Below are 56,329 nucleotides of genomic sequence, written 5' to 3'. Positions count from 1 at the left end.
CGGGCGTCCACGAGCAGTGCATCGGCCGTGTGCACCGCGACGGCCAGACTGAGCCGGTCATGGCGTACTTCCTGTTCTCCGACAGCGGTAGCGACCCGATTGTGTCGGACGTCCTCGGGGTGAAGCGCGAGCAGATCGAGGGCGTGCGCAGCCCGGGGGAACACCTGGTGGAGCGTCTGGACGTAGGCGAGAACCAGCTGCGCGCGCTGGCCCAGCAGTTCCTTCAACAGCAGGGCGCGGCCCTGGAAACAACCAACGTGACAACCATGGAGACCTCCCGATGATTCCCAAATTCCTCAGCCTGGACGAGGCAACCCACCACCTGTACCTGGAAGGACAGGAAGGGCCCATCAGGTGTCAGGTCGACGGCAGCCTGTGGGAGGTCTGGCAGGACGGCCGCTCCCGCTGGATCCGCAACTGCGAGGTGGTCTGATGTCGGCGGTGGACGCGCCCGCGGTGGCACTGACGCCGTGTGGCAACTGCGGCAGCGACGAAGTGCGCATGCGCGCGCGTGGCAGTGCCGGCAGCCGCCGCACCGCGCAGGTGGTCTGCGCGCGCTGCAGCGCACATGGTGAGCTTTGCGCAGGGGCCGATGCAGAAGATCAGGCGGCCCGGGCATGGAAGCACAAGCCCCACGCGCTGGCAGTGCCGCCGGCGGCCCGAGTGGTGCGCGGCCGAGTGCCGGTGCCGGAGCCCACCCTGCAGAGAGATCCGCTCGAGCTGATCGCCCGCATGTTGGTCGGTGGTAGCTTCCGCGAGCCATCGGATGGCCGGTCAACGATGCCACCGCTGACGCCTGCCGACATCGCCGGTGCCGTCGGCATGATGCGTGACTCAGTGGCCAAGCAGGCCGTGCTGGCGGTGGCGCTGCGCGGGCAGGGCGTGTCTCTGTCGTCGCTGGGGCGCTCTTTGGCGAGGCGGGTGATGCGACAGATCCAGTGGCAGCGCCGCCTCGGCACTAAGCCCGCGCTTCGAATGGATGACCCGGCCGACCGCTGGCGCATGCGTATGGTGCTGCAGGACGCGGTGAACGATCTGGTGTGGCCGGAAGGGAAGGTCGCTGCACAGGATGCGGCCAAGGCCGCAAAGATGCGGAAGGGCGAGTACTTGCGCGTGTATGGGATCGCTGCCGCAACGCTGCGCCAGGCGCTAGAAGATGGGCGGAAAGAGTTCAGCGGCAGAGTGTTCAATTGAGGTGTGTTGCTAGAATTAGTTGTTAAACCTCTGCTGTGTACTCAAAGTCATTTCCCACAACCTCCGTATTGACAATATTGATCTCTTGCTCGACAGCATCGAATAGCCCGATCATCTCTTCGCGGTCTGCGGGATCGCCTAAAACAAATCTAACGAACGAGCGGAGCGCGTCCAATACAATCAGTGGGACGAACACGTACTGATTGACGTGAGTGCTGCAGTTATGGTCTCGTGGTGCCAGAACGCCATCGGCCTCTTCTAAGTAGTGAAGCCTGAGGCTTGGCCAAGTGCCATGCACATGATGCGACCCTATCTTCTGACCAATAAGATAGAGCAGCTTATGTCTTCTGATTGCATCGATCATTGACGCAAGATCAGGCAACTTCGGACTATCGGTAATTTCGGCGGCATCCAAGTCTGACGACTGAATGTGCTGCTCAATCGAGTGAAGCATTCGCGTTTCAATCGTGAGAGGATTGCCGCGCTCTGCTATGTTGCTTTCGATCTGAGCTTTGAACTTTAGCTCCGTCTTAAGCCCGTCAGCAACAAAGCGATCAAATCGGCCAAGGTTTTCTGTCTCGCAGAGCCAGATGAGCTTGATCGACGATTCAAAAATACACCTGTCAATAATCGCTGTTGTCTCTCCGAACAAGCCCTCATGAGACAGGGCTACGTTGGAGAACATTAGCCTAGACATGCGATTCAGCAATCCTATGAGGACGGAGTAATCACGAGGCGGTAGTGCGGTAACTGCGGGTGAATCACTCCGCAGGCATGCGTAGAAGCTGCATAATGAGCTTGTGAATTTGTACCACTCGAAAAGAACCGGGCGGAAGTCTCCATTTTCTCTGCAATGAGCCATTTGCTCATCAGTAATCTTTGGGGCGTTGGGGAGCATGGGTCTACGGGCTCTATGGGTCCAATTAGGGATTAGGCGGATCCGCAGCCCGGATATCTGCTACAAGCAGTGAGTGATGCGATCCATCCAGGCTAACCGTTAAGCAACATTACCGCAGTCACCGCGAAACTTACCGCATTCAACCGACTGCGGTAAGGAACCTTACCGCAGTTGCAGCGGGAACCAGACTTAGGCCACAGTAGCTACCGTGGGCGAGGTTCCAACCAACCCGCACTCAACGGCCGCAGGCCTGGACTCGGGAGGTCCAGTGACCTGCGGTTCGTCGTTTCTGGGTTGCGAAGCCCAACCATCAAACAGAGCGACGCCCCGATGCCTGCCAGCACCGGGGCGCCGCCGCAGTACACGCGTTTCAGCCGCGTGCCATTGGCCTAAGCCCTGCCGCTCTCCGGAGAGCGCGAGCAGTTTGCTTAACGAATGTCGCAATAGCTGAGACATGAACACTAAGACCCTATTCCCTTGGCCGGGCGGTAAAACACGCCTGGTGAAACACCTGCTGCCCCTCATCAACCAGCGCGACCACACCTGCTACGTTGAAGCCTTCGCCGGCAGTGCTGCGATGCTGTTCGAACGCTCGCCGGCGAAGATTGAGGTGCTCAATGACACCCATGGCGAACTGGTACGGCTGTACCGCGTTGTAGCCAACCACCTGGATGAGTTCGTTCGCCACTTCCGCTGGTCCCTGACCAGTCGCGAGATGTATCGGTGGGCGCACTTGCAGAACGTCGATACGCTGACAGACATTCAGCGCGCGGCTCGCTTCTACTACCTGCAGAAGCTGAGCTTCGGCGGTAAGGTGGAAGGTCAGACACTCGGGGTGGGCCCGACTGGCGCGAAGCGCATCAACCTGCTCCGTCTGGAACAGGATCTGAGCGATGCCCATATGCGACTGCATGGCGTTGTGATCGAGCAGTTGCCCTGGCAGCGCTGCATTGAAAAGTACGACCGGCCCGAGACGCTGTTTTTCCTCGATCCTCCCTACTGGCAGACAACCGGCTACGGCCAAGGCTTTCCGTTGGGAGAGTACGAGCAGCTGGCCGAGGCGATGAGTGCGTTGAAGGGTAGGGCGATCCTGACCATCAACGACCACCCGTCCATGTGTGCGCTGTTTGATCGATTCCACCGCCTGAGCGTTCCGATCAGATACACGGTCGGCGGCGGGGCTGGGGTTGCACGCACCGAACTTATCTACACAACCTGACCGGGCTGCTGCCCGGCATACCTTTGCCCGCCTCCAGACCGGATCAACCCTCGCGCCAAGCCGGCAGCGGGGCGGACACCTATTGACCAATCGGGGAGGGCGTCATGCCGAACCGTATCAACCATGGAACCGACATGCGGGGAGAGATCATTGACGCGGTGGGGACCGCAGCCCTGAAGGTGACGCCGCCGGTAACGGTGGCTACGGCCGTCGCATCAGGCCTGACCTTGGACAAGGCAGTGCTGGTGCTGACCGCAATCTACCTGGTGGGTCAGATTGGCTACCTGGCCTGGAAGTGGGTCAGGGAATGGCGCCAGGCGCGAAGTGGCGGGGTGATCGGATGAAAGCCAAAATAATTGGCGGCAGCGCGGCCGCAGTTATTGCCTTGACCGCCACCGCCCTCGTCAAACCGTGGGAGGGCTACTCGCCCGACCCCTACGTGGACATGGTCGGGGTGGTCACCTACTGCTACGGGGACACCGGCCGTCCGGCCAAAGCCCGCTACACCGAGCAGGAGTGCGCCGAGAAGCTCAGCAGTCGTCTCGGACAGTACATGGCCGGCATTACCGCATGTATCGACATGCCGCTGCGCCAGAATGAGTGGGCGGCGGTCCTGAGCTGGACCTACAACGTTGGTGTGGGGGCAGCTTGCCGCTCGACGCTGGTACGCAAGATCAACGCTGGCCACCCTGCCAAATCGTGGTGCGCCGAGCTTGATCGATGGGTCTTCGCTGGCGGCAAGCGGGTGCAAGGCCTGGCCAACCGTCGCGCCGATGAGCGCCGTATGTGTGAGGGCCAGTGATGAACCGGACCGCAGCCGCCATCGTCGCCTTCATCGTCTGGACCTCACTCGTCGCCGGGGGCGGGTTCGCTGCTGGCTGGTCGTGGAAGGGCGATCGCGCCGAGGGCAAAGAAGCCAATCAGCGCGCTGCTGGCGCCGAGGCATTCGCCACCCAGGTGAATGATGCCCGACAGGTTGAGCACACCCAAGGCCACCGCATGGCCACCATCGGAGCGAAGCATGAAGAAGACCGCGCTGCGGCCGAGACCGTCCCTGCTGCTGTTGTGGCTGAGCTGCATGCTGGCACTGTCCGGCTGCGCCACGACCTCGCCACCTGCCACACTGGTCGCTTGTCCGAAGCTGCCGCCGGCGCCGTCCAACGTGATGCGCCCGCCGACCTCGGAGTCACGGTTGCGGGCCCTGCTATTGGAATCGGTCGAGACGCCGACGACCAGCTCAGAGCATGCCAAGCCGTCATCGCCGCAGACCGTGCCGAGATGATCCAGTGAGCGCTCTGGTGAAGTTCGAGGATGGGCACGTGTCCTTCAAGTGCCCGGGGTGCAGGCTGTACCACACCCTCCCGGTGCAGGGCGCCGGCACTACGTGGCAGTTCAACGGCGACGTGGAGAGTCCCACCCTATCGCCGTCCATCTTGGCGCGTGGCGGTTGCTGCTACGAATCCGAATGGCACGTGCAGGAAAAGCGTCGCCATCTTGGGCCGGAGCACTGCGACAAACACCACCCCGACGAAGACGGCGTCAGCATGTGCCACACCTGCCACTCGTTCGTGCGCGAAGGGCAGATCGAGTTCTTAAGCGATTACACCCACGCGTTGGCGGGGACGACGGTGCCGCTGACCCCGGCCATGCATTAATGTTTCACAGTGTGGTTTCACGCAGGTGTGTGAAGGCGAAACTGAACGAAGATGCTGGATATCCACAAGATATCCACAGAAAGCTGAATGGGCGGGGCCCCCGGGGTTATCCACAGCCACCGGGGGGAATTCGGACCCCGGTAAAAGACAGTATTTCGGCCTCTAGGGTGCTCCACCACAGGCCACCTTTTTGGCGGATTTTCCCGGGAGAAACCGCATTTTCACGCCTGAATAGGCTGTGCATCGGGTAGGACATGGCTGACATCCACGAATTCACCAAAGGCTGGTCCGTGGCCCGGCTGGCTGATGAGTTCGGAATGGACCGCCGCACTGCCAGCAAGCGCCTTAAGGAGGCCGGCGTTCCGCCGCTGACCAAGCGGGCGGGGCACGACGTCTACCGCTTGGCCGATGCAGCCTCTGCGCTGGTAAATCCTAGCGCCGCGGCGTTCGGCGCTGAAGGTGTGGTGGATCCACGCGACCTGCCGCCGATGGAGCGACGCGCCTTTTACCAGTCGGAGAACGAGCGCCTGAAGGTCGAATCGACCATCGGGCAGCTGGTGCCGGCCGCGGAGGTCGAGGCCGACTATGCCGAGCTGGTGAAGAAGATCGTGCAGTTCTTCGACACCCTCCCTGATGTGCTCGAGCGAAAGGCAGGGCTCACACCAGAGCAGGTGGTCAAGGTCCAGGACGAGTGCGATCGCGTCCGCCAATCCATGTACGAGGGCATCACCGATGACGACGTACGCGACAGCGCGTAGCGTGCGCCAAGGCGTTGCCGAGATGATCCGGCCGCCTCGCCGCATCAGGGTGAGCGAGGGTGCGCGGGTTCTACAGGTGGCCAACGCCGCCGGCGCAGCCGGTTCCTGGGATCCGGACACCTCGCCCTACATGGTTGAGCCGTTGGACACCACCGGCAGCCGACACTACGAGGCGGTGGTGTTCATCGGGCCGGCGCGTTCGGGCAAGACGATATCGCTCATCGATGCGCGCTTGGCGTACCTGATCACGTGCAACCCGGCCGACGCCATGGTTGTGCAGATGTCCAAGGATGCAGCCGAGGACTACAGCAAGACACGTATCGCTCGCAGCATCGCCGCCAGCCCGGAACTGCGATCCCGACTGAGCCCGCGTGCCCATGACGACAACATCCTGCTGAAGTTCTTCCGGTCGGGAATGTCGTTGCGCATGGGCTGGCCGTCTGTGTCGGTGCTATCGGGCAAGGACATCCACGACGTCCTGATGACGGACGTTGACAACTACACCGGCGACCTGACGATCGACGAATGCTTCGGTCTGGGGCTGAAGCGTACGCAGACCTATATGTCGGCCGGGATGGTGGTGGCAGAGTCGAGCCCGGCAACGGACTACGCCGACGGCGCCTGGAAGCCGCTGCATCCGCACCAAGGTCCACCGGCCGCCGGCATCGCCGCGTTGTATGCGCGTGGCGACCGGCGCCGCTGGTACTGGCCCTGCCCGGAGTGCGGGGAGCGGTTTCAGGCGGCACCAGGCTACGACGGGTTCGCGTTGCCGCCGATGGAGGAACTGCTCGAGCGGGTCGTGCTAGACGACGTGCAGAAGATGGCGCGGCACTACTCGCTGCTGCACTGCCCGCATTGTGGCGTGGGCCTGCAGCACCGGTGGAAGGACGGGATGAATCGCGCCGGTGTCTGGGCTGCTGAAGGTCAGCTCGTGCACGCCGACGGAACTGTCACCGGTGAACGGCCGGAGGCACGCATCGCCAGCTACTGGTTGGGGGGTGTCGCTGCGGCCTACCAGTCGTGGGAATCGCTGATCGAGCGCTACCTCCAAGCGTTGCGCACCTTCGCCACTACCGGTGAAGAGCGGCCCCTGAAGACCACCCACAACGTCGATGGCGCGATCAACTACGTGCCGATGGCGGCACGGTCGGCCAGTGACCCGAACGAGATGCAGGAGCGGGCCGAGGTTTGGCCGGTTGGTGCAGTCCCTGTCGGTGTCAGGTTCCTGCTGGGGGAGGTCGACGTTCAGGCCAACCGCTTCGTCGTGCTGGTACTGGGCTTCGGCATTGGCGAATCCGGGCAGCTGGAGCGATGGGTGGTGGATTCCTTCACTCTGCGCACCTCCAAGCGCGAAGACGGCTCGGGCGGCTTCCTGCCGCTGGACCCGCCGAAGTACCTGGAAGATTGGGAGCGGCTGGTCGAGAAGGTCATCAGCCGGCGTTACCCGCTGGACGACGGCACCGGCCGCAGCATGCCGATCCACGCTGTGGGCATTGACTGGGGTGGCAAGTCGGGCACTTCGGTGCGCGCGCTGGAGTTCTGGCGTTCGCTCAAGGCCCGGAAGCTGCACGCCAGGGTCCGGCTGATCAAGGGCGATGCGCGCCGCGAGGGTGGTCTGTTCCGCGAAACCTTCCCCGACAGCAGCAAGCGCCGGGATCGAAAGTCGGTGTCGAAGGGCGACGTGCCCCAGCTGCTGCTCAACGTGGACCGGCTGAAGGACACCGTAGACGCCAACGTGAAGCGGGCAGAGCCGGGCCCTGGCTACTACCACTTCCCCGACTGGCTGCCAGAGGCGTTCTACGCCGAGCTGACGGCCGAATCGAGGACGGCAAAGGGCTGGGAGAACCTGGCCAAGCGCCGAAACGAGGCATTCGACCTCTGCGGCTATGCCGAGGGCATGGCGCTGTGGCTGAAGGTTCCGGCCATCAACTGGACCGCGCCGCCGCCATGGGCCGCGCCGTGGGACGACAACCCAGACGTGAGGGCAGACGACGTTGCGCCGGCGCCAATGCCGCGCACGCGCACCCGCCGCGTCATCCGAAGCAAGTACCTGGGACGCTGAAATGGCATTCACCAACAAGCAAGTCGAGCAACTGGAAGCCGCTATCGCGGCCGGCGTGCTGAGCGTCCGATATGCCGACCGTACCGTGACCTACCAGAGCCTGGTGGAGATGCGTCGCCTGCTGAAGCAGATGCGCGATGAGCTGGGCCAGGCCGCAGGTGCACCGCGGCGTCGACGCATCGTGCGCCTCTACCAATCGGGGACCGGAAATGTCTGATACCGCCGAGAGCAGCTACCGCGCCGCCGGCAACGGCCGACGCCTCCGCACCTTCCGGCCGTCCTCGCTGGGGCCCAATGCTGCATTGCTTGGCCTGCCCACGCTGCTCGCCAGGGCGCGGCATCTTGCCCGCAATGACCCATGGATGGTCAGTGCGCTCAACAAGAGCGTGTCGAACGGCATCGCCACAGGAATCCAGGCCAAGCCGATCTGGGGCACGAAGGAGCACAAGAAGAAGCTCGCCAAGCTGTGGGACCGGTGGAGCAAGTACGCCGATGCTGACGGCGTGCTCGGCTGGGGCGGCCTGCAGGCTCTGGCCTGGCGTGAGTGGAAGGAGGCCGGCGAGGTGTTCGCCCGCATCCGCTACCGGCGACCCGAAGACGGCCTGCCGGTGCCGCTGCAGGTACAGCTGATCGAGTCGGAGCAATGCCCGCAGTACTACAACGGCGTGGCCAGCAACGGCAACGTGATCCGGCAGGGAATCGAAGTCGATAGCATCGGCCGACGCGTGGCGTACTGGATGTACCGGGAGCACCCCGGAGACTTGCAGCTGACCGTCAACGGTAACGAGTTGGTGCGCGTGCCGGCGGAGCAGGTGCTGCACCTGTACCGGCCGAACCGGGCAGGTGCAATGCGTGGCGTGCCGAGCTCGGCGCCGGCGCTGCTGCGCATGTTCAACCTGGACCGCCTTGATGATGCGGTGCTGGAACGGCAGGCCCTGGCTAACCTGTTTGCAGGCTTTATCACCACAGATGCCGATGCGGATGGCGAAGAAGGGGATGCGGTCGGTGACTTGATCACCGGTGAGGATGCCGACGGCACCGCGATCGGTGGTCTTGAGCCGGGCACGATGCAGGAGCTGCCGCCCGGTCGAAAGATCACCTTCGCCGAGCCGCCGAGCGCTGGTTCGGACTATGCCGAGTTCCTGCGCGGTCACCTCTTGGCGATCTGCGCTAGCCAGGACGTGCCCTACGAGGTACTCACCGGCGACCTGCGCAACGTTTCCGATCGGGCTCTGCGCCTGATCCTCAACGAATTCCGTCGCGTCATCGAGCAGGACCAGTGGCTCTTCATGATCCCCATGTTCTGCCAGCGGGTGCGCGACGCCTTCATCGACCAGGCGGTGCTGTCGGGTCTGCTGAAGGTGCCGCGGTATGCGGCCCTGCGTGATGACGTGACCGAAACCCTGTGGGTGCCCGAGGGATGGCCCTGGAGCCACCCGGTGCAGGACGTGACCTCCGAACTCAAAGCAGTCCGGGCCGGCTTCAAGTCGCGCAGCAAGGTGGTGCTGAGCGCTGGCGAGGATCCCGAACAGGTCGATGCCGAGCAGGCGATGGACAACGAGCGCGCAGACGCGGCCGGACTTCGCTATGACAGCGACCCGAGGCGCACGAATGCCTCCGGTGCCCGGCAGGACGATGAACCCGGCGCCCCTGGTGCCAACAACGATGAAGGGAATGACGATGACGAGTAAGCCTGGCCTGTTGGCCCGAATGTTGGGTCGCGGCAGCCGTGCACCCGTGGTGGCCTCGCTCGCTGCCGCGGTCCTCAATCAGCCCCTGCTGGTGCAGTCGACCATCGGCGAGGCACTGGTCGGCGGCTATCTGGAAGGGAAGGTCACCAGCGACGACAGCGTCCTGAAGGCTGACCGCTTCGAAGTGGCCGGCTCCGATGGGCAGCCGGTAGGGGTCGCACAGAACCTGATCGGCGTGATCAACCTGTCCGGTGCGATGGTGAACCGGCCGATGCCCGGCGCCAGCGGCCCGGGGCCGGTGAGCTATGCGGCGGTACGCGACACCTTCGATGAGCTGCTCAACGATGATGCCGTGACGTCGATCATCCTCCGGCTGGATACGCCCGGTGGCATGGCATCGGGCTGCTTCGACCTGGTGGACCACATCTTTGAGGCGCGTGGACGAAAGCCGGTGTACGCGTTGGTTGATGACCATGCGTACTCCGCCGGCTTCGCCCTCGCATCGGCATGCGACGAGATCTGGATCAGCCGTACCGGCGGCGTCGGATCGGTAGGCGTGGTCTGCTATCACCACGACTGGAGCGGTAACAACGCCCAGATCGGACTGAAGGTGACCCCGCTGTTCGCCGGCGCCCGCAAGGTCGACTTCAACCCGAACTTCCCGCTCAGCGAGGAAGCGCATGCCGAGGCGATGGCCGATCTGGAGGACCTGCTCACGCTGTTCGTCGATACCGTGGCGCGCAACCTCGGCATGGACGCGGGAGCCGTGCGCGCTACCGAAGCGGCCACCTACCGTGGCCAGGCCGCCGTGACGGTTGGTTTTGCGACGCGGCTCGGCACCTGGCACGACCTCATCGCGCACCTCGGCGCCAGCGAAGCGGCTGCGCCGCAGGCGCCTGGTGACCCGGACCCGGATGACGCCGAGGATGCAACGGCCACGCCGCCGACGCCCGAAGCCAGCCTCGCACCGCCTGCTGCCGTGGTGGAGAGCCCGGCCGCGGCGCTGGCCGCAGCGGTCGCCTCCAGTGAACTGCCGCCGGCACTCGCTGTCGCCGTGCTGCGTCGGGCCCCGAAGGCGGGCGAGCCGGCGGCCAGCGCCATTGAGTACGCGACCGCAGTCCAGGACGCGTGCGCTGCTGCACTGCGTGGCGATGACACGCTCGCAGCCAGTTTCATCGAGAAGAACACCGACCTCGACACGGTGCGTGCACAGCTGCTGTCGATGAAAGCGGAGGAAGGCCGCAACACTCAGGTCATCACCGCCCACCCGGCCTCTATGGCCGACCAACGTGCCGCCGACGTCAAGGCGCAGCTGAACCCCAATCACATCTACAAGCAACGAGGTAACTGACGATGGAAATCACCCTGGCCGGCACCCGTACCGGCGAATTCCTGCTGTCCGAAGCGGGCGGCGAGCGCAGCCGCGAACTGATCCATCTGCCTGCCGGGCAGGGCATGCTGCCCGCCGGCACCCTGCTCAAGGCGGACAATACCGTCGCTGCCAACGGCACCGACGCGGTGAAGGTGCTGTACGGCCCGATCGACACCGGCACCGATTCCGCGGCGCTTGCCGTCAAGGGCGCGGCGATCGCGCGCGACGCCGAAGTGTTCGGCGAAAAGCTGGTGTGGGCCAGCGGCGTTACCGCTGACCAGAAGCTGCTGGCCGCACTGGGCCTGGCCGAGTCCGGCATCATCGCTCGCTGGACCCAGCAGCCGATCGCATCGAATGCTGCGGATCACCTGGTGTTCGTGTCCGCGCCGCTGACCGGCACCGCTGGTGTGGCGCTTGGCCCAATCGTCGCGCACGTCAAGGACGTCTTCGGCGCCCTGGTCACCGGCAGCACCGTCAGCGCCACGCTGGCCAAGGCGACGGGCACCGGCAACCTGACCGGCGGCGGCGCGAAGGCAGCCGTGGGCGGCGTCATCACCTGGGACGCCGCGACGCTGAGCGCCGCTGGCGATTACACCCTGAAGGTGACCGCCGCCGACCTGGACGAAGCCACGACCGAAACCATCACCATCGACGCTGCGTAACCGCAGGCCTGCTCACCCGCCCCAACAAGGCCCCGCTTCGGCGGGGCTTTTTTCGTACCCCTTACCCGAGAGAGAGACAACTATGGATCTGCAAACCCTTCTGGCGCTGGGCGTACTGGGCTTCGATGCCCTCAACGCCTACATCAACAACCTGCCGCGCATCGTCACCCGCTTGGGTGATATGCGCCTGTTCCAAGAAGAAGGCCTCGTCGGCACCACGATCGTGAAGATCGGCATCGAGAACAACAAGCTGGTGCTGGTGCCCAACGTGCCGCGCGGCGCGCCGGGCCAGCCCAAGGGGCTGGACCGCGGCAAGGTAAAGCTGCTGGAAACCACCCACCTGCCGCAGCGCTCTACGGTCATGGCCGATCAGCTGCTGGGTGTATGGGATCCGATCAACGATGCGGAAGGCAGCAATGTCGCAGCTGTGGTCAACCGGCTTCAGGCGCTGCACAAGCGTGATCTGGACTACACCATCGAGTATCACCGCCTGGGCGCACTGCAGGGCAAGCTGCTGGACGCCGATGGCTCGATGATCGTGGACTTCTACGACGAGTTCGGTGTGAAGCAGATCACCATTGGCATGGAACTGAATAAGCCGGACACAAAGGTCCGGACCAAGGCGGTATCGATCAAGCGCGCGATCGAGGAAAAGCTCGGTGGGGTGCCGTACACCGGCGTCCACGTGCTGTGCAGCGCTGGCTTCTTCGATTCGCTGGTGGATCACCCGGACGTCGAAGAGGCCTACAAGCGCTGGCAGGACGGCGCTGCGCTTCGCACGGATCTGCGTAAGGGTTTCGTCTTCGGCGACGTCGTGTTCGAAGAGCTGCCGGGCAGCACGGGCGGCAAGTTGGCCATTCCCGATGGCGAAGCGATCGCCTTCCCGCTGGGTGTGCCCGACATGTTCCTGACCCGCTTCGCTCCGGCGGACTACTTGGAGACTGTGCGCGGCGTCGGCCTTCCGTACTACAGCAAGACCGCCAAACTGCGGATGGACAAGGGCATCGAGCTGGAAAGCCAGTCCAACCCGCTGAACATCAACACCCGACCGGACGCGGTGATCCGCCTGAAAGCCGGCTCGAAGTAAGCCAGTAGTGCCTGGCCCGCTTCGGCGGGCCGGGCAGGAGGTTGTATGGCCCAAATCAGGATCGGGGTCGATCCCGACAATGCCTTCGGGCGACAGCTGACCGAGCTGGAACAGTCCCAACTGCCCTACGCCGCATCGCAGGCCGCCAACAAGGTGGCCTACGAGATCCGCGAGCGCTGGAAGCGCCAGGCGCCGCGGGTGTTCGACCGGCCCACGCCGTTGACTGTCAACGCGGCGATGTACCGCAAGGCAACCAAGGCGCAGCCGTACGCTGAGATCTTCATTCGAGACGAGGCATTCAAGGGCACGCCGCCGGCCAAGTACCTGCTGGCCGAGGTGGATGGCGGCCAGCGCCGCCGGAAGGGCTTCGAGCGCCTGCTGCAGAGCCGTGGCCTGCTGTCACCCACGCAGTTTGCGGTGATGGGGCGCGGCGCTCAGGCAAACCAGTTCGGCAACGTGCCCGCCGGCCAGGTCACCAAGATTCTGTCCCAGCTGGGCGCCCAGCGTGACCGATACCAGAACCAGACCACCGTCAGCCGGAAGCGGCGGCGGGGCAAGGGCAACAACCGTGATGGCGAGTACTTCGTGATCACCAAACGCCGCGGTGCATTGCGCCCGGGCATCTATGAGCGGATCGGGCGCGGATCCGGCGTCCGCTCCATCTTCATCTTCACCAACACAGCCGCCTACACCCCGCGATACGACATCTTCGGCATGGCCGAGGACACCTGGAAGCGCCTGATGCCGTTCTTCCTGAAGCGCGAGCTGGAGAAGGCCATGGAAACCGCGAGGCCCTTGCCTTGAACCAGAGAGCTTTCATGCAGGCATTCGACGCAATCGCGTTCGGAGCCTTCCGCGCAACCGGCGTCGCCGATGCTGCCCACTACCACGAGCCGGGCACCTGCGCAGGCGTGCCGTGCACGGTGCTGCTCGACGAGGGCGTTGAGCAGTTCACACCGGACGATGTGGCGCCGATCGCGACCACCATCGACCGGGTCACGCTGCAGCTGGCCGAGGTCACTCCGCGGGCAGGTGGCGTGGTAAGTATCGATGGCACCGGCCGCCGGCTGAAGCTGGTGCAGAAGATCCGTGCCGACGAGTCGACGGCGGTGTGGGAGGTGGCCAATGTCTGAGCCTATACCCAGCCCCCGGCGCCAGCTGCTGGTAGCCATGGGCAAAACGCTGCAGATGATCAGCACCAAGAACGGCTACCTGACCGACGCCGGTGCCGGGTGGACGCTGGAACCGACACCCGGCGACCAGGACACCCAGGCAGTTCTGACGGCCGTGATCGAGAAGCAGCAGCGCCCCGAGACCCCCTCCAAGACCACCACGCACCGGCTGACGACCGTGAGCGTCATCGCCAAGGTGCCGGCCAACACGGACGGCTACCAACAGGCGCTGGACGACTTGGTGACCGACATCGAGGCGGCGATGGACAGCCGCGAAGTGGCCCGGAGCTTCCCCGATGGCATCCAGGTGCCGGTCTACGTCGGCATGGAGCCGCTGATGCCGGAGAAGGCCAGCGCCGGCTGGGTGGGCGCACTGCTTACCTACCAGTCCCACATCCCCAAGAAATAACCCGCCGCACAGCGGCAACCCAACTGGAGAGCCACCATGGCCGAAGATTACAGCTACCTGGGCAGCGGCATCATCGTGATCCGCGAGTGGAACACAGCCGATCCGTTCTTGGAGATCGGCAACGTTTCTGCGTACACCGTTGCGCCCCAGACCAATACCCTTGAGCTGGCCGACTACCAAAATCCGGGCGGCGGCACGGCCAGCCGTGTCGATCGCGTGACTGGCTACAACCTCAACTACACCTTCCACGATTTCAATCCGGAGAACTTCGCCCGGGCAACTCGCGGCAAGGCCAGCAGCATTGCAGCCGGCACCGTCCCCGATGAGCTGGTGTTGGCCGTGCCGGGGAGCTATGCGCCCCTGTCGCGCTTGGCGTCTGAAGTCACCGCCGTGAAGCCGGTGACCGGCGCCACGGCATACGAGGCAGGCAAGGACTACCGCTTCGAGCGCGGCATGCTGTTCATTCCGGCAGGATCGGCCATCGTGGCACCGTCCGTGGCTGGCACGCCAAACATCAAGGTCACCTTCAAGAACGCAGAGCTGGGCCACGTGGAAGCGGCGGTCACCTCGCAGAAGTTCTACGAGATGCAGTTCTATGGCGCCAATGAAGCCCGTGGCGGCAAGATGGTGCGCCTGGTCGCACACAAGGTCACCGGCGGTGTGATCGAGAGCATGGGGCTGATCGGTAACGAGTTCGGTGCCGGCAGCGTGCCCGGTGCACTGCTCAAGGATGCGTCGAAGGCCACCGGGCAGGATATCTCGGCGTACTTCTACTGGCAGCAGGAGAAGTAAGCCGTGTCGGAACTGGACGTGATTATCCCGCCGACCCGCACTGTGCGCTTTCGCGGCGAGCAGGTGCAGGTGACTCCCCTGCGCCTGCAGCAGATCGGGCCCTTCATCACGGCCAGCCGCACCATCATCGCCCGGGTGGCGATGATGGTCGGCGCGGTCGATACAGCACCGGCCGCCGCCACCGGTGCCATTTTGCTGGACCTGCTCGAGCAGGACAGCGCAGACCTTGCTGGTGCACTGGCCGTTGCTGTTGGCCGTGACGGGGAATGGATCGCCGGAGGCACCCTGGACGAAGTCGCCGACTTGCTCGAGGCAGTCGTCGGGCTCAATCGCGATTTTTTCGCCCATCGCCTGCGTCGTCTTCTGATGCAGGCCAAACCGCTGGCGGAAGAGAGTACAGACTCGGCGACGTCGTCCAGTTTCTGATCGCCCGCGGCCACCGTCTGCCGGAAGTAATCACATACACCCTGGCCCAGCTGCGCGGCTTCATGGAGGCCGCCGCTCAGGATGACCTCGATCGCGTCGCACAGTTCGCCGTGGCCACACGCATGGCGATGGGTGCGGAGCCGGCGGACTGGCAGAAATACCTGACCGCATTGAGCGGCCAGGCCCCGGCGCAGCAGAAACAAGGAACCACCACTCATGGCTGACCCTTCAGCGAATCTGCGCGTCCGCATCAGTGCGGACCTGGCTGACATCAGGCAGGGGCTGGGCGTGCTTACCCGGCAGCTGCGCGAGGTGCGTACCGAAGCGGCCCGGCCGCTGCCTGCAAAGAACAACATCACCGACCTGGGCATCTCCGCCGGCCAAACCGCGCAGGCGATGAGGCAGCTGCCGGCGCAGTTCACCGACATCTTCACCAGTTTGCAGGGCGGAATGCCGTTCTTCACGGTGCTGGTGCAGCAGGGTGGTCAGATCAAGGACAGCTTCGGCGGTGTCGGGCCGGCCCTGAAGGGCGTGTCGTCGGCGCTGATGGGGATGGTCACTCCCTATACCGTGGCCGCCGCTGCGGTTGGCCTGGTGGTGGTGGCTTGGTACAGCGCAGAGAAGCAGACTGAGGCTTACACCAAAGCGCTGGTGCTGTCGCGCAACGAGGCCGCTGCAACCACGCTGACGCTGGTGAACATGGCGCAGAAGACCAGCGATGCGCTGAAGGTGTCCGCGGGGGCCGGCGCGGAGGCGGCGCAGGCCGTCGGATCGAACGGGAAGATCGCCGCGCAGAACCTTCAGGCCGTTGCAAACGCCGCGGTGGCCATGAAGGAGATCAGCGGGCAAGCGCTGGAGGACACCATCGCGCTGTATGCGAAGTTGGCTGAAGACCCGGTCAAGAATGCCCAGAAGCTCAACGAGCAGGTCAACTTCATGACCGTGGCGCTCTATGAACAGGTCAAGGCGCTGCAGGAGCAGGGGCGCAACCAGGACGCGGTGACCGTTATCACCCGCGCAGCCGCAGACGAAACCGTCATGGCACTGGCAAAGGTTCGCGCCAGCCAGAACCCTGTGATCCGTGGCTTCAAGGACCTGTGGACGGAAGCCACGAAGGCCTGGCACGCGATGCAGGTGAATGCCGGCTTTGGTCCGCAGGCCGACCAAATGCAGAAGATGCTTGCCGACAATCGTCGTGACGTTGCCCGGCTGAATGCTCTGGATGCATCTGAGAATCCCATGGCCCGCAACCCGATGGTGATCTCGGCGCTCGAGAAGGACGTGAAGGAGCGGTCTGCCAAGATCAAGGCGCTGGCGACCGACATCATTAAAGAGCGCAAGGACGCCGAGGTAAAGGCGGCGGAAGATGCGAGCGTGGATTATCTGCAACGCACCGACGCGATTATCGATTCGCAGGCCAGCAAAGAACAGAAGAAAAAAGACGAAATTGCTCGAATCAACGGCGAAGCGGAAAAGGTTCGGCGCCAAGCTGAAGCCGCTGGACTGATCGAACAGGTGAAGGCGATCGAGGAACGCCGAGCGGCAGCCGTCGTTGCGATCGAGAAGAAGTACAAGGAGAAGCCGAAAGCCGGAAGCGGATCGGCCACGCGCGCTGCCGGCTTGCAAGGTTACAAGGACGACTTGATCGCAGAGCAGGCCCAGATCACTGCGGGCACGCAACTGCTGCGCGCGCAGTTCTCCGCGCGTGAGATCACCGCGGCTCAGTACTACGCCCGCATGCGCGAGTTGGTGCAGAGGAGCACAGACGTTCAGGCTAAGTCGCTGGAACAGCAAGTCGCATACCTCCAGAGGCAGGTGGTGGCCGGAAAGGAAGCCATTGGCGTCAATCGCCAGATCGGTGAGTTGGAAGCGCGTCTGACGAAGGTTCGAACTGATGGCGCAGGGGCGCTGCAGGTGCTTTCGACTGAAGAGGCTGCGGCGATGCGGTCTAGAACTAACGTCATCGCCGCTTATGCAAATGCCCTTGATGCGAGCAACCAGGCTCTGGTGCGCCAGCTCTCTACCCAAGCCCAAAGAGTAGGCATGGGAGATCGAGAGTACGAGATTCAGCAGCGCATCAACGATGCGTATTCAGATCAAGCAGACAAGTTGCGTGAACTCCAGCTTCAGCTTAACGCTGGGCAGGTTGACCAGGAGACGTTCGAGGAAGAGCGGGCGACTCTGACGGCTAAGACCCTCGACCGACTGCAGCTGATCAAGGACGGTTATGAGGAGCTGCGCCAGGCGGAAGGCAACTGGTTGTCGGGGGCAGCCGCTGCGTGGGCCAACTATCAGCAGGAGGCGAGCAACTACGCCCAGCAGATGGGCAGCGCGGTGGGCGGCGTCATCGGTGGATTCGAAGACGCCTGGGTAAAGTTCACGACCACTGGCAAGCTGAGTTTCTCCGACCTCACCAGATCGGTACTGGCTGACCTGGCTCGAATTGCCGCCCGGCAAGCCACCATGGGCATCGCCAATGCCTTCGCCAGCATGTGGGGCGGTGGTGTCACTGCCGCTGGAAATCAGGCCGTCACTTCCGGCACGAGCAGCATCAACAACGAGCTGTTCCAGAAGATGCGTCTGGGTGGCGGGTACTCCTCTGGCGGATACACCGGAAATGGTGGCGTGAACGAGCCTGCGGGCGTCGTGCACAAGGGCGAAGTGGTCTGGTCCCAGGCCGACGTCGCCCGCGCCGGCGGCGTTGGCATCGTTGAGGCCATGCGGCAGGGTCTGCGCGGCTATGCGGACGGCGGCCCTGTCGGCGGAGGTGCACCCGCCGGTTTCTCCGGCGGATCCATCAACGTTCGTGTGTTGAACGCGCCGGAAGGCACCACCGCATCAGCCAGCCGTAACGAGCAGGGCGGCTTCGACATCGACGTTCTGCTGGGCCAGGTCGATAGCTTCATTGGTGGCCGCATCGCTGGTGGATCCGGTGCCACGTATTCGGGAATGAAAGGCCGATTCGGCCTGAAGGACAGTGTCTGATGGCTTCCCTTCCTGCCGTCGCCCGTGTGATGTTCGACGGGCAAAAGCGCTCCTTCGACCCGTCTGTACTGAGGACCGAGATGGAGCGCGGCGTGCCAAAGCACCGCCTGTTGAACACGCAGGTGCTGATAAAGCAAGCGATGGTGCTCTATTTCAGCAGCGTCGAGGATGTGGAAGCCTTCGACACCTGGTACATGGCTGATATCAAGCGCATTGGCTGGTTCACGATGATCCACCCGTTCACGGGCAAGCAGATCACGGCCAGGTTCGAGAACGGTGCGCTGGGCGATCTGGTGCCTGATGAAAAGCTACCCGGTGACTACCGGATGGACGCGGTGGTGGAGTACTTGCGATGACTACCTTTACAGAGCGCCGGCAGCGTGTGACCGACACGGCCGGAATCCTGTTGTTTCTCGAGATCTCCGCGCCTTCTCTCCCCAACCCCCTGCGCATTGTCAACGACACTCAGGATTGGACCAGCCAGGGTGTGGTCTACCTCGGAGCCCCATTCGACTTCAAGCTACCGAACGACACCAAGGGCCAGACCCCTCGCGCGCAGCTGGTGGTGGACAACGTCGGCCGCGGCATCTCCGAAGACCTCGAGTCCATCGGTCCCAACGAGGTGCTGATGGCAAGGCTGATGGTCTCCGATCGGGCAGATCCCAACACGATCGAGCGCGACTACTTCCTGCCGGTGAGCAGCGTGACCATCACCGGAGCGACGGCATCGGCGCAGTGCGGTGTCGACTACATCATGCGCCAGCAGGCGGTGAAGCTCAGGGCGAACCAGTTCACGCTCCCGGGAATCTTCACGTGAAGCTGGTCGAGGTGGAGCACTTCGTCGGCCTGCCGTATAACGCCGACGACTTCGACTGCGCGGACTTGGTGATGCTCGTCCAGCGGGAGCTCTTCGGCCGTGAGGTGGTGGTGCCTGGCCGGCGCCCACGGGGCGCGCAGGGAGCCGCCGAGCTTGGCGAGCTGTCCAAGCCGTTCGCCAAGCCCAGAGAGGGGCCGCCGAGGGACGGCGACCTGGTGCTGATGATCGAAGTACTCCAGAAACGCCCCGGCCATGCCGGGGTTTTCTTTTTCCTTGCCCATGAGGCGTGGGTGCTTCACGCCAATGAGAAGAACGGCTGCGCGGTCCTGCACCGCGTCCGTGATCTGCCCGACTTCGGGCTGAGAATCGAGGGGTTTTACGAATGGCTGAATTGAACGCGCTCGCTGCGTGCCCGCCGTCTCTGGTCGTCACCCCCCACCCGGTGACCTTGGAGGGCCAGCAGCGGATCGCCGCTGAGCTGCTGCCGCGAGAAACGCTGGGGCACTTCCTGGTCAGGACGGTGCCGGATTACGGGAGCGACGCGTGGGAGGTGCGGATCAACGGCGTCCGCGTGCCCCACCAGATCATCGACAAGGTGAGGCCTAAGGGCGGCACAGTCATCGAGGTTCGTGGAACCGTTGGGCGTACGGCGCTGCTGATCGTCGCCATGGTCGCCCTGACTATCTTCACTGCAGGTGTCGGCACGGCCATGGTGGCCGCCGGCTACAGCGCTATGGCGGCCGGGATGGCGCAAGCCGCGATCTATGCGGTCGGGTCGCTGCTGATCAACAAGGTCTTGGGACCGAAGAAGCCCAAGCAGTACGAAAGCGATGCGGCTACCGTTTACACGATTGGCACGGCACGCAACCAAGCGCGGCCGTATGAACCGCTTCCGCTAGTGCTGGGAAGCATCCGTATTGCGCCGGACATCGCCAGCCAGCCGTACTCATTCTACGAGGCCAACGACCAGTTCATGGCGATGGTGCTGACGCCGGGCATCAACGTGGCGCGCGTGGATGCGATGTTCAATGGCGAGGCTCTGCTTTCGACCTTTGAAGGTGTACAGGTCTGGCACAGCGGCTTTCCCGGCATGCCGGAAGAGAAGATCCCGCTTTACAGCAACGTCGACACGCTCCCCGGCGGAGCGCTCGATGCGGAGAAAGGTAAGCCCAGCGCATGGGTTCAGCGCACCAGCTCGGCCAGCACCATCCGGTTGCAGCTCGACTTCGACTACATGCTGTTTGACACCACCAGCAAGGGCAAGCCGAAGGACAACCAGGAGACGATCCAAGTCCAGTATCGAGCAGTTGGGGCGAGCGACTGGCGCGTGTTCGGCAACTTCGCGCTGATCAGCCAGAGCCAGAAGCAGCAGCGGCGCACTTACGCCCTGGACGTTGAGGCTGGGCAGTACGAGGTGCGCGCACGCATTGCGGGTCGTAACACGGACGGCTCGGGGGCCACCAGCGACTTCACGTGGTCGACCCTGAAGAGCATCCAGACCGACACTGCGAGCTACGCGGGTATTCCCCGCATCGGCATCCGCATCAAGGCCACTGGCCAGCTAAACGGGGCTCCTGATGAACTCCGCTGTGTTGCCTATGCCGCGCCGATCCCAGTGTGGAAGGGCAACCAGTGGCTCACCGAAGAATCGAGCAACCCTGGCGCCCAGATCCTTGCGTACGCGCGCGGCATTCGCGATCCAGCCGGGAACCTGATCGCGGGGTTGGGCTTGCTGGACGCCCAAATCGACATCGCGGCTCTGCAGGCGTTCATGCTGCACTGCGCAGCGTCCAAATACACCTACGACAATGTGATTCGTGACACGCGTAGCCACGACGACGTGGTGCAGGCGATCGCGCTCGCAGGCTTCGGCAACGTGACCTGGGCGGCCGGTCGACTGTCGGTCGTATGGGCGGCGGATGAGCAGCCGCTGTCGGGCGTGGTCAATATGGCCACGATCAAAAAGGGGCAGTTCCAGATCGATTACACGCTGGCCAATGCGGCCGATGGCATCGAGTTCACCTACGTGGATCGCTCGGACTGGTCGAGCAAGACGCTCAGGGTGACTGCGCCAGGCGTCCAGACCATGCTGAACCCGGCCCAGGTATCGGGCGAGGGCATCACCACCGAGGAACACGCGGCCAAGATGGCGCGGTATCACTTGGCGCAGTCCCTGTACCAGTACAAGGACATCTCCTTCAGCACCGATATCGAGCACCTGAGTTACCGGCGCATGTCGGTGCTGGCGCTGCAGCACGACCTGACGCAGTGGGGCTTCGGCGGCAGGCTGGTGTCCGCCACCCTGGATGGATCTACCGTGGTGTTGACGCTGGACGATCAGGTGCGCGCGCCAGCCACGGGCAACAGCTTCATCGGGCTGCGCATTCCTGGCGAGCTGGTATATCGCGTTTTCAGGGTGGCCACCTTCGCCGGCGAGACGGACCAGATTCGGCTGGCTGATCCCTGGCCGGCGGACGCCCCGCTGCCGGGTAACGCCGACGAAAACCCGGCTCACGACACCATCTGGATCTTCGATTTCAAGCAGACACCGGGCTACCGCGTGCGCGTGGTGGGCATCGAGCCAGAGTCCGACCTCAAGGGCGCCTCGGTTTCGGTTGTGCCGGAGGGCCCGGAATTCTGGCGCTACGTCGAGTCTGGCCAGTACATCCCGGCGCCCAATGGCTCTCTGCTGCAGACCCGGCCGGTGGCCAGCAATCTGCGCATCACCGAACAGCAGGTTGTGCAGGGCGACACCGTCTTCACTGAGCTCTCCGCGAGCTTCGATGTATCCGGCCCGGTGGGCGAGACTATCGTGCTGTCCGATTTGAATCGGAACAGCGAGCTTGAGCAGGTGGCCACCACCCGCACGCGCACCGCGACCTGGCGTATCCCTCAGGCAGGTGTCTACCCAATCACCGTTCGACCGTACAGCCCCGAAGGCAATGCTGGTGTCGCGGTTACCGCGATGTACGCAACGCGCGGTGCAGATGTGCCGCCGGTGCTCGTTGACATCTTCGACGTTGCCGAGATCAGCGGCGGCGTTCGGCGGTACACCTGGGGATTTCTGAACGACACCGTGCAGTCTGCGGACTTCGCTGGCGTCGAGATCCGCTACAGCGCCGGACAGGTGGCCGCCCCAGCTTGGGATCAGATGACCCCGCTGGGTGACGACGGCTACCACGTCGCAGCCTTCGAGGCGGTCCTGCCGCCGGCGGGCGAATGGACCTTTGCATGCCGGTCGCGGAATACCTCCGGCGCGCTCTCCGAGGCGAGCCGTGTCGTCCAGAAGACACTGCGCGCCAACCTCGGCGAGGTCATCGACGGGTTGGACGGCCGCATTGATGAGACCTACCAGCAAGCGCTGGCGGCAAACAACAGGATCACCGAGGAAATCCTCAAGCGCATCGCCGAGGATCTGCGCGTTGCCAACGAAGCGGTGGCCGCGGCGCGCGCCTACACCGACGCCCAGGTGGCCGCGCTCAACGGGATTCTGGAAGACATCGTCGGTGCGGACGAATGGACTACCGACGCCGAATACCCCGTCGGTGATTTCGTGCGCCGAGCTGGCGTGCTGTACCGGGCGTTGGTTGAGAACACTGGTGTGGAGCCCGCCAGCGATCCAGCGGTGTGGCAGGAGATCGGCGAGTACACCTCGGTAGGCGATGCGCTGGCCGCCGCCATCAGCATGTCCAGCCAGAACGCTACAGACCTGCAGGCCGAGGCCGCGCGCCTGGATGGACTGTTGGTCCGCATGCCGGCCGGGAACGGCACCTTGGCGACGGCGGCGAGCGTAACTGAGCAGATCAATGTGGTCGCCAACCGGGTGGAGGCCATTGCGCAGCGAACCAACATGCTGGAGGCGGCACTGCCTGGCTTGGCAACCAATGCCTACGTGCGGCAGCTGGACGAGGCACAGACGAACGTGGCCATGGCTCTGGGCCGGCGGATCGACCAGACCAACGCTGTGCTGGGCGGCAAGGCTGAGGCCGGGACCGTGGCGATCATCCAGTCGAAGGTCGAGCAGCTTGACGGCCGGGTGGATGCGCAGGGCAGTGCAATCACCCAAGTGACGGCCAAGCTGGGTGGCACGCCGAACATGCTGAAGGACTCATCCTTTGCGCGCGGATTCACTTATTGGGCACAGCCGGGTGGGCTCGGCATCGTCAATGAGCCGCGCTACGGCAACTACATGTACGCTCCCCCGATCTCGGGCGGTACGGCCAGCCCGCAGACGGTGCAGACGGGCCAGGGCGTCTACGTGTTCAGCGGCGAGGTGTACCGCAACAGTAATGCCGGCACGGTTCGGCTCGAAGTCGCGGCGTACAGCGCGAATGGCTACATCGGAGCGGTTTCGGCTCTCAGCGATCCATCGATCGTCGGACAGTGGCAACAGGTATACATCGCCATCGCCGCGCCTGCGGGGACGACGTACTTGGTTTGCCGCCCCATCTGGGAGAACACCAACGCCAACAACTCGATCCGGCGCATGAAGCTGGAGCTTGGACTGACCCCAACGCTCTGGACCGACGACACGTCGGTTCAGCTGGCCGCGACCGCGACGCAGATCCTCGAAACGCGCGCAACGCAGCTGGAGAACGGCCAGTCGGTGCTGTACGCCAAGTACACCTGGGCGCTGGACGTCAACAACCGGGTCATCGGTATGACCTCGGTCAACAACGGTCTGATCGGCAAGATCGACTTCGTTGCAGACATCTTCAACATCACCGATCCGAACGGCACCGGCAGCATGACCTGGGAGGGCGGCCGCACCGTCCAGCGCTGGGCCAACAGCGGCTATATCCTGGCCCAAGGCAAGCCCTTCGGAAACCTGGGCGACTTGGTCATGTACTACGGGCAGGGCAGCGACCCGGCCACGGTGGTCAAGGCGAACGCCAAGTTCGCGCTGGATACGGAGGGCAACGTCTTCATCGCCGGCGCGCTCTACACCGGAGGCATCTCGCGCGGCTTCAAGAGCAGCACCACTGTGGCGCAGGGTGTAGCGGTGGAAACTGGCTACCTCGGCCGGTTGGGCCGGGAGGTGCAGGTGGGTGGCCGCTTCCAGTACCAGTACCAGCAGCAGTACAACGGCGCGTCGTCGGTGATCACCTTGGGGCCTGGCAGCACCTCGGCGGTGGTGGTGCTGGAGCGCAACTTTGCTGGCGACCCCACTTGGACCGAGCTGTCGCGGTTGACGTTGGGCGGGAGCGATGACGTGTTCAACGAGCAGGGGGCAGCGTCATTCATCACTCAGACGATCAGCGGACAGATCTTCGCCACCGACGTGGCGAGCGCCCGCCAGACAAGCTTCCGGACGCGTGTGCTGAGCTACGACCGACGTGCACACAGTGTCAGCAATCCCGGTCAAACGCCGCTGGCTCTCCAATCTCAGTATCAGTCCATCGAATCCATGGAGTAACCAACGTGTCTCTGATCCAATCGGAAAGCGGCAACAACGCGGTGGAGATGTTCGCCACCCGCATCGATGTGCAGTGGGACTTCCGCACCAACACCGGCCCGGTGCTTTTCCACTTCGAGCGAGTGGACTGGGATCGGGAGACCGGAATGGTCAACACGCGCGGGTATGAGCGGACGATCCGGCACGACATAGCGGGCCTGATCGGTGGCGAATACACCATCACCAACCCATTCACCGGCGAAGAGCTGGTGGAGCCCGGCTGGAAGCTGATGGCGATGATCAAGGCGGCGACCGGGCGAGTGTGGGATGCGGAGACGGCGCCTGTTGACGAGCAGACCGGCGGTGAGGGCGAGTCCCTCGCCGTCGTGTTGGAGCGGGCAGAGGGGCGATAGCCGCATCGGCCGGTCGGGCTAGCTCACGGGCTCCAGCGGCTGTTCGGTATTGCTTCGCGGGGTATTTACGGCCCGGCTGACCCGATAGGCCTCCATCGCCGGCGGCTCGCTGGCCAGCAGCATCGCCATCGCATCATCGGGCTCGGCCGCCAGCCAGTCATCGGCTCGGCCGGCCGTCAGCCACACCGGCATAAGGTTGGATATCAGCCCGTATGCTGTCCCCGTTGCGATGAAGACGAAGGTGAAGCTGCCCGGGGTACCGACGGGCAGCCGCGGGCTGAACTGCAAGTCACCGCAGTCACAGATCAGGAGGATGGCGCGTAAGGGCCTATTCACTAAGCAACTCACGAACGTCTCGCGCCGCTTGCAAGGTCATGACAACCTAACTGCGCACACGGTCACATTCGGGAGGTCACGGCAGATTCAGCAAATCAGCCATTTGTTTCACGTGCTAGGATGAAATCGTCGAGCAACTCGGCGATTTTCCCAATAAAGGATCTATTGTGAAGCTGTTTGGTGCGATGCTAGCGTTAGCGGCTGCGGCCGTTGCAACTCCTGCTTTTTCGGCTCAGCCGGTGCACTGTCCCACTTGCGTGACCGATTCAGACTTCCGGCAGCGCGCAGTGCTGGAAGAAGCTGTAACCAATGCTGGCGGTACATTCTGGGTCTATAACCTACCCGCGGGCACGGTCCAAAAGTGGTACATCCCGCGCTCCAATGGCGGCGGCGGAGGCGGCGGTACTCCACGATCTGTTCGGAATAGCGCGGCAGCTGCCGCAACGCCACGAGGCCAGCAGCAGCCCGTAGAGGCTCATGTGCAGGCTGAGGTCCAGAAGGGGCGGTCCGTGTATATCAAGGGGGCTAACAGTCTCCGGCCTCTCTATAACGTGCCGGTTGAAATGCTAAAAGTTCCTGCGGCTGCGGCTAGATCGGTGACTGATGTGTTGTCAGATGCGAATCTGAAAGCCCAGCTTGAGTCGAAGCTTGGCGACACTGATGTCGTTGCTTCGATCATCGGGCCAGACTTGCTGAGTGCGATTGTGGATCTTGCACAGATGGCCACGAACGCCCTCGGTCTAAAGGAAGGTACTTACGTTAACTTCCGTCTGATTATGGAGGATGGAACGTACATCGATTTCCATTTGTCTGTTCAGAAAACGACCGCAGATGCTCAAGAGGACACCGCTCGCACTGCTTCCGGTCAGCTTGTTCCAGAAAATATCCAGCAGTTGAATGGCACTTGGACCACCAACGGTGGGGCGGACAATCTGGACCGACTCGGGAACTACTTTGAATCGATCGGCGCAACGATGATCGATGAAGGAAGTGGCGGCTACACCAGCGCCATCTCGTGCGCCGCCGGTCGTTGTATCCGTCAGAAGATTAAATAGTTCGATTGTGGCCGGTCGGCTGAACCTTGGGTTTAGCCGACCCGTCCATGCTCCCGTTGGGTGGATAGCCATCCTGGCCGGAGGCTCGCTGGCCAGAAGCATTGCCACCGTTTCAGCCCCCTAGTGGCTCGGGTGCTCGGCATCCGCGGGTGCCGGACGAGACCCGCTGCCAACGCGGTCAATGAACTCAGAAAATCTAGCCAGGCTGACGGCCTGACGATTCTCACAATGCGGGCAGGCGAGAACGCCTCCTCCCGCAATGGCAATCAGGCCCCGGCCAGGCAAGGCATCAAACGACCAGCCGCACGGCAGGCATCGGCACTGAACGCTCGTTAATTCAAGCAGCCGCCCAGCCTCATCGGCTTGGCCAGCGACGTCAACGAGATAGAACTGTCCGGTGTTGGGCATGGGCCTTTGTGGTTGGCGACGGGTCCGGGATGCCTCGAACATGAATCATAGCCGTCCGCTTGTTAAGGTTCGGCAGATTTCGTCGCTCACGGATCCTTGAACGGGCCGTGGTGTAATCCGGCCATGTGCTATTCCGCTCAAATCAAGGCCGATTACCACAAGCTTGTGCGCGAGTTCGGCGCAGTTGTGTCTATGGACGAGTTCGCGGCGCTGTATGCCCACGATCCCGGCAAAAAGCGGCCGAAGACGCCTAAAGCCATGGATGATGCGTTCGCCGCGGGCAAGACCCCTGCTGAGTGCTCGGTTTGGGCGGCGATCCAGGACTGGAATGCCCGGGATGCAACAGCGTTCGAGCAGGAGCTGTTCACCCAGAAGACCCGACTGGTCAACGCCGAGCGCGCGCTGCAGACCAAGGTCACGAAGAAGGCCGAGAACGATGTGCGGGTGGCCACCAACAAGATCGCCCGGGCCCAGGGCAAGTTGGCGGACCTTCGGCGAACCGACCACATGGCACGAGACTCGCGGATCTTCCCGGGCGTGTACGGCACCGTGATCGTGGCGGAGGGCGGCAAGCGAGTGGTGAAGCCAATGCGCTACCAGTGCCGGCTCACCGGGAAGCCGGCCAGCTATGACCAGCGCTACCCCGGCACCTACAACGCCAGGCGCGACAGCCTGGAGGGCTTCTGGCGGCCAGCCTTCGGGTACACGCACGCGCTCATGGTCGTGGACACCTTCTACGAGAACGTGGAGGGGCCGGACGGCGGGAACCAGGTAGTGCAGTTCACACCCAGCACGGGCGATCCGATGCTGGTGGCCTGCCTGTGGTCTCACTGGGTCGATCCGGCCGGCAAGGAGCCTGATCTACTGTCCTTCGCGGCGATCACCGATGACCCGGAGCCCGAGGTCGCTGCGGCCGGCCACGATCGGACGATCATCAACATTAAGCCCGAGCACGTGGATGCCTGGCTCAACCCCAATCCAGCCGACCTGAGCGCGCTCTACGCGATCTTCGACGACAAGCGGCATCCGTTCTATGAACACCGTTTGGCTGCGTAAGGGGGGAGCTTGAGCCGGGTGAGCGCGCAGGCCGCCGGGGCGATGTGCCGTGGCCCTGTTCGCCTGTTCGCCTGCTCCTCCCTCCCGGTGATGACCAGCAGGCAGAGGCGCCATTCGGGCTCTGCCGCCCCCCTGGCCCGAAAACTGGACTGGCGGAAGGGATCAGTTGATCATCTGTCGAACGGTGGCTCGATGTTCACCGACGATTTGGTCTTGGGCAGGGGGAAAGGATGACGCTGGCTTGGGCAACACTGGTTGAAGGGACGGAAACCCCTGCAGGCGACGGAATCACCGGCGCTTTACGCTGTGTCATAGAAATTGAGGATGGAGAACAAGTCGCGGCGGTCCTGAAAAGGGACACGCCCGACTTAGTGTTCGCTGAGGCACTCTGCGGCATGTTGCTCACGAAATGGGGGCTGAAGGTCCCCGCGCCGTACCTTGTCAATGAACCGGATCGGATTTCTTTTGCGAGTGCCGACGTAGGGTATCCAAACCTCAAGAAGGCACTGGGTCTCGACAGCCAGAATCTCTCTGCGAAGGAGGCTGACGAGTTGACGCGATTGGCTTTCGATGTCGTGATGTCGTTCCCCACCACTTCGCTGGCGATAGCCCTCGATGAGGCGATAGATAACAGAGATCGCAATTTGGGGAACATTCTTTGGGACGGTTCAGAAGAAGCGTGGATTGACCATGCGTTTGCGCTTGGCAACGGCGTTGCAATGCAAGATCGGAACATTCTGTGCGAGATCGCAGCCTTCAATGGGCTCGCCGATCAGAGCAGCCAGGCGGCCATAGCAAGATGGGCCTCTTTGGACCGGGACGCCGTTGCCGACGCAGCTGGTGAGATCGGCGCATTGCACGATTGCACTACCTGGCAAGATTTGGTTCTACGGCGCCTTGATACCCTCGGCATGCGGATTCTGGCGCGATTTCCGCAGCCACACGATCTCTTAGGCCAAACTCCATGAATACAATCTTGACCGAAACAGGCAGCGCCGCAGACAGCAGGGCAATGCACGCCTGGCGCCCCCTGTTCTGGGAGCCAGTGTCTGGAACTGGGGAGCGAATCCTCGCCGGGATCATATATTCCTTCGACGGTGCCCACGGAGTGTCGCGTCTGATCCGTGACGAGGTGCTGGACGGAATGTTTGGTAAGCAAGCAGGCGGAGCTCGGAAACTGATTGAGCACTCCCTAAAGTCATTCTTGGCAATGGCGAATCAACGTGAAGATGGCCTTGGCCACTTGGATCGTCCATTCATGGGCCTCTTCCCGGGTGGTGTTCGTCTGACCAGTGCCGCAACCGTACCAGCGTTGCTCAGGACGGCGGCATTGCTGTATTCCAGCATGGCTAATCTGGCTAAGCTTGAGGAACTCGACCAGTCCGATACGCCTCTTCCGGAAGAGATAAACAGGCGATTCAGCACTGAGGTGCGCGACATCGTAATCGGGCTGCGGCCGGAATTTGCAGACTATTTCGGCCGTACCGCGCAGCTGGTTCAGGGCGGTCAGCGTGTGCGCTTCGGGTTCTGCTCGCCCGGTGCCGTCATGCACTTCAGCGTCTTGCATCCTGCCCGTGTCAGCGCGAGCATTCGAGACGCACGAGCCCGCTTGTTCGAACTACAGCGTGCGCGCGAGCTCACCGGAATTGCAAATGCTGCCCTCATCGGTGCAGTGAGCCGCAACGATGATGCGACGCTTGATAGACGGCAGCGTCAGGCGGTAGATGTGGCGAGGCAGGAAATTGAGGCCGAGGCTGACGCGGCCAGTCTCCGTTTCTATCCGGTTACCTCTGCCCAAGAAGGCGCGGAGCGCGTTCTTCAAGCAGCGTGATACTGCAATGAACTTCCGCGCGGTCGTCTCAGCAGTGCGCGCGCGGCAGTTCTAGGACCGAAGTAGTGTAGTTGGGGGACAACATGTGCTGGCGCATGCCCCAGGCGGGCTTGTCCTTCCAGCCCGAAGCGCCCATCCCGGCGACGCCGCGACCGAACTTGCGGTTGATCTGGTCGAGGGTTTCCATGAGCTTGCGGTCGCCGGCGACGGCTGGTGCGAACAGATCCTGCTGGACATCCTCCGGCCGCACTAGATCAAGCAGGGCCACGCCCGCCTTCTTGTAACCGATGCCCTCCTGCAGCAGCCCGCACAGGAGGCGACGAACCATGCCCAGCACCAGCATGGTGTCGCTGGTCGCCGCCGGCAGAGCCATCGTCCGGTTGGCGGCGTGCTGTGGGAGCTCCGGGCGGAAGCTGTCCGAGTGAGCGAAGATCCACAGGCCGGAAGCGACCAGGCCGCGAGCGCGCAGTTTTTCGCAGGCGCGCACGGCGAAGGTTGCCAGTGCTTGGGCAACTGCTTCGTGGTCGTGCACCCGGTCAGCGAACGAACGGCTCACCATAATCTGCTGCCGATCCGGCTCTACTTCCTCCAGGGACATGCACGGATGGCCTTGGAGCTCGCGCTGGGTGCGCGCCAGGGTTACACCGAACTTCGCGAGGATGTCGTCCGCTGGAGCATCCCGAAGGTCAGCGGCGGTCCGGACGCCCATTGCCACCAGCTTCGGTGCCAAGCGCCGGCCGACACCCCACAGGTCTTCCACTGGGAACTTGGGCAGCAGCGCATCACGGGCTGCCCGATCGCCGAGATCCACTACGCCCGTGCCGGTCTTCGCCGCCTTGTTGGCGAGCTTGGCCAGCGTCTTTGTCGGGCCGATGCCGATGCAGTTCGGTATGCCCGTCCAGCTGTGCACCCGGGTGCGCAGCTCCTGCGCGAAGGCCTCCCGGCGGGGCACGCCTGTCAGGTCGATGAAGCTCTCATCGATGCTGTACACCTCCACGCGCGGCGCTGCCTCCCGCAGGATGGAAACTACCCGAGCGCTCATGTCGCCGTAGAGGCCGAAGTTCGCCGATCGCATCTGCAGGCCGTGCCGCCGGACCAGATGCTTCATCTCGTGGGCCGGCTGCCCCATCTTGATGCCCAAGGCTTTGGCCTCGGCCGAGCGCGCGATCGCGCAGCCGTCGTTGTTGCTCAGTACCACCAGCGGCACGCCGCGCAGCGCCGGCTGGAACACGCGCTCGCAGCTGGCGTAGAAGTTGTTGCCGTCAACGAGTCCGAACATGGCCGCTCCGGCGCTTGATCTGGCGGACGACCCCCACGACGGCGAACACCTCAACCTCGGTGGGTTGCTCGAGCACGATGGGCGAGAAGTCGGGGTTGGCCGAGTGCAGCTCCATGTGGCTCTCGAACAGCTGCAGCACCTTGCAGCTGGGCTGGTTTCCGTCCCAGATCGCAATGACCAGATCACCGGCCTGCGGAGTAACCGACCGGTCCACCACCAAGATGTCCCCGTCGCTCACGCCGGCGCCACTCATGGACCAGCCATCGGCGCGGTAGAGAAAGGTCGCGGCCGGGTTGCGCACCAGCAGGCGGTGCAGGTCGATGGCCTCGTCCATGAAGTCGTCGGCCGGCGACGGGAAGCCCAGTCGGGCGCGCGCTGCTGCCAGGGGCACGAACTGGGCCGGGCCGTCTATCAGGGCTGGGCCGACGGGCACGGCCAGGGTATGGGGGTAGGGGAGGGAGTGCATGGGCGTACTCTGCGAGCGGCATGTCTCACAATTCGAGACGGCCCGCATGTTAGTACAATTACTAACTGTTGATCGTGAATCGTAGTGTCCCTGTTCCTGAACGCATATCGCTGTCGGGCCGCCCGCGCGAGGCCAGTCGCGGATTGCGCGACGGCGGTTCTGCATCCTGTAGCCATGGCGAATTGGCGGAAGGATCGCGCCTCACTGGAGGCTAAGGCTGCGGCTCAGCTGCAGCAGGCGACAGATCTCGAACGAGACGTGACAGGCAGTTGGCGTGCCCGTGCCCGCCGCCGGCAGAGCGCGCAGCGACTTCGGGCGACGGCCAGCGGGCATCAACGTGCTGCCCACCGGTTGGCGGGTTTGGATCTGCCAGATGACCTGCCGTTCTAACGGCCCAGTCCGTTTAGCATCGGCACCACCGTTGCACCTGCACCGGTGAGCAGTTCGAACAGCGCCTCTACAGCAGCGCGCTTCTCTGCGTCGTACTCGAAGAAGTTGTAGTGCCGCTTCTGGACGCCGCTCAGGCCGTGGGATTGGAGGTGGCCACGGACCTCTTCGGACATCCCCAGCGCGGCGAGCCGCGTCTCCACCGTGCGGCGCAGGTCACCCGGCGTGCACGGCGATGCCAGCTCACCGGCGGTCACCATGTTTGCCACGACCGGGTCCATGATTCCTCGCAACTCGTCATAGGTGGCGGGCGTCTTCCCGGCGGTGAGCGAGAACAGGTGTGGCCCGTCACCATCTCCTCGCAGGGTGGCGAGATCCATGGCCATCCGTGGGAGCAAGGGCACCAGATGTACTCGAGGGAGCCGGCGCCGGCCCTTGATGTCGAGCAGGCGCACGGACCCGGTACCAGTGTCTGCGTCGTGAGCGTGATCTGACCATTGCAACCGGATCAGCTGTGCGATGCGCTGGCCGCCGGTCAGTAGGTGGAAGCGCAGGAGCGCGCCCTGCCGTCCGGGTATGGCCTCGATCCTTCGCCAGTACGCGCGAAGCTCGGCCACCGAAAGCACCCGGTCGCGCGGCTGCCCGCTGTCGAGGGTCGCAAGGTCGCGCGCTGGGTTCCTGGATACGTTGAGCGCGCGCAGTGCGTCAGGGGCAGCCGCATCCTGCTTGGCCGCGATCGCCGCCGCATAGGCCGCCCGCAGGTACGAACGGATCTTGCCGCCCTCGCGCAGCTTCTTGCCGCGGACCATGCGCGACAGGATAGGGAGCAGATCATCCAACTCGAGCTCAGAAGCGGGACGCGCCCACAGGGCCGGCCACGGTTCTTCGATGTGGCGCCTGATCGCAGCGCGGGTAGCTGCAGCGGAGACCTTGCCGGCATCCTCCAAGCTCTGGGCGTAGGCCATCATCAGCGCGCCCAGGGTTGCTCCGGAGCGGCGCGTCGATTCGGCCATGGCGTCGGCCTTCGCGCGTTCCGCTGCAGCTGCCTCGGCCGCGATCGCGTCGCGCAGGTCCCGTTCGCCGGCTTGATATCGGCGGGACAACGCCGCTGCTGACTCGCGTGCCGCGGTCAGTGCCAGGCCGGTGCCGATCAGCAGGCGGTCCCGCTGGCCGTTGGCCTTGGTGTATCGGTAGTAGAACCGCAGCTGCCCACCTGCAAGCTTGCGAACGTCCAGGCAGCCCGCTCCGCGCGGGGCCGGATCGGAGGCCCATTCGCCCGCCGGCAGAGCGGCGAGCCCCTTCGCTGTAAGCATTCCCTTCATTGCGCCCATTGGTGACCGCTCGGTGACCGTTTGTCCGTGGAAAGAGGTGGACGATGATGGGCGCAGGTGGTCGCATAGCCTGAGAAAATCAACCACTTAGCTTAAAACGGGGCCGCTCATGGAAGGTCATGGAAGCCCTATAGAGGCCTCATAATCCTTTGGTTCCAGGTTCGAATCCTGGTGGGCCCACCATCGAATCAGGCACTTGGCATCAACCGCACTGCCGATTCGCAGGTGCGACAGCTTCTTCCATAGTCACGGCGACGCACTTCTTTTGTTGAGAAGGTGATTTGCGAGTTCCTTGCCGCGGCGCAATTGGGCGCCGTCCAGACCAGCTGCGGCATTGTTCAAGAACGAGGCGCCATAGCGACTTGAACCTGTGCGGAAGTATGCTTCCGCGTATGCATAGGCCATGACCGGGTCTTTCGAGGCCAATGTGCCGTTCTTGTAGATGTCGCTCAAACGCACATATGCGTTCGATTCGCCGGCCGCTCCCGCGGACTCGAGGAATCTAACGGTGTTCTGCTTGTAGTCACGGATCAGATCCGGATCCAGCGAGTTATGTTCGTCTTCAAAAATCCTCGAAGCGTATAGCGCGTAATCGAGCTGGGCGCGGATGTTTCCATGCTCGGCGGCATGGGTGATCGCGGTGAACACCTCTTCACGACTCAGCGGCTCAAGCCAAAGATCCTTGCAGAGCTCGTCGGTCGTACTCCTGACGTGACCCGTGGTGGCGGAGGCCTCGCGATCAATCTGACAACGCAGATTTGTTTCAACCAGTTCGTATGTCGTCGTGGCACTGGCATCGTTCCTGACAACGCGACAATCATGACAGACGCCACTACAACTACCTTGCGTTTCATCGTGTATCCGGTCCCCTGAAAACCCAGCGTCGGCTGAGCTTAGATTTATAAGGCATCTGCTGCTCTCAGCATGCTGCGGCCAGGATCAGATGCCAACACCCATGAGCCCGTGGGCAGTGCGTCATTGAAGGTTTCACCGGAAACTTCTGTCGCGACGTCCTGCACTGGGCATGAAATCGCATGGAATAGGAATATACAAAAATAGAAGCACGGCACATTTCGTTTTTGTTAAGTGTGTGTCAACTATCGTTCCGCCCCGGTTTGCGGCGCCAGTAATGGCTTCACCGATTTCGCGATTTAGTTTTTCGCATCGCTTCATGTGCGCTTGCCGGTCGTGCGGCGCAGCTTTCCATCGGCCACGTGTCGATGGCTTTCAGAGAGGTTGATTCATGAAGTTTCTCATTATCCCGGCAGCCCTTGCCGCGACATTACTTGTGTCCGGATGCACAACCAGCAGCTGGATCCAGGCGGCCGGTGGCGTGATGCAGGCAAAGGATGACTATGACAAGCAGGCGCGCAACCAGCGCATCCGCGACGCCAACGCGGCGGCAGCGCGTGCGCGCCGGCAGTGAGCGCCGCCCCCATGACCAAGGCGATCCTGCTGGCGTGTGGTGTCTGCGCGGGTCTGTCCGCATGCATGCCCAGCGTTCTTCAATATGACCGCGGCAATCCGGTCGTGATCAGTTCGCTGCAGCAGGGGGCGACCCGCGAGTCAGTCCTGAGCGCCGCGGGACGGCCGCTGGATGCAATGGTGGTGCCCGGCATCAACGGCGTCTGCTACAACTATCTCCTGCGCAACCGCGGCAACACCTCGCCCTACTATGTGGTCTTCAACGCGCAGGGGCGCGTCGTCAACGCAGGCTATATCGCCTGCGAGAAGGCTCTCGCCGCGGGGTACCTGGATTCCAGTGAGCCAATCAAGCCGCGCTACTGATTGAACGACAACGCGATGCGCACGCGCGTCATCGCAACAGCGATGGCGCCTGGTCGATCCGCCACGCGCCATTCAACGCGAGCACCACCGCGAACCTTCCGCACAGCAACACGTCGGCCTCGTTGTTCTCGCGCAGGTAGCGATCCGCCCCCGGCAGCATGAGTACCTCCACATCGCCGATGAAGTCATGCCGCTCGTGATGCCGGGCGCGCACCATCACGCGATACGGCCCGCGAAGTGTGCGCACTACCGGCCGGCTGCCTGCGGCCCGTGTCGCCTTGATCAGATCGATCACGTTCCCGCGCGGCATGCGCCAAACGATGCGCTCGGGTTGGCCGAACCACTCCAGCGCTTTCGCCTCGCGGGTGTGCAGTGCGCGCGTGGGTGGCATGCGACCTAATGCCAGTGCTGCGCGGCGGCTGCGCAACGCACTCCACAGCATGCTGCCTACGATGAACAGCGCGGCGGCCATCAGGTACACGAACACCAGCCCGAACCACGGTGAGCTGTTGGGGATACCGAACAGCATGGCAAAGAAGATGAGCAGCAATACCCCCGTGATCCACTCGACCGTGTTGTTTCTTGTCGCCATGCCGGATCCCTTGAGTCACCCCGCAATACCCGGGGAGCCGGCCATTCTGACCCGGCAGGGGGCGCTCGTCAGCGGTTGGGTGACTTCTTTCGCAGGCTGAGGACGACGATGGCGATCACCGCTGCGATGGCGACCGGGATGAGCATCAAGCCGCCGATGATGATCCAGTGGTAGATACTGAAACTGCCCATGCGTAAGACCTTCCGTTGGTTGCTTCAATCCTACTATTTTTGTCCGTAGGCGGCATCGGGAACTGGGTGCTGGAGCCCATAAGCCGGAAAGAACGCTCGCACAGCGCCTTTGGACCCCTATGCCATCCGGCACGTGGCCGGCGCCGCATCTGCCTGCTAGAAAGGCTGTCACGGACTTCCCCGGGGGTGATGCATGAAGCAACGCGTGTTGTCGGCCTGCGTGATGGCCCTGACCCCGTTCTGCGCCCAGGCGCAGATCGACCTGGCGAACCTGGACAAGGACATGGTCGGCCCACGCACCGACGTCCTCGTGCTGGGCAGCGTCCACCTCAGCGAGCACGAGGCCTTCGATCCCAAAGCACTGTATCCGCTGCTGGACAGGCTCGCAGCCTTCAAGCCCGGCTACATCACCATCGAAGCCATCAGCGGCGAGCAGTGTGACCTGGCCAAGCGCCATGCGGCGGTCTACGGCGATGACTACTGCGCCAGCACGGAGACCGCGAAGACCGCTACGGGGCTGGATGTGCCTGCCGCGATCGTGCAGGTCAACAAGACGTTCGCAACCTGGCCGGCGTCGCCCACGCCTGCGCAGCGTCGCCAACTGGCCGCCCTGTTCCTTGCCGCTGGCGAACGGGCGTCTGCGTACGTGCAGTGGCTGCAGCTGCCCGTGGCCGAGCGACGCGCGGGCGATGGCCTGGATGGCACCCTGGTCGAGCTGCTCAAGCAGATTCAAGCGCGCAAGAACGAGAGCTACCAGATCGCCGCGGTCCTGGCCGCGCGGCTCGGCCTGCAGCGCGTGTACGCGGTCGACGACCATACCGGTGACAATCATCAGATCGCGGACCGCAAGGCGTTCAGCGCGGCGCTCCAGCAGGCGTGGAGTGGGTATGGCCCCACGTTCGATGCCATGACGGAACGCGAAGCGGCCTTCATCGCGTCCAACGATCTGCTCTCGCTGTATCGCAGCGTCAATGAGCCCGCGGCGCTGCAGGTGCTCGCCGAGTCCAACGTGCGCCCGACGCTGGCCGCCGTGTCACCGCAGCACTACCCTCAGATCTGGGTGCAGGGCTGGGAGATCCGCAATCTGCGCATGGTCGCCAACATTCTCGAGGTCGTGCGCGACCACCCGGGCTCCCGCGTGCTCTCCATCGTCGGCGCTTCGCACAAGCCTTGGTTCGATGGTTGGCTGGGGCAGGTCTCGGGGGTGGATATCGTGGATGCACAGGACGTTCTCAAGGAGTAGGAGGACACCGCCCGCGGCCCCCTCCACGCTGCCTCAGAACCGATAGCCGATTTCCGCACCGACGATGCGCGGGCGGTCGATGGGACCGTAGTAGTTGCCGTCACGGCCGAACGCCAGGTTGTCGAAGATCAACCCGTTGATGCGCCGCTTGTTGGTCAGGTTGTCGACGTACACGCGCGTGCTCCACGGCCCGGTTTCATAGCCGAGCTGCACGCCGAGGATGGCCACCGCCGGTTGGTAGGCGCGATTGCGTTCGTCCAGCGCCATGCGGCCATTGAACGAGGATTCCACGCGCGCGAACAGCCCGGAGCGATGCTGGTAGCGTGCGGCAAGGTAGGCCGTGTACTGCGGGGTGAGTTTGACGTCGTTGCCGGCCAGGCTTTCATTGGCGCCGACGAACAGCTTGCGGTACTCGGCGTCCACGTAGCCCGCGTTGGCGGTCAGCGTCAGGCCCGGCAGGACCTCCAGCGCGCCTTCCAGCTCCACACCGCGCGAGCGGATGGACGCATCCGAGCCGACATAGTCCGAGGAGATCGGCCGGCCGTTGGCATCGGTCGCCAACTGGATCTCCTGCCAGTTGTCCGAGGTGATGTGGAACACCGCGCCACCGATATGCCCGCGCCCGTTGAGCACGTTCATCTTGAAGCCGAGCTCGTGGCTCCACATCATTTCCGATTCGTAGCGCAGCACTTTGTCGTTGACCACATCGCTCTGCGCGGCCGCCAGATTGAAGCCGCCCGGAATGTAGCCCTTGGCGGATGCGGCGTAGAACGAGAGCGTGTCGCTGGCGTCGTAGCGCAGTGAGACGCGCGGGAGCGTGGCGGTGAACGTATGTGCGAGTTCGGCATCGCGATAGAACACCAGCCCGCCCGGGCCCAGATCGAGCGTGCCTTCGCGCTGGCGGGTGGAACGTTTGGCCTGCTCATGGCGCAGCCCCAGACTGGCGGTCAGTTTCGGCAGTGAGGGCGGGGTGTAGCTGGCCGTGCCGAACACGCTGTAGTCCTGGCCATCCGAGCCCTGCAGCGGGGCGAGGTCATAACTGCCCAGGCCACGTAACGGTGGGCCGACCAAGGTGCCGAGGATGGAGTCCTTGTGGTGCCGGTAGGTGGAGATGCCGGCGATGTAGGTCAGCGCTTGATCGCTGGGGGAGCTGAAACGCAGTTCGCCGTTCCAGCTGTGCTGCTTGTCGTAGATGCGGCCTGCCAATGCCGGCGTCGCAGTCATGTCGAAATCGTAGCCGGCGGAGGTGTCTTCCTCTTGGCGGTAGGACAGTGCCGCGTCCAGCGTGCCACCGGACAATTGCCATTGCGCGCTGGTCCCGGCCACGGTTTCATTCTTGGTGGTGCGCTTGGGCGCATCGTTGATGTAAGTGAAGTCACCGGTACGACGGCCGCCGTTGTAGAGATCGCCGTAGGTACGGTTATACAGGCCGACATCCAGCGGCAGGTACTCGTACTCGAACATCCCGGGTGCACGCGTGCCGAGGTGATAGGCGATCGCATTGATGGCCAGCGTATCGGTCGGCTCCCAGCGCAGCTTGCCCTGCAGATAGGTTTCCTTGACCTTGCCTTTGACGCCGTTGAAGGGCGTGAGGTTCTTGAGGTGGCTGTCTTCATCCGAGGCCATGAAGGCCACCGAGCCGAACAACCGGTCGCTGTTGCCCAGCGCGCCGCCGAGGAAACCATCCACGCTGCTGCCGTGGCCGTTGCCGAACGAGGTGACGCCGACATTGACCTCGCCCTCGGTGGTTGCAGACGGTGCACGCGTGCGCACCAGTACCAGGCCGGATTCGCTGTTGGCGCCGTAGAGCGTGCCCTGCGGCCCGCGCAGGATCTCCACCGACTCCACATGGTTCAACACCGCGTTGCTCAGCTCGCGGAACGGAATGCCATCGATATAGACCGAGGCCCGGTTGACCAGAAACGGGTTGGACTCGATGCCGCGGATGGAGATGAACATGTCGCTGAGCTGGCCCATCACGTTGAACTTCACGTTGGGGGCCAGCTTGTCCAGGTCGCGGAACTCGGTGACGTGCGCTTCTTTGAGTGCTTCGCGGTTGAGCACGGTGACTGACATGTCGCTCTTGAGGTATGGGGTATCGCGTTTGCTGCCGGTCACCATGATGCCGTCCAGCTCGGTGGCCTTGGCGGCCGGGGTGGATTGGGCCTGGGCGGGCGCACTGGGCAGCAACTGAAGCGCGGCGAGCACGGCGCCGGCAAGTACAGCGTGTTTCACGAGGAGCCTCTGGGGTGGTGGCGCGCACCACGGTGATGGGGAGGAATCGCAAATGTTATTGTGTAACAATCAGGTGCCGCTGCTCCATTTCCGGAGCGGCCGCTCCAGAACGGGACACCCGATGACCTGCGCCTTTTCCTCACCAACGACTGCCGTGGCTGCACGCGTGGCGTCCGAAAGTGGCGGTCCGCTGGACGCGTGCGTGGGCAATGCCGACGGCTCGGTGCTGATGCTCCGCCATACGTTCGCCGCGGCGCAGGGCGCGATGGGTGAGGGCAGTGCGTTGCGCATCGGGCTGCTCACTGCCGGCGGCGGCACCCTGTATCAGCGCACGGCGCTCGGACGCATCGCGCAGCCTTGGCGCGCAGGCGCGTTCAATGTGGTGTTGCCGGACTGCCCGGGCGAATTCCGCAGCCCAGGGCTGGCGCTGCTGGGCCTGGCGATCGACGCGCGGCATCTGCAGGGTCGCGGTGTGCGCGTGGAGCAGCTGCATTGGGCGGCGTCGGCGCTGCAGGAGGACCCGGTGATCGCCTCGGTGATGGGGGCGTTGTGGCACTGCGCCGAAGCACATGCCGGTTCTGCCGCGTTCTTTGAGCACGGTGTCGATCTGGTGCTGAAGCGGTTGGCGGGGCTGCCGGTTGCGGCGCCCGCGACGCGACGCGCGTTGTCGCCGACGCACCTCAAGCGCGTGCAGGAACTGATCGATGCCCATCTCGGCGACGATCTGGGCGTTGCCCGCATGGCGCAGGAAGTCGGGCAGGAGGCCAGCGGATTCAGCCGCGGCTTCCGGATCGCAACCGGCATGACGCCTTACGCGTACCTCACGTGGCGCCGGATGGAGGCGGCCAAGCCGATGCTGCTGGCCGGCCGCAGCGTCACCGAGGTCGCCCTGGCGATGGGCTATGCCAACCCCGGCAAGTTCGCCGCGGCGTTCCGGCGGGTGACCGGGCAGGCACCGTCGCGCTGGGCAGGCAACGCGCGAGGTGAACTGGCGGCCCGTGTTTGAGACCATCGGAGGACTGCGCTATCCTGCGCGCCGCTTCCGCTGCCCCGGCAGGACCCCTGTGATGACGCCACCCTGATACCGCGTTGACGACGCGCCGGCCTCTGCGCTGGCTCAGGGAGTGCTTTGTCTTCATCACACAACGCGCCGTGCGCATCGCCGGTGCGTGGAGTCTGTCCATGTCTGTGTCCTACCCGCTGCGCCAGCAATGGCTCGGCAACATCCGCGGTGATCTGCTGTCCGGCGCCGTGGTTGCCCTCGCGCTGATTCCCGAAGCGATCGCCTTTTCCATCATTGCCGGGGTCGACCCCAAGGTTGGCCTGTACGCCTCGTTCTGCATCGCGGTGGTCACCGCCATCGCCGGTGGCCGGCCGGGCATGATCTCCGCCGCCACCGGCGCGATGGCGCTGGTGATGGTCGATCTGGTCCGCGACCACGGCCTGCAGTACCTGTTGGCTGCGACGATCCTGGCCGGACTGCTGCAGATCGTCGCGGGCGCGCTCAAGCTCGGTGCACTCATGCGCTTCGTCTCGCGCTCGGTGATCACCGGCTTCGTCAACGCGTTGGCCATCCTGATTTTCCTGGCGCAGTTGCCCGAGCTGATCGGGATGCCATGGACGGTGTACGCCGTGTGCGCGGCCGGCCTGGCGATCATCTATCTGCTGCCGCTGCTGACCCGGGCGGTGCCCTCACCGCTGGTGGCGATCGTGGTGCTGACCGCGCTGTCGATCTGGCTGGGCCTGGACATCCGCACCGTCGGCGACATGGGTGCGCTGCCGGACAGCCTGCCGACCTTCCTGCTCCCCGATGTGCCGCTCACCTGGGAGACCCTGCGCATCCTGCTGCCGGTCTCGGCCACGCTGGCGGTAGTCGGTTTGCTGGAGTCGATGATGACCGCGCAGATTGTGGAAGACATGACCGACACCCCCAGCCAACGCAACCGTGAGTGCGCCGGGCAGGGCCTGGCCAACATCACCGCCGGGCTGTTCGGCGGCATGGGCGGCTGCGCGATGATCGGGCAGTCGGTGATCAATGTGTCCTCCGGCGGCCGTGGCCGGTTGTCCTGCCTGGTGGCGGGCGTGCTGTTGCTGCTGCTGGTGGTCTACGGCGCGGATTGGGTCCGGCAGATTCCGATGGCCGCGCTGGTCGCGGTGATGATCATGGTCAGCATCGGCACCTTCCACTGGCGCTCGTTCGCCGAGTTCCGGCTGCATCCGAAAAGCTCCTCGGTGGTGATGCTGGGCACGGTGGTCGTCACCGTGGCCACGCACGATCTGGCCAAGGGGGTGCTGACCGGCGTGCTGCTGTCGGCGCTGTTCTTCGCCCGCAAGGTGGGACGGATGCTGGACATCGCCGAGGCCGACACGGCCGACGGCACCCGTGTCTACACGGTCAGCGGGCAGGTGTTCTTCGCCTCGGCCGGGCAGTTCGCGGCGGCCTTCGACCTGCTGCAGGTGCCTGAGCGCGTGACCATCGATCTGAGCAGTGCGCACTTCTGGGACCTCAGCGCCGTGGGCGCGCTGGAACGGGTGACCGGCAAACTGCGCGCACGCGGGGCGCAGGTGGAGGTGATCGGACTCAACGCGGCCAGCCAGACGCTGGTGGAGCGGCTGGGGCGCGGCGAGCGTGGTGCGGGCGTTCACTGAACACGGTCAGGAAGCCGCGCTAAACATCGCGCCGATCACGCCGTTATCCAGCTGAGTCCCTTCTCTGGGCCAGCGCCGTCACGGTGCGGGCAGGCGGCATCTCCACAGGGCAGGGCGGTGGCACCGTGGCGTACGACGCGGTGACCCCCAGCACAGGACCAGCGCAGCCGGGAGTGGCGGCGGGCTGCCTGTGCTGATCCGACGTTGCATCGATCCCTGCTGGCCGCGCCGTGATTGCACCGCGTGCGTGCCGGCCCGCAATGGACTGCGTGTCTCCGTGGCGGCGCGTGACTGCGTCCGCCGGTATGCCCTTTTTCCGGAACCGCCCCCATGCCCGTGTCCCGCCCCACTGCTTCCACGCGCCCTGGCAGCATCGCCAACCGACTGATGCTGGGTACGGCGTTGATCGCCATGCTCTGCTTCGGTGTCACCGCTGCCATCAGCTATCGCGAAGCAAGCGCGTCGCTGGTGGATGCCTCCCGCCACACCATGCAGAGCGAGGCCCAGGCCGAAGCGCTGCGGGTGAGTGGTGATCTCTCCAGTGCTTTCGCCACCAGCCAGGCGCTGGCGCAGAACCTGCTGGTGCAGCGCGCTGCGGGAACGCTGTCGCGGGCGACGGTGTCTGCGGTGATCCACCAGCAGGTGCAGGTGCACCCGGAATGGGTGGGCTTCGGCACGTTGTGGGAACCCGACGCCTTCGATGGCAAGGATGCCGAGTTCGTCGGCGCCGAGGCACACGATGATACCGGCCGGTTCATGAGCTACTGGGCCTGGCACGACGGCGCGCCGATGCAGGATGCGCTGACCGGCTATGACGTGCCCGGCGATGGCGACTGGTATCTCAAGCCGAAGGCGCTCAAGCGGCAGACCGTCGCCGAGCCCTACACCTACGAGATCGGCGGTCAGAAGGTGCTGATGACCACGCTGTCCACCCCGGTGATCGACCAAGGGACGTTTGTTGGTGCGGTGACGGTGGACTTCGCGCTGGCCGCATTGCAGAAGCACCTGGCCGCGCTGCGGCCCATGGAGGAAGGCCATGTGGAACTGATCTCGCCCGGCGGGATCGTGCTGGCCGCGAAGGACGCCAGCGAGATCGGCAAGCGCCGCGAGGATGCGCTGACCACGCAGGTACTGGCGGCGGTCAAGGCAGACAAGACCTTTGATGCCTTCGAACCGGATGCGGCAGGCAACGTGAAGACCTACGTGCCGCTGCGCATCGGCGGCAGCGAAGAGCATTTCGCGCTGGGTGTGATCGTGCCGCATGCGCTGATCACTGCGCAGGCACGTGCGCTGCTGTGGATCATCCTGGCCGTTGGTCTGGGTGCGGCACTGGTGCTCAGTGGCAGCGTGTACGTGTTGCTGCGCCGACAGGCGATCCGCCCGCTGGCCGATGCGGTCCGGCTCTCGGCCGACGTCGCCGAGGGACGTCTGGATACGCCGCTGCCGCCCGCGCGCAATGATGAGGTCGGCCGGCTGCTTGAATCGATGCAGCGCATGCGCAGCCAGCTGCGCGCAGTGATGGCCGCGCAGGGTGAAATGGCCCAGCGACACGAGGCGGGTGAGCTGAGCTACCGCATGGACGCGCAGACCTTCCCGGGCGAGTACGGCAAGATGGTGGAAGACACCAACCAGCTGGTGGGCGCCAACATCGCGGTCACGCGTCGCCTGGTCGAAGTGATGCAGCGCTACGCGGTCGGTGACCTGAGCCCGGACATGGACCGCCTGCCCGGCGAGCAGGCCGCCTTTACTGCTGCAATGGATACCACCAAGGCCAACCTGCGCGCCATCAATACCCAGATCGGGGATCTGGCCGGGGCGGCGGCGGTGGGTGATTTCAGCCAGCGTGGGGATGTGGTGCGCTTTGACCACGACTTCCGCGCGATGGTCGAAAACCTCAACACCATGATGCAGGTCAGCGATGACAACCTGCAGCAGATTTCCGCGCTGCTGCGTGCCATTGCCGCGGGTGATCTCACGGCGCGCATGCGCGGTGAGTTCCATGGCGTGTTCGCGCGGATGCGTGACGATGCCGATACCACGGTAGCGCAGTTGACCGACATCGTCGGCCGCATCCAGCAGGCCACCGGCAGCATCAACCTCGCCGCCGGCGAGATTGCCGCAGGCAACAGCGACCTGTCGCGCCGCACCGAGCAGCAGGCTGCCAGCCTGGAAGAGACCGCCGCATCGATGGAAGAACTCACCTCCACGGTTCGCCAGAATGCAGACCACGCGGTGCAGGCCAACCAGCTCGCCGCCGGCGCTGCCGAGGTGGCTTCGCAGGGCGGTGTGGTGGTCGGCCAGGTGGTGACCACCATGGCGGGCATCGAGGCCTCGTCCAAGCGCATTGCCGAGATCATCTCGGTGATCGACGGCATCGCGTTCCAGACCAACATCCTGGCGCTGAACGCTGCGGTGGAAGCCGCCCGTGCCGGCGAACAGGGCCGGGGTTTCGCGGTGGTGGCCACCGAAGTACGCGCACTGGCGCAGCGCTCCGCCGGGGCGGCCAAGGAGATCAAGACCTTGATCGACGACTCGGTCACCCAGGTCAGCGCGGGCTCGGCCCTGGTGCAGACCGCCGGCCGTACGATGGAAGAGATCGTCACCGGCGTGCGCCGGGTCAACGACATCATGGCCGAGATCTCGGCAGCCTCGAAGGAACAGTCCGCCGGTATCGAACAGGTCAACCAGACCATCACCCAGATGGACGAGACTACCCAGCAGAATGCCGCGCTGGTGGAGGAAGCGACGGCGGCCGCGCGCGCGATGGAAGAGCAGGCGCAGCAGCTGGGCACGGCGGTGGCGATCTTCCGCCTGCAGGCCAGTGCGGCGGCGGCGGGCACACCGGCGCGTCGTGCCACCCCCGCGCGGACCGCTGCGCGCGTGCCTGCGGCGGCACTGGTCGGCGAGGACTGGCAGACCTTCTGATCCGGACCGGCGCGCCGGTGCCAACGGCGCGCCGGCAGGGCCGGTTCACCCGGTGCTCACCGCCGGGCGTTGGTAATCGGCGCTATTCTGTTTGCCGATGGTGAGCACATGACCTCTCGTTCCGACCGGCTCGGCCTGACCGCGTTGACTGCCCTGGTGGTCGGATCGATGATCGGCGCCGGCATTTTCTCGCTGCCACAGAACATCGCGCGCAGCGCCGGCCCGGGTGTGGCCTTGATCGGCTGGATGATCAGCGGCCTGGGCATGTTGATGCTGGCCTTCGTGTTCCAGAACCTGGCCAACCGCAAGCCCGAGCTGGATACCGGTATCTATGCGTACGCGCGCGCCGGGTTCGGCGATTACATCGGCTTTTCCGCGGCGTGGGGCTACTGGGTCTGCTCGCTGCTCGGCAATGTCAGCTACTTCGTGCTGATCTTCAGCGGCCTGGGCTATTTCGTGCCGGCCTTCGGCGAGGGCAATACCTGGCAGGCGGTGGCATGCGCCTCCGTGCTGCTGTGGGCGATGCACGCAATGATCCTGCGTGGCATCCGCCAGGCCGCCCTGGTCAATGCGGTCGTCACTGTCGCCAAGATCGTGCCCATCGTGGTGTTTCTGATCATCGCCGCCGTGGGCTTCAAGGCCGATATCTTCACCGGCGAGTTCTGGGGCACGGCGGAACTGGGCAGCCTGGGTGAGCAGCTGCGGGGCATGATGCTGATCACGGTCTGGGTGTTCATCGGCATCGAGGGTGCCAGCATCTACTCGCGGCGCGCGGCCAAGCGTTCGGATGTCGGGCGCGCGACGATCATCGGGTTTGTGTGCGTGCTCGCGCTGCTGATGCTGGTCAATCTGCTGTCGATGGGCGTATTGCGCCAGGAGGCGCTGGCACAGGCGCGCAATCCCTCGATGGCCTTCGTGCTGGAGGCCATCGTCGGGCCCTGGGGCGCCACGTTGATCATCATCGGCATGATCGTCTCGGTGCTGGGGGCATTGCTGGCATGGGTGCTGCTGTGCGCCGAAGTGCTGTACGCGGCAGCGGGGGATGGCACGATGCCGGCGTTCCTCGGGCGCGAGAACGCACGGCAGGTGCCCGCCAACGCGCTGTGGCTCACCAACGGGCTGATCCAGCTGTTTCTGATCATCACCCTGTTCAGTGCAGGCACCTATACCAGCCTGGTGCTGCTGGGGGCATCGATGAGCCTGGTGCCGTATCTGTTCTCGGCCGGTTACGGTGCATTGCTGGCGCTGCGCGGGGAAACCTATGGCGGACAGCCCGGGCTGCGGGTCCGCGATCTGCTGGTGGCCGGTCTGGCCACGGTATACGCGCTGTGGCTGGTCTATGCCGGTGGGCTGTCACAGGTGCTGCTGTCGGTGTTGCTGTACGCCCCGGGCATTGCCATGTTCGCGGCCGCCAAGCACCAGCATGGGCAGCAGCTGTTCACCCGGGCCGAGCAGGTGATCGTGGCGGCCGTGATCGTCGTTGCCGGCTGGGCGGCGTGGGGCCTCTACCAGGGTCATCTGCACCTGGCATGACCGCGCCGGATCGGCTCAGCCTTCCCGGTTGCCGCGCGCCACCAGTTCGGTCAGCAGATCGATCTGCTGTTGTTGCTGTTGCAGGACCTGCAGCAGGATCTGGTTGCTGACCGTATCGACCTTCTCGTGCAATGCCATGATCTCCAGTTCGGCCTTGAGGTTCACTTCGTAATCGTAGCTGGCCATGCGCCGGTCTTTTTCCGCCTGGCGGTTCTGGCTCATCATGATCACGGGCGCCTGGATCGCGGCCAGCATCGACAGCATCAGGTTGAGGAAGATGTAAGGGTAAGGATCGAACGCGGTCGCACCGAGCACCTCGGTGTTGAGCACCACCCAGATCAGCAGGGCTGCGCCGAACAGCAGGATGAAGCGCCACGAGCCGCCGAACCGCGCGACCTGGTCGGCCAGCCGTTCGCCGAAGGTGGATTGCTCGGCCAGGCGCTGGTTGGGATCGTCGATGACCGCCTGGCGGCCGATGACGCGTTTGGCGATCGCGTCCAGGTCATGGGTCTGGCGGCCCAGCCACCGGGCGGCTTTTTCCAGTCGTTCGCTGTTGGGATGCGTGGACATTGCGGACTCCGGCGGACAGGTGCGGGCAGGGTGAGCCGCGGTGGGAGAACGCGTGGTGATGATGTGGCTGCTTCACGCTCCGTCGGAGGCTGCCGGTGGTGGCTGGAAACCGCGACGCCCAAGCCGCAGCGCCAGATGGACCAGCACGATCAACACCGGCACCTCCACCAGCGGCCCGATCACGGCGGCGAACGCGACCGGTGAACCCAGCCCGAAGGCTGCAATCGCTACGGCGATGGCCAGTTCGAAGTTGTTGCCGGTCGCGGTGAAGGCGATGGCGGTGGTGCGCGGATAGTCGCGTGCGATCCAGCGGCCCATGAAGAAGCTCAGCAGGAACTGCACGAAGAAGTAGATCGTCAGCGGCATGGCGATGCGTACCGCATCCAGCGGAATGCGCACCAGATCGCCGCCCTTGAGGCTGAACATCGCCACGATGGTGAACAGCAGTGCGATCAAGGTGACCGGGCTGATGGCGGGCAGGAAGCGCGTTTCATACCAGTCAGCCCCGCGCACCCGCAGCAGCAGCCGTCGCCCGAGATAGCCGGCCGCGAAGGGAATGCCCAGATACACCAGCACCGCGCCGGCGATGGTCCATGTGCTGACATCGATCACGCTGCGCTGCAGCCCGAACAACGGCGGCAGCACGGTCAGGAACAGCCACGCATAGACGCTGAAGAAGGCGATCTGGAACAGCGAGTTGAACGCGACCAGGCCGGCCACGTACTGATTGTCGCCGCGCGCCAGCTGGTTCCAGACCAGCACCATGGCGATGCACCGGGCCAGCCCGATCAGGATCAGCCCGGTCATGTACTCCGGGCGGTCGTGCAGGAACAGCGCGGCCAGCGCGAACATCAGCACCGGCCCCACCACCCAGTTCTGCAGCAGCGACAGCGCCAGCACGCGCTTGTCGGCAAAGACGGCGGGCAGCGCCTCGTACTTCACCTTGGCCAGGGGCGGGTACATCATCAGGATCAGGCCGGCGGCGATCGGCAGGTTGGTGCCGCCGATGGTCATGGCGTCCAGCGCGGCGGGCAGGCCGTCGAACAGGGTGCCCAGGGCCACGCCAACCGCCATCGCCGCGAAGATCCACAGGGTGAGCCAGCGGTCCAGGAAGGACAGGCGTGGCGTGGCAGGTGTCGTCATCGCGATGGGCCCGGCAACCAACGGATCAGCACGACGGCGCGCATGGGCCAGCGGAACCGCAGTCCGCCTCGCCGGCGCAGCAGTTCTCGGTGAGGTAGCCGATCAGGCCGTTCATCGCCTCGAAGTCGGCGCGGTAGCAAATGCTGCGCCCACGCGGCTCGGCGCTGACCAGGCCCGCCGCGCTCAGTTCCTTGAGGTGGAAGGACAGCGTGGCACCGGGCAGGCCGAGGTCGGCGGCGATTTCCCCGGGCAGGCGGCCACCCCGGCCGGCCTGGACCAGCAGGCGGAAAACGCTCAGGCGGGTGGTATGCCCGAGGGCGGCCAAGGCGTGGGTTGCAGTTTTATGTTCCATGTTTCTAGAATAGTCGAACAATCAAGCCGGAGCAACCTCATGTCCTTGCTGCCCAACCTGACCTGTGCGGCGGTCGACCTCCCGGATCCCAGCCGGTTCGCCGGGCCCGCCAGTGCCCACCCGCCCCGGATCCTGGTGCTGTATGGATCGCTGCGTCCCCAGTCCTACAGCCGCCTGTTGGCCAGGGAAGTCGAGCGCTTGCTGCAGCACCTGGGCGCCGAGGTCCGTCTGTTTGACCCACACGGACTGCCGCTGGCCGATGCGGTGGACGCCGATCACCCCACGGTCCAGCAGCTTCGCGCCTGGTCGCAGTGGTCCGAAGGCCAGGTCTGGATCAGCCCGGAACGTCACGGCACCCTAAGTGCGGTGTTCAAGAATCAGATCGATTGGCTGCCGTTGTCCGAAGGCAGCGTACGCCCCACCCAGGGCCGCACCCTGGCGGTGATGCAGGTGTGTGGCGGCTCGCAGTCCTTCAACGTGGTCAACGCATTGCGGGTGCTCGGGCGCTGGATGCGGATGGTGACGATCCCCAACCAGTCTTCGGTCGCCAAGGCCTGGCAGGAGTTCGATGCGCAGGGGCGGATGAAACCCTCGGCGTACTACGACCGCGTCGTGGATGTGGTGGAGGAGCTGGTCAAGTTCACCCTGCTGGTCCGTGACAACAGTGATTACCTCACCGACCGCTACAGCGAGCGCAAGGACGACGCGCAGGCGGCGCAGCTGGCCCGCGATGCCGGCGTGGTGGAGCCGGCCGCGACGCTGCCGCTTGGCGTGGGAGACCGCGCATGAAGGCCGTGATCTATCACAACCCGGCCTGCGCGACCTCGCGCAATGTGCTCGCGCTGATGCGCCATGCCGGCGTGGCGCCGGAGGTGGTGGAGTACCTGCGCACTCCGCCGGATCGCGAGCTTCTGATCGCACTGATCGCCGCTGCCGGCCTGCAGGTCCGCGATGCGCTTCGCCAGAAAGGCACCCCGTATGCCGCACTGGGCCTGGCCGATCCAACGCTGGACGACACCCGACTGCTGGATGCGATGCTGGCCCATCCGATCCTGATCAACCGGCCGTTCGTGCAGACCGAACTGGGGGTGCGCCTGGCGCGGCCCTCGGAGACCGTGCTGGAGATCCTGCCGCCGGTGCAGGCGCCGTTCCGCAAGGAAGATGGCGAGGTGGTGATCGACGCCCACGGCCGACGCGCCACAAAAAAGCCCGGTCAATGACCGGGCTCTTATCCACGCCTGCGTGCTGCCTTACCAGCGCATGCCGGCGAAGGGGTTCCAGCTGGTATCGCCCTTTACCTTTTCAAGGTAGTACGAATAGTTGGTGGTCAACGCGATCAGCACCGACCAGGCCACACCGATCGCACGGCCGACCACGTCCGGCAGGAAGGCCACGACGACCATCAGCACCAGGGTGATGCCCAGGATGGTCAGCGCCTTGCGCCACATGCCCAGAATCAGCAGGTAGATCCAGCTGAAGAACAGGGCGAAGAAGTTGAAGTTGACCTTGATCTTCTGGCCGAACGGCAGCGTCTTGTACGCGGCCTTGAAGGTTGGCGAATTGGGGGCGCCGTGCTGTTCGAAGAAGTTGAAGCGGAACTGCCACTTGGGGCTGTAGGGGGAAGCAGTGTTGGAATCCATATCCGAATCGTGTGTTGAAAACGATTACATGATAGCCGCAAGCTCTTGATCCGCGCCAATTTTTCGACGCTCTACATGCCGCCTGTCAGGGACTGCGCGGGCCGTCACACATTCGTCCCGGTTTTCCGATAGGGTGCGCAATCCGCGCGGCAGGAAGCCCCGTGGGAAATGAGAAGTCAACGAGATGCCAGACCATGTCCATTGATGTGATGTCCCCCGAGCGCCCGCAAGCAGGGCCGCAGATCACCCCGTGCCCGGTTGCCACCCAGGCGCAACACCTGCTCGCCCAGCTGCAGTTTTCGCAGGTGAGCGCGCGCGCGCTGTCGCGCCCGCCGGTAGAGACCGACCTGGCCATCGCCGCCACCGCCGCCTGAGCCGCTGCCGCGCCTGTCAACGCTGCCGGCCCGACCCGCTGCAGGGCGAAAAACTGCGCACCACCGGCGCCGCCTGATCCTGCGCAGGCCCTGGGGACCGGTCGCGTTGCAGTAGGGGGCTGATCGGCGCCGCCAGCAAGCTGAATGGGCAGAAGCCCATGGCACAGGGCCTGCGCGCCCTTGGCCGCGAGGGGGCCTCCACTTGTCTCGATCCAAAAGCTGAATGCGGAGAAATCCCCGCGCCGCCCTTCGCGCGCACCTTACAATTCGCGCCCTAGACTGAGCCGCATTTTTCGTCTCAAGCGGTTTGGAGAGTTCGTGGGTTCCGGTAGTCACAGACATACGCTGCGTGCCGGTCTCCGGCCCGCGCCGACAGGACGCATGCGTGCCATCGTGTACGCCGGGCTCAGGATGCCCCTTTCCACACTTGGCACCCCCGGCCTGGCACGCCCTGCACAGGGACACCGCGCATGAGTACCCAGACCCTGAACGCCCCGCTGGACGCCGGCCGGGCGACCTTGCCGGCCGAGTCGCCGTTGCCGATGCCTGAGCAGTCCCTGCGCGAAGGGCAGCTGCAGGTGCCGCGCCAGCGCACCTCACCGCGGATGATCGGGCTGCGTCGTTTCTACATCCTGGGCGGTACCGCGGCGATGACCGCCGCCGCCAGCCGGATGATGTGGAAGGTGCTCGCCGTCAATGGCATCAGTGTGCTGGAAGCCTGCCTGCTGGTGCTGTTCGTGGGCCTGTTCGCCTGGATCGCGTTGTCCTTCGCCGGGGCCGTGGCCGGTTTCCTGACCGCGGTATTCGATCGGGGCTACAAGCTCGGCATCGATCCGGACGCGCCGCTGCCGACCGTGCATACGCGCACCGCGCTGCTGATGCCCACCTACAACGAAGATCCGCGCCGGTTGCTGGCCGGGTTGCAGGCGATCTATGAGTCGGTGGCCGAGACCGGCCAGCTGGCGAATTTCGATTTCTACGTGCTCAGCGATACCCGGCGCGATGACATCGGGCAGGCCGAGGAAGCGGCCTTCCACGCCTTGTGCGATGCGGTCGGTGGCCATGACCGCATCTTCTACCGTCGCCGCGGCGACAACAGTGGACGCAAGGCCGGCAACATCGCCGACTGGGTCCGCCGTTTCGGCGGTGCCTACCCGCAGATGCTGATCCTGGACGCCGACAGCCTGATGACCGGCGACACCATCGTGCGCCTGGTCGCGGGCATGGAACACAACCCGGATGTTGGTCTGATCCAGACCCTGCCGGCGGTGGTTGGTGGGCGCACCCTGTTTGCCCGCATGCAGCAGTTCGGCGGGCGCGTATACGGCCCCGTGATCGGCCGCGGCGTGGCGTGGTGGCATGGCGCGGAGAGCAACTATTGGGGCCACAACGCGATCATCCGCACCCAGGCCTTCGCCGAGCAGGCCGGCCTGCCGTCGCTGCCGGGCAAGGAGCCGTTTGGTGGGCACGTGCTCAGCCACGATTTCGTCGAGGCCGCGCTGATGCGCCGTGGCGGCTGGGCCACCCACATGGTGCCCTACCTGAAAGGCAGCTATGAGGAAGGCCCGCCGACCCTGACCGATCTGCTGGTCCGCGACCGCCGCTGGTGCCAGGGCAACCTGCAGCACGCCAAGGTGGTCGGTTCCAAGGGCCTGCACTGGGTCAGCCGGATGCACATGCTGGTCGGCATCGGGCATTACTTCACCGCGCCGATGTGGGCGATGCTGATGCTGATCGGCATCGCGATTCCGCTGTTCCAGGGCGGCATCGACCTCAATGAAGTGCTGCATCTCTCGCCCGGTGTCTACTGGCGCCACCAGGATGAGACCCAGGTGATCCGCATGTTCGCGATCACCATGGTGGTGCTGCTCTCGCCCAAGGTACTGGGCTACCTGGCGATGCTGCTGGAGCCGGTCGAACGCCGTGGCTGCGGTGGCACCATCCGCGCCTTCATCTCGATGCTGCTGGAGACCATCCTCGCCGCGCTGATGGCGCCGGTGGTGATGTACGTCCAGTCGCGCGGTGTGGCTGAGGTGCTGGCCGGCAAGGACTCGGGCTGGGACGCGCAGCAGCGCGACGATGGCGGCGTGTCCTGGCTGGCGCTGGCGCGTGGCTATGGTGGGCTGAGTGTGTTCGGCCTGTTCATGGGCGCGCTGGCCTACGCGGTCTCGCCCTCGCTGGCCGCATGGATGGCACCGGTGGTGATCGGCATGGTGCTGGCGATTCCGGTGGTGGGCTTCACCTCCTCGCGCACCGCTGGCGTCTGGATGCACCGGCTGGGCCTGATGGAAATCCCGGAAGAATCGGCACCGCCGAAGGTGCTGGTGCGCGCGGCCGAGCTGCGCCGTGCTGCGGCCGAGGCACATCCCCCCGGCTGATCACGGCAATCCAGGTATCGCCGCCCCATTGCCGCGGGCCGCGGTCATAATGCGGCTTGAACGTACTGGAGCCGCCTGATGCTGGATACCGTGGAAAACGAAACCGGCGCCGACCCGCAGTGGTCGGTGCTGTGGCTGCATGGCCTGGGTGCCGACGGCCATGACTTCGCCCCGATCGTGCCCGAACTGGTGCGCCCGCACTGGCCGGCGATTCGCTTCGTGTTCCCGCATGCGCCGGTGCAGCCGATCACGATCAACAACGGCGTGCCGATGCGCGCCTGGTATGACATCGTCAGCATGGATTTCCGTTCGCGCGCGGACAGCGCCGGCGTGGACGCCTCGATCGTGGAACTGGAACTGCTGATCGAGCGCGAGGTCGCCCGCGGCATTCCGGCCGAACGCATCCTGCTGGCCGGCTTCTCGCAGGGCGGGGCGGTGATCCTCAGCGCACTGCTGCGTCGCACCCGTCCGCTGGCCGGGCTGATCGCACTGTCGACCTATCTGCCGGATCCGGCCAAGGCAGCTGCCGCGCGCGTGGCCGATGCCATCAGCGTGCCGGTGTTCATGGCCCATGGCACCCAGGATCCGGTGATCCCGGTGGCGATCGCCGAGCACACCGCGCAGACGCTGAGCGCGCTCGGCCTGCCGGTGCAGTGGCACACCTACACGATGGCCCACCAGGTCTGCGCCGAGGAACTGCAGGCGCTGGGCGACTGGCTCGAGGCGCGCTTCGCCGCCTGACGCCATGAGCGACCCGCGCCAGCAGTCCTGGTTGCCCGAGCTGTGCCGCCTGCCGCGGCTGGCGGCGATGCTGGGGTTGGCCGAGCTGGTGGTCGTCGTGGTGGCGCTGGCCCCCGATGGCAGTCGCCACTGGACGCTGCCGGACTTCCTGTCCGCCAGCGGCTTCGCGTTGTGGCTGGCGCTGGCAGTGACGGTCAGCCTGTGCAGCGTGCGCGCGGTGCTCTCGCGCTTGCCCGAAGTGCCGGGCATGGTGCTGGTGGTGCTGATGACCGGGCTGATCGCCGGTGCGTGCGCGGCGATCGTGCATGCGCTGTACGGCGTGCTCGGCGGCAGCAGCTTTGCCCAGGCGGTCGGCTTCTGGCGGTTCACGTTGGGCAGTGCGGCGATGACCGCGCTGATCACTGCCTTGGCGCTGCGCTACTTCTACGTCAGCGACCGCGGCAGCGCGCAGATGCTGGCCAACGCACGGGCCCAGGCGGATGCATTGCAGGCGCGGATCCGGCCGCACTTCCTGTTCAACAGCATGAACCTGATCGCCAGCCTGCTGCGGCGTGATCCGGACGTGGCCGAACGCGCAGTCCTGGATCTGTCCGATTTGTTCCGCGCAGCCCTCGGTGCCGGCGATGGCGATTCCACCCTGCAGGCCGAGTGCGAACTGGCCGAGCGCTATCTTTCGATCGAATCGCTACGGCTGGGCGAACGCCTGAAAGTGATCTGGCTGCGCGACGAGCCGCTGCCCTGGTCGCTGCCGATGCCGCGGCTGGTACTGCAGCCGCTGGTCGAAAATGCCGTGCTGCATGGCATCTCGCGGGTGCCCGCCGGTGGCACGATCGTGCTGGCACTGTCCAGTGACGGCACGAATCTGCGCATCCGCGTGCGTAACCCGGCACCGGACCCGGCCACGCGCGGGCTGCCGCTCCTGCAGGGCGCCGGGCATGCACAACGCAACATCGCCCATCGCCTGGCCTGGCGCTTCGGCCCGGCCGCGCGGATGACGGGGGCGTGGGCCGACGGCTACTATGCTTGCGAAATCACGGTCCCGGTCCAGTGAGGAAACTGTCTTGAAGGTGGTGATCGCCGACGACGAACCGCTGGCCCGCGAGCGCCTGCGCTCCCTGCTCGCTGACCAGACCGGCATCGAGGTGGTGGCCGAGGCCGAGAACGGCGAACAGGCGCTGCACGCCTGCGCCGAGCTGCAACCGGACCTGGTCCTGCTCGACATCGCCATGCCCGGCCTGGACGGGCTGGAAGCCGCCCGCCATCTGGCCACCTTCGAGCCACGCCCGGCGGTGGTGTTCTGCACCGCATACGACGCGCATGCGCTGTCCGCCTTCGAGGCAGCCGCGATCGACTACCTGATGAAGCCGGTGCGCCCCGAGCGCCTGGCGGCCGCGCTGGAGCGTGCGCGCACCTTCCTCGCCGGCCGCAGTGGCCCGGCGACCCCCGCCAGCCAGCAGGCGCGTACCCTGCTGTGCGCACGCCTGCGCGGCAGCCTGCGGCTGATCCCGGTCGAGGACATCCACTACCTGCAGGCCGAAGAAAAATACGTCGTGGTGCATCACGCCCGCGGCGAAGACCTGCTGGAGGAGTCGCTGAAGTCGCTGGAAGAGGAATTCGGCAACCGCTTCGTGCGCATCCACCGCAATTGCCTGGTCGCCCGGCACGAACTGGTCGAGCTGCGACGAAATGGCGCAGGCCAGGTCCAGGCGGTATTGCGGCATGGCCACGGGCCGCTGGAAGTCAGCCGCCGTTGCGTGGCCAGCCTGAAGCAGGACCTCAAGTACCTGTAGGCGGGGCTGTGCGCGACCGTTGGTCGATACGCCCCTGTGCGTCGATAATGGCGCCATGAAGACCCTGCGCATCGCCACCCGAAAGAGCCCGCTTGCCCTGTGGCAGAGCGAATATGTTGCCGACCGCCTGCGCCAGGCGCATCCCGGTCTGGAGGTGGTGCTGGTGCCGATGAGCACGCGCGGCGACGAGGTGCTGGATCGTTCGCTCGCCGCGATCGGCGGCAAGGGCCTGTTCCTCAAGGAACTGGAACTGGCCATGCTGCGTGGCGAAGCGGACTGCGCCGTGCATTCGCTCAAGGATGTGCCGATGGAGCTGGATGCGCCGTTCGCGCTGCCGGCGATGCTGACCCGTCATGACGCGGCCGATGGTTTCATCTCCAATCTGTACGCCTCGCTGGACGCGCTGCCGATCGGCGCGCGGGTAGGCACCTCGTCGCTGCGCCGCCAGGCCCAGCTGCGCGCGCTGCGCCCCGACCTGGAGCTGCAGGACCTGCGCGGCAACGTCAACACGCGCCTGGCCAAGCTGGACAACGGCGGCTACGACGCGATCGTGCTGGCCGTGGCAGGGCTGGAGCGGCTCGGCCTGGGCAACCGCATCGTGGCGCGCCTGGCGGCACCGGACTGGCTGCCGGCCCCGGCACAGGGCGCGGTGACGGTGGAATGCAACGGTGAGGACGCGGAGGTGATGGGCCTGTTCGCAGCGCTGGACGATGCCGACACACGTGCCTGTGTGGAAGCCGAGCGTGCCATGAACCGTGCACTGCACGGCAGCTGCCACGTGCCGGTCGCCGGCTTTGCGCAATGGGAAGGCGAGAATCTGTTCCTGCAGGGCCTGGTCGGCGGTGTCGCCGATGGCCGGATCGTGCGCGCTGAAGCGCGTGGCCCGGCCAGTGATCCGGAGGCGCTGGGCCAGCGCGTGGCGCGTGGCCTGCTCGATGCCGGTGCCGGGGAGCTGCTCGCGGTCTGAGGAGCGTAGTGCCGGCCGCTGGCCGGCAGTCCATGCTGCACAAGGTACGCGATGAGCCGGCC

59 protein-coding genes and 1 tRNA gene (1 of these 60 cut by a window edge) are annotated in these 56,329 nt (G+C 64.7%); 47 read left to right on the top strand and 13 right to left on the bottom strand.

Features of this window, described 5'->3' with window-relative positions:
* The 3 genes in view from QMX81_RS00300 to QMX81_RS00290 are tightly spaced (each overlapping or abutting the next) and all read left to right on the top strand, a layout consistent with a single transcriptional unit that may run on beyond the window.
* Positions 1–284, top strand: the final stretch of a protein-coding gene (locus QMX81_RS00300; RefSeq protein ID WP_282257265.1) for a DEAD/DEAH box helicase. The gene continues 1,465 nt to the left of window position 1, outside the view; the window shows 284 of its 1,749 coding nt (coding positions 1,466–1,749); the start codon falls outside the window, past its left edge; its stop codon occupies positions 282–284.
* The gene (locus QMX81_RS00295; protein ID WP_282257264.1) at positions 281–433 is read left to right on the top strand and encodes a hypothetical protein; all 153 of its coding nucleotides are present in this window, start codon (positions 281–283) and stop codon (positions 431–433) included. Before QMX81_RS00300 ends, QMX81_RS00295 begins: the two co-directional genes overlap by 4 nt.
* Entirely contained in the window at positions 433–1,194 is a 762-nt protein-coding gene (locus tag QMX81_RS00290) for a hypothetical protein (protein ID WP_282257261.1), read from the top strand. The genes QMX81_RS00295 and QMX81_RS00290 overlap by 1 nt, the downstream gene beginning before the upstream one ends.
* Positions 1,195–1,216: 22 nt before the next feature.
* Here the strand turns inward: QMX81_RS00290 and QMX81_RS00285 are convergent, their stop codons facing one another.
* Entirely contained in the window at positions 1,217–2,056 is an 840-nt protein-coding gene (locus QMX81_RS00285; RefSeq protein WP_282257420.1) for a DUF5677 domain-containing protein, read from the bottom strand.
* Positions 2,057–2,546: 490 nt separating this feature from the next.
* Between QMX81_RS00285 and QMX81_RS00280 the strand changes: the two genes are divergently transcribed.
* The 24 genes from QMX81_RS00280 to QMX81_RS00165 all read left to right on the top strand — a co-directional run bounded on the left by QMX81_RS00280 (position 2,547) and on the right by QMX81_RS00165 (position 25,007).
* On the top strand, positions 2,547–3,311 hold the full coding sequence (locus QMX81_RS00280) for a DNA adenine methylase (RefSeq protein ID WP_282257259.1): 765 nt from the start codon (positions 2,547–2,549) through the stop codon (positions 3,309–3,311).
* 104 nt (positions 3,312–3,415) lie between these two features.
* The gene (locus tag QMX81_RS00275) at positions 3,416–3,655 is read left to right on the top strand and encodes a hypothetical protein (protein ID WP_282257257.1); all 240 of its coding nucleotides are present in this window, start codon (positions 3,416–3,418) and stop codon (positions 3,653–3,655) included.
* Positions 3,652–4,113: a lysozyme gene (locus QMX81_RS00270; RefSeq protein WP_282257255.1), complete on the top strand. Its 462-nt coding sequence runs from the start codon at positions 3,652–3,654 to the stop codon at positions 4,111–4,113. The genes QMX81_RS00275 and QMX81_RS00270 overlap by 4 nt, the downstream gene beginning before the upstream one ends.
* On the top strand, positions 4,113–4,601 hold the full coding sequence (locus QMX81_RS00265; protein ID WP_282257253.1) for a lysis system i-spanin subunit Rz: 489 nt from the start codon (positions 4,113–4,115) through the stop codon (positions 4,599–4,601). Before QMX81_RS00270 ends, QMX81_RS00265 begins: the two co-directional genes overlap by 1 nt.
* Positions 4,602–4,630: 29 nt before the next feature.
* On the top strand, positions 4,631–4,966 hold the full coding sequence (locus QMX81_RS00260) for a DUF6527 family protein (protein WP_282257251.1): 336 nt from the start codon (positions 4,631–4,633) through the stop codon (positions 4,964–4,966).
* 254 nt (positions 4,967–5,220) lie between these two features.
* Positions 5,221–5,724, top strand: a complete 504-nt coding sequence (locus tag QMX81_RS00255; RefSeq protein ID WP_282257249.1) for a DUF1441 family protein — start codon at positions 5,221–5,223, stop codon at positions 5,722–5,724.
* 76 nt (positions 5,725–5,800) lie between these two features.
* Positions 5,801–7,786: a terminase gpA endonuclease subunit gene (locus tag QMX81_RS00250; protein ID WP_282257247.1), complete on the top strand. Its 1,986-nt coding sequence runs from the start codon at positions 5,801–5,803 to the stop codon at positions 7,784–7,786.
* Position 7,787: 1 nt separating this feature from the next.
* Positions 7,788–8,003, top strand: coding sequence for a hypothetical protein (locus QMX81_RS00245; protein ID WP_070471463.1), 216 nt, complete (start codon positions 7,788–7,790; stop codon positions 8,001–8,003).
* Positions 7,996–9,477, top strand: coding sequence for a phage portal protein (locus QMX81_RS00240; protein WP_282257242.1), 1,482 nt, complete (start codon positions 7,996–7,998; stop codon positions 9,475–9,477). Before QMX81_RS00245 ends, QMX81_RS00240 begins: the two co-directional genes overlap by 8 nt.
* A complete protein-coding gene (locus tag QMX81_RS00235; RefSeq protein ID WP_282257240.1) occupies positions 9,467–10,828 on the top strand; it encodes a S49 family peptidase in 1,362 nt (453 codons plus the stop codon). The genes QMX81_RS00240 and QMX81_RS00235 overlap by 11 nt, the downstream gene beginning before the upstream one ends.
* A gap of 2 nt (positions 10,829–10,830) precedes the next feature.
* Positions 10,831–11,511 carry a head decoration protein gene (locus QMX81_RS00230; RefSeq protein WP_282257238.1) on the top strand — a complete coding sequence of 227 codons (681 nt, stop codon included), beginning with the start codon at positions 10,831–10,833 and terminating at the stop codon, positions 11,509–11,511.
* A gap of 82 nt (positions 11,512–11,593) precedes the next feature.
* Entirely contained in the window at positions 11,594–12,598 is a 1,005-nt protein-coding gene (locus QMX81_RS00225) for a major capsid protein (protein ID WP_282257236.1), read from the top strand.
* A 45-nt stretch (positions 12,599–12,643) separates the two neighbouring features.
* On the top strand, positions 12,644–13,402 hold the full coding sequence (locus tag QMX81_RS00220) for a hypothetical protein (RefSeq protein ID WP_282257234.1): 759 nt from the start codon (positions 12,644–12,646) through the stop codon (positions 13,400–13,402).
* Positions 13,403–13,416: 14 nt separating this feature from the next.
* Complete coding sequence (locus QMX81_RS00215; RefSeq protein ID WP_121040184.1) at positions 13,417–13,731, top strand: hypothetical protein; 315 nt, start codon at positions 13,417–13,419, stop codon at positions 13,729–13,731.
* Positions 13,724–14,179, top strand: a complete 456-nt coding sequence (locus QMX81_RS00210; protein ID WP_282257231.1) for a hypothetical protein — start codon at positions 13,724–13,726, stop codon at positions 14,177–14,179. The genes QMX81_RS00215 and QMX81_RS00210 overlap by 8 nt, the downstream gene beginning before the upstream one ends.
* Before the next feature lie 36 nt (positions 14,180–14,215).
* Complete coding sequence (locus QMX81_RS00205; RefSeq protein WP_282257229.1) at positions 14,216–14,971, top strand: hypothetical protein; 756 nt, start codon at positions 14,216–14,218, stop codon at positions 14,969–14,971.
* A 3-nt stretch (positions 14,972–14,974) separates the two neighbouring features.
* On the top strand, positions 14,975–15,397 hold the full coding sequence (locus QMX81_RS00200; protein ID WP_282257227.1) for a hypothetical protein: 423 nt from the start codon (positions 14,975–14,977) through the stop codon (positions 15,395–15,397).
* 62 nt (positions 15,398–15,459) lie between these two features.
* Positions 15,460–15,621, top strand: a complete 162-nt coding sequence (locus QMX81_RS00195) for a hypothetical protein (protein WP_282257225.1) — start codon at positions 15,460–15,462, stop codon at positions 15,619–15,621.
* Positions 15,614–18,382, top strand: a complete 2,769-nt coding sequence (locus tag QMX81_RS00190) for a phage tail tape measure protein (protein ID WP_282257223.1) — start codon at positions 15,614–15,616, stop codon at positions 18,380–18,382. Before QMX81_RS00195 ends, QMX81_RS00190 begins: the two co-directional genes overlap by 8 nt.
* Positions 18,382–18,738, top strand: a complete 357-nt coding sequence (locus QMX81_RS00185; RefSeq protein ID WP_282257222.1) for a hypothetical protein — start codon at positions 18,382–18,384, stop codon at positions 18,736–18,738. Before QMX81_RS00190 ends, QMX81_RS00185 begins: the two co-directional genes overlap by 1 nt.
* A complete protein-coding gene (locus QMX81_RS00180) occupies positions 18,735–19,199 on the top strand; it encodes a DUF1833 family protein (protein WP_282257220.1) in 465 nt (154 codons plus the stop codon). The genes QMX81_RS00185 and QMX81_RS00180 overlap by 4 nt, the downstream gene beginning before the upstream one ends.
* On the top strand, positions 19,196–19,594 hold the full coding sequence (locus tag QMX81_RS00175) for a peptidoglycan endopeptidase (protein ID WP_121040170.1): 399 nt from the start codon (positions 19,196–19,198) through the stop codon (positions 19,592–19,594). Before QMX81_RS00180 ends, QMX81_RS00175 begins: the two co-directional genes overlap by 4 nt.
* Positions 19,582–24,615: a host specificity factor TipJ family phage tail protein gene (locus QMX81_RS00170; RefSeq protein ID WP_282257217.1), complete on the top strand. Its 5,034-nt coding sequence runs from the start codon at positions 19,582–19,584 to the stop codon at positions 24,613–24,615. The genes QMX81_RS00175 and QMX81_RS00170 overlap by 13 nt, the downstream gene beginning before the upstream one ends.
* A 5-nt stretch (positions 24,616–24,620) precedes the next feature.
* On the top strand, positions 24,621–25,007 hold the full coding sequence (locus QMX81_RS00165) for a hypothetical protein (protein WP_282257215.1): 387 nt from the start codon (positions 24,621–24,623) through the stop codon (positions 25,005–25,007).
* Positions 25,008–25,025: 18 nt separating this feature from the next.
* On the opposite strand, the gene QMX81_RS00160 is transcribed toward QMX81_RS00165, so the two are convergent.
* Entirely contained in the window at positions 25,026–25,295 is a 270-nt protein-coding gene (locus QMX81_RS00160) for a hypothetical protein (protein WP_282257213.1), read from the bottom strand.
* Positions 25,296–25,510: 215 nt separating this feature from the next.
* On the opposite strand from QMX81_RS00160, the gene QMX81_RS00155 reads away from it, so the two are divergent.
* From QMX81_RS00155 to QMX81_RS00140, 4 genes are all read left to right on the top strand, one after another.
* Positions 25,511–26,398 (top strand): hypothetical protein, encoded by an 888-nt coding sequence (locus QMX81_RS00155; RefSeq protein WP_282257211.1) that lies wholly within the window; start codon positions 25,511–25,513, stop codon positions 26,396–26,398.
* Positions 26,399–26,929: 531 nt separating this feature from the next.
* Positions 26,930–27,862 (top strand): SOS response-associated peptidase family protein, encoded by a 933-nt coding sequence (locus QMX81_RS00150; RefSeq protein WP_282257209.1) that lies wholly within the window; start codon positions 26,930–26,932, stop codon positions 27,860–27,862.
* Between the two features lie 230 nt (positions 27,863–28,092).
* On the top strand, positions 28,093–28,830 hold the full coding sequence (locus QMX81_RS00145; RefSeq protein WP_282257207.1) for a hypothetical protein: 738 nt from the start codon (positions 28,093–28,095) through the stop codon (positions 28,828–28,830).
* A 140-nt stretch (positions 28,831–28,970) separates the two neighbouring features.
* Entirely contained in the window at positions 28,971–29,693 is a 723-nt protein-coding gene (locus QMX81_RS00140) for a hypothetical protein (protein WP_282257205.1), read from the top strand.
* A 28-nt stretch (positions 29,694–29,721) separates the two neighbouring features.
* On the opposite strand, the gene QMX81_RS00135 is transcribed toward QMX81_RS00140, so the two are convergent.
* From QMX81_RS00135 to QMX81_RS00125, 3 genes are all read right to left on the bottom strand, one after another.
* Positions 29,722–30,972, bottom strand: coding sequence for a Y-family DNA polymerase (locus QMX81_RS00135; RefSeq protein ID WP_282257203.1), 1,251 nt, complete (start codon positions 30,970–30,972; stop codon positions 29,722–29,724).
* Positions 30,956–31,438: a translesion error-prone DNA polymerase V autoproteolytic subunit gene (umuD, locus tag QMX81_RS00130; protein WP_282257200.1), complete on the bottom strand. Its 483-nt coding sequence runs from the start codon at positions 31,436–31,438 to the stop codon at positions 30,956–30,958. Before umuD ends, QMX81_RS00135 begins: the two co-directional genes overlap by 17 nt.
* Positions 31,439–31,824: 386 nt before the next feature.
* Entirely contained in the window at positions 31,825–33,147 is a 1,323-nt protein-coding gene (locus QMX81_RS00125; RefSeq protein WP_282257198.1) for a hypothetical protein, read from the bottom strand.
* Positions 33,148–33,256: 109 nt separating this feature from the next.
* Between QMX81_RS00125 and QMX81_RS00120 the strand changes: the two genes are divergently transcribed.
* Positions 33,257–33,339: transfer RNA gene (locus QMX81_RS00120), tRNA-Ile, on the top strand.
* Positions 33,340–33,402: 63 nt separating this feature from the next.
* On the opposite strand, the gene QMX81_RS00115 is transcribed toward QMX81_RS00120, so the two are convergent.
* Positions 33,403–33,804 (bottom strand): hypothetical protein, encoded by a 402-nt coding sequence (locus tag QMX81_RS00115; RefSeq protein WP_121040149.1) that lies wholly within the window; start codon positions 33,802–33,804, stop codon positions 33,403–33,405.
* Between the two features lie 595 nt (positions 33,805–34,399).
* Here QMX81_RS00115 and QMX81_RS00110 point away from each other — a divergent pair.
* On the top strand, positions 34,400–34,582 hold the full coding sequence (locus tag QMX81_RS00110) for a hypothetical protein (protein WP_121040147.1): 183 nt from the start codon (positions 34,400–34,402) through the stop codon (positions 34,580–34,582).
* Between the two features lie 11 nt (positions 34,583–34,593).
* Complete coding sequence (locus tag QMX81_RS00105; protein WP_070471870.1) at positions 34,594–34,944, top strand: outer membrane protein assembly factor BamE; 351 nt, start codon at positions 34,594–34,596, stop codon at positions 34,942–34,944.
* Between the two features lie 28 nt (positions 34,945–34,972).
* Here QMX81_RS00105 and QMX81_RS00100 read toward each other — a convergent pair whose 3' ends face one another.
* On the bottom strand, positions 34,973–35,536 hold the full coding sequence (locus QMX81_RS00100) for a hypothetical protein (protein ID WP_147433871.1): 564 nt from the start codon (positions 35,534–35,536) through the stop codon (positions 34,973–34,975).
* 68 nt (positions 35,537–35,604) lie between these two features.
* Positions 35,605–35,727, bottom strand: a complete 123-nt coding sequence (locus QMX81_RS00095) for a hypothetical protein (protein ID WP_259462124.1) — start codon at positions 35,725–35,727, stop codon at positions 35,605–35,607.
* 193 nt (positions 35,728–35,920) lie between these two features.
* On the opposite strand from QMX81_RS00095, the gene QMX81_RS00090 reads away from it, so the two are divergent.
* On the top strand, positions 35,921–36,970 hold the full coding sequence (locus tag QMX81_RS00090; protein ID WP_282257175.1) for a DUF5694 domain-containing protein: 1,050 nt from the start codon (positions 35,921–35,923) through the stop codon (positions 36,968–36,970).
* A gap of 33 nt (positions 36,971–37,003) precedes the next feature.
* Here QMX81_RS00090 and QMX81_RS00085 read toward each other — a convergent pair whose 3' ends face one another.
* Positions 37,004–39,205: a TonB-dependent receptor plug domain-containing protein gene (locus tag QMX81_RS00085; RefSeq protein WP_282257173.1), complete on the bottom strand. Its 2,202-nt coding sequence runs from the start codon at positions 39,203–39,205 to the stop codon at positions 37,004–37,006.
* 166 nt (positions 39,206–39,371) lie between these two features.
* Here QMX81_RS00085 and QMX81_RS00080 point away from each other — a divergent pair, with 166 nt between their 5' ends.
* The 4 genes from QMX81_RS00080 (at position 39,372) to arcD (ending at position 46,312) form a co-directional block, all read left to right on the top strand.
* Positions 39,372–40,211: an AraC family transcriptional regulator gene (locus QMX81_RS00080; RefSeq protein ID WP_282257172.1), complete on the top strand. Its 840-nt coding sequence runs from the start codon at positions 39,372–39,374 to the stop codon at positions 40,209–40,211.
* 176 nt (positions 40,212–40,387) lie between these two features.
* A complete protein-coding gene (locus QMX81_RS00075) occupies positions 40,388–41,854 on the top strand; it encodes a SulP family inorganic anion transporter (RefSeq protein ID WP_282257171.1) in 1,467 nt (488 codons plus the stop codon).
* Positions 41,855–42,184: 330 nt separating this feature from the next.
* Positions 42,185–44,779, top strand: a complete 2,595-nt coding sequence (locus QMX81_RS00070) for a methyl-accepting chemotaxis protein (RefSeq protein ID WP_282257170.1) — start codon at positions 42,185–42,187, stop codon at positions 44,777–44,779.
* 108 nt (positions 44,780–44,887) lie between these two features.
* Positions 44,888–46,312: an arginine-ornithine antiporter gene (gene arcD / locus QMX81_RS00065; RefSeq protein WP_121040133.1), complete on the top strand. Its 1,425-nt coding sequence runs from the start codon at positions 44,888–44,890 to the stop codon at positions 46,310–46,312.
* A gap of 15 nt (positions 46,313–46,327) precedes the next feature.
* Here the strand turns inward: arcD and QMX81_RS00060 are convergent, their stop codons facing one another.
* The 3 genes from QMX81_RS00060 to QMX81_RS00050 all read right to left on the bottom strand — a co-directional run bounded on the left by QMX81_RS00060 (position 46,328) and on the right by QMX81_RS00050 (position 48,377).
* Complete coding sequence (locus tag QMX81_RS00060; protein ID WP_282257166.1) at positions 46,328–46,882, bottom strand: DUF1003 domain-containing protein; 555 nt, start codon at positions 46,880–46,882, stop codon at positions 46,328–46,330.
* 72 nt (positions 46,883–46,954) lie between these two features.
* Positions 46,955–48,025: an ACR3 family arsenite efflux transporter gene (gene arsB, locus QMX81_RS00055; RefSeq protein ID WP_282257164.1), complete on the bottom strand. Its 1,071-nt coding sequence runs from the start codon at positions 48,023–48,025 to the stop codon at positions 46,955–46,957.
* 25 nt (positions 48,026–48,050) lie between these two features.
* On the bottom strand, positions 48,051–48,377 hold the full coding sequence (locus QMX81_RS00050) for a metalloregulator ArsR/SmtB family transcription factor (RefSeq protein ID WP_121040127.1): 327 nt from the start codon (positions 48,375–48,377) through the stop codon (positions 48,051–48,053).
* 39 nt (positions 48,378–48,416) lie between these two features.
* On the opposite strand from QMX81_RS00050, the gene arsH reads away from it, so the two are divergent.
* Positions 48,417–49,166 (top strand): arsenical resistance protein ArsH, encoded by a 750-nt coding sequence (gene arsH / locus QMX81_RS00045; protein WP_282257159.1) that lies wholly within the window; start codon positions 48,417–48,419, stop codon positions 49,164–49,166.
* Positions 49,163–49,597 carry an arsenate reductase (glutaredoxin) gene (arsC, locus tag QMX81_RS00040; protein ID WP_282257157.1) on the top strand — a complete coding sequence of 145 codons (435 nt, stop codon included), beginning with the start codon at positions 49,163–49,165 and terminating at the stop codon, positions 49,595–49,597. Before arsH ends, arsC begins: the two co-directional genes overlap by 4 nt.
* A gap of 30 nt (positions 49,598–49,627) precedes the next feature.
* Here arsC and QMX81_RS00035 read toward each other — a convergent pair whose 3' ends face one another.
* The gene (locus QMX81_RS00035) at positions 49,628–50,017 is read right to left on the bottom strand and encodes a DUF2628 domain-containing protein (RefSeq protein WP_088433745.1); all 390 of its coding nucleotides are present in this window, start codon (positions 50,015–50,017) and stop codon (positions 49,628–49,630) included.
* 194 nt (positions 50,018–50,211) lie between these two features.
* Between QMX81_RS00035 and QMX81_RS00030 the strand changes: the two genes are divergently transcribed.
* The 6 genes from QMX81_RS00030 to hemC all read left to right on the top strand — a co-directional run bounded on the left by QMX81_RS00030 (position 50,212) and on the right by hemC (position 56,267).
* Complete coding sequence (locus tag QMX81_RS00030) at positions 50,212–50,391, top strand: hypothetical protein (protein WP_121040121.1); 180 nt, start codon at positions 50,212–50,214, stop codon at positions 50,389–50,391.
* A 470-nt stretch (positions 50,392–50,861) separates the two neighbouring features.
* Positions 50,862–52,769 (top strand): glucans biosynthesis glucosyltransferase MdoH, encoded by a 1,908-nt coding sequence (gene mdoH / locus QMX81_RS00025; RefSeq protein WP_282257146.1) that lies wholly within the window; start codon positions 50,862–50,864, stop codon positions 52,767–52,769.
* Positions 52,770–52,844: 75 nt separating this feature from the next.
* Positions 52,845–53,510, top strand: coding sequence for a dienelactone hydrolase family protein (locus tag QMX81_RS00020; RefSeq protein ID WP_282257418.1), 666 nt, complete (start codon positions 52,845–52,847; stop codon positions 53,508–53,510).
* A 4-nt stretch (positions 53,511–53,514) separates the two neighbouring features.
* Entirely contained in the window at positions 53,515–54,561 is a 1,047-nt protein-coding gene (locus tag QMX81_RS00015) for a histidine kinase (protein WP_121040115.1), read from the top strand.
* Between the two features lie 10 nt (positions 54,562–54,571).
* Entirely contained in the window at positions 54,572–55,300 is a 729-nt protein-coding gene (locus QMX81_RS00010) for a LytTR family DNA-binding domain-containing protein (RefSeq protein ID WP_282257135.1), read from the top strand.
* 55 nt (positions 55,301–55,355) lie between these two features.
* The gene (gene hemC / locus QMX81_RS00005; RefSeq protein WP_282257132.1) at positions 55,356–56,267 is read left to right on the top strand and encodes a hydroxymethylbilane synthase; all 912 of its coding nucleotides are present in this window, start codon (positions 55,356–55,358) and stop codon (positions 56,265–56,267) included.
* Positions 56,268–56,329 lie beyond the last annotated feature (62 nt).

It is taken from the genome of Stenotrophomonas sp. PS02301, from assembly GCF_029959485.1.
Lineage (GTDB): Bacteria > Pseudomonadota > Gammaproteobacteria > Xanthomonadales > Xanthomonadaceae > Stenotrophomonas > Stenotrophomonas maltophilia_Z.
Note: the sequence above shows the minus strand (reverse complement) of the source record. Positions and strands in the feature narration are given on the sequence as shown.

Bases quoted from the DNA above. Each gene is read 5' to 3' on its own strand.
- QMX81_RS00110 (WP_121040147.1), top strand. From the start codon at position 34,400: ATGAAGTTTCTCATTATCCCGGCAGCCCTTGCCGCGACATTACTTGTG.
- QMX81_RS00070 (WP_282257170.1), top strand. From the start codon at position 42,185: ATGCCCGTGTCCCGCCCCACTGCTTCCACGCGCCCTGGCAGCATCGCC.
- umuD (WP_282257200.1), bottom strand. From the start codon at position 31,438: ATGCACTCCCTCCCCTACCCCCATACCCTGGCCGTGCCCGTCGGCCCA.
- QMX81_RS00265 (WP_282257253.1), top strand. From the start codon at position 4,113: ATGAACCGGACCGCAGCCGCCATCGTCGCCTTCATCGTCTGGACCTCA.
- QMX81_RS00255 (WP_282257249.1), top strand. From the start codon at position 5,221: ATGGCTGACATCCACGAATTCACCAAAGGCTGGTCCGTGGCCCGGCTG.
- arsC (WP_282257157.1), top strand. From the start codon at position 49,163: ATGAAGGCCGTGATCTATCACAACCCGGCCTGCGCGACCTCGCGCAAT.
- QMX81_RS00290 (WP_282257261.1), top strand. From the start codon at position 433: ATGTCGGCGGTGGACGCGCCCGCGGTGGCACTGACGCCGTGTGGCAAC.
- QMX81_RS00090 (WP_282257175.1), top strand. From the start codon at position 35,921: ATGAAGCAACGCGTGTTGTCGGCCTGCGTGATGGCCCTGACCCCGTTC.
- QMX81_RS00150 (WP_282257209.1), top strand. From the start codon at position 26,930: ATGTGCTATTCCGCTCAAATCAAGGCCGATTACCACAAGCTTGTGCGC.
- QMX81_RS00060 (WP_282257166.1), bottom strand. From the start codon at position 46,882: ATGTCCACGCATCCCAACAGCGAACGACTGGAAAAAGCCGCCCGGTGG.
- QMX81_RS00135 (WP_282257203.1), bottom strand. From the start codon at position 30,972: ATGTTCGGACTCGTTGACGGCAACAACTTCTACGCCAGCTGCGAGCGC.
- QMX81_RS00295 (WP_282257264.1), top strand. From the start codon at position 281: ATGATTCCCAAATTCCTCAGCCTGGACGAGGCAACCCACCACCTGTAC.
- QMX81_RS00030 (WP_121040121.1), top strand. From the start codon at position 50,212: ATGTCCATTGATGTGATGTCCCCCGAGCGCCCGCAAGCAGGGCCGCAG.
- QMX81_RS00245 (WP_070471463.1), top strand. From the start codon at position 7,788: ATGGCATTCACCAACAAGCAAGTCGAGCAACTGGAAGCCGCTATCGCG.
- QMX81_RS00145 (WP_282257207.1), top strand. From the start codon at position 28,093: ATGACGCTGGCTTGGGCAACACTGGTTGAAGGGACGGAAACCCCTGCA.
- QMX81_RS00210 (WP_282257231.1), top strand. From the start codon at position 13,724: ATGTCTGAGCCTATACCCAGCCCCCGGCGCCAGCTGCTGGTAGCCATG.
- QMX81_RS00270 (WP_282257255.1), top strand. From the start codon at position 3,652: ATGAAAGCCAAAATAATTGGCGGCAGCGCGGCCGCAGTTATTGCCTTG.
- QMX81_RS00275 (WP_282257257.1), top strand. From the start codon at position 3,416: ATGCCGAACCGTATCAACCATGGAACCGACATGCGGGGAGAGATCATT.
- QMX81_RS00105 (WP_070471870.1), top strand. From the start codon at position 34,594: ATGACCAAGGCGATCCTGCTGGCGTGTGGTGTCTGCGCGGGTCTGTCC.
- QMX81_RS00075 (WP_282257171.1), top strand. From the start codon at position 40,388: ATGTCTGTGTCCTACCCGCTGCGCCAGCAATGGCTCGGCAACATCCGC.
- QMX81_RS00240 (WP_282257242.1), top strand. From the start codon at position 7,996: ATGTCTGATACCGCCGAGAGCAGCTACCGCGCCGCCGGCAACGGCCGA.
- QMX81_RS00195 (WP_282257225.1), top strand. From the start codon at position 15,460: ATGGAGGCCGCCGCTCAGGATGACCTCGATCGCGTCGCACAGTTCGCC.
- QMX81_RS00125 (WP_282257198.1), bottom strand. From the start codon at position 33,147: ATGAAGGGAATGCTTACAGCGAAGGGGCTCGCCGCTCTGCCGGCGGGC.
- QMX81_RS00225 (WP_282257236.1), top strand. From the start codon at position 11,594: ATGGATCTGCAAACCCTTCTGGCGCTGGGCGTACTGGGCTTCGATGCC.
- QMX81_RS00035 (WP_088433745.1), bottom strand. From the start codon at position 50,017: ATGGATTCCAACACTGCTTCCCCCTACAGCCCCAAGTGGCAGTTCCGC.
- QMX81_RS00015 (WP_121040115.1), top strand. From the start codon at position 53,515: ATGAGCGACCCGCGCCAGCAGTCCTGGTTGCCCGAGCTGTGCCGCCTG.
- QMX81_RS00190 (WP_282257223.1), top strand. From the start codon at position 15,614: ATGGCTGACCCTTCAGCGAATCTGCGCGTCCGCATCAGTGCGGACCTG.
- QMX81_RS00050 (WP_121040127.1), bottom strand. From the start codon at position 48,377: ATGGAACATAAAACTGCAACCCACGCCTTGGCCGCCCTCGGGCATACC.
- arcD (WP_121040133.1), top strand. From the start codon at position 44,888: ATGACCTCTCGTTCCGACCGGCTCGGCCTGACCGCGTTGACTGCCCTG.
- arsB (WP_282257164.1), bottom strand. From the start codon at position 48,025: ATGACGACACCTGCCACGCCACGCCTGTCCTTCCTGGACCGCTGGCTC.
- arsH (WP_282257159.1), top strand. From the start codon at position 48,417: ATGTCCTTGCTGCCCAACCTGACCTGTGCGGCGGTCGACCTCCCGGAT.
- QMX81_RS00235 (WP_282257240.1), top strand. From the start codon at position 9,467: ATGACGAGTAAGCCTGGCCTGTTGGCCCGAATGTTGGGTCGCGGCAGC.
- QMX81_RS00170 (WP_282257217.1), top strand. From the start codon at position 19,582: ATGGCTGAATTGAACGCGCTCGCTGCGTGCCCGCCGTCTCTGGTCGTC.
- QMX81_RS00285 (WP_282257420.1), bottom strand. From the start codon at position 2,056: ATGGCTCATTGCAGAGAAAATGGAGACTTCCGCCCGGTTCTTTTCGAG.
- QMX81_RS00215 (WP_121040184.1), top strand. From the start codon at position 13,417: ATGCAGGCATTCGACGCAATCGCGTTCGGAGCCTTCCGCGCAACCGGC.
- QMX81_RS00205 (WP_282257229.1), top strand. From the start codon at position 14,216: ATGGCCGAAGATTACAGCTACCTGGGCAGCGGCATCATCGTGATCCGC.
- QMX81_RS00280 (WP_282257259.1), top strand. From the start codon at position 2,547: ATGAACACTAAGACCCTATTCCCTTGGCCGGGCGGTAAAACACGCCTG.
- QMX81_RS00180 (WP_282257220.1), top strand. From the start codon at position 18,735: ATGACTACCTTTACAGAGCGCCGGCAGCGTGTGACCGACACGGCCGGA.
- hemC (WP_282257132.1), top strand. From the start codon at position 55,356: ATGAAGACCCTGCGCATCGCCACCCGAAAGAGCCCGCTTGCCCTGTGG.
- QMX81_RS00185 (WP_282257222.1), top strand. From the start codon at position 18,382: ATGGCTTCCCTTCCTGCCGTCGCCCGTGTGATGTTCGACGGGCAAAAG.
- QMX81_RS00220 (WP_282257234.1), top strand. From the start codon at position 12,644: ATGGCCCAAATCAGGATCGGGGTCGATCCCGACAATGCCTTCGGGCGA.
- QMX81_RS00230 (WP_282257238.1), top strand. From the start codon at position 10,831: ATGGAAATCACCCTGGCCGGCACCCGTACCGGCGAATTCCTGCTGTCC.
- QMX81_RS00100 (WP_147433871.1), bottom strand. From the start codon at position 35,536: ATGGCGACAAGAAACAACACGGTCGAGTGGATCACGGGGGTATTGCTG.
- mdoH (WP_282257146.1), top strand. From the start codon at position 50,862: ATGAGTACCCAGACCCTGAACGCCCCGCTGGACGCCGGCCGGGCGACC.
- QMX81_RS00095 (WP_259462124.1), bottom strand. From the start codon at position 35,727: ATGGGCAGTTTCAGTATCTACCACTGGATCATCATCGGCGGCTTGATG.